General features: G+C 72.0%; 50 protein-coding genes (2 of these 50 cut by a window edge). 29 read left to right on the forward strand and 21 right to left on the reverse strand.

The window, feature by feature from the left end:
- Together BLR04_RS16180 and BLR04_RS16185 are read right to left on the reverse strand one after the other, a co-directional pair.
- Positions 1-59, reverse strand: the start of a protein-coding gene (locus BLR04_RS16180; RefSeq protein WP_090765120.1) for a carbohydrate ABC transporter permease. 826 nt of this gene lie to the left of the window's left edge; the window shows 59 of its 885 coding nt (coding positions 1-59); it begins with the start codon at positions 57-59; its stop codon lies off the left edge, out of view.
- A complete protein-coding gene (locus BLR04_RS16185; RefSeq protein ID WP_090765123.1) occupies positions 56-1,369 on the reverse strand; it encodes an ABC transporter substrate-binding protein in 1,314 nt (437 codons plus the stop codon). Before BLR04_RS16185 ends, BLR04_RS16180 begins: the two co-directional genes overlap by 4 nt.
- Positions 1,370-1,544: 175 nt before the next feature.
- Here BLR04_RS16185 and BLR04_RS16190 point away from each other — a divergent pair, with 175 nt between their 5' ends.
- The 5 genes from BLR04_RS16190 (at position 1,545) to BLR04_RS16210 (ending at position 7,083) form a co-directional block, all read left to right on the forward strand.
- Positions 1,545-3,551: a beta-galactosidase gene (locus BLR04_RS16190; RefSeq protein WP_090765126.1), complete on the forward strand. Its 2,007-nt coding sequence runs from the start codon at positions 1,545-1,547 to the stop codon at positions 3,549-3,551.
- Positions 3,552-3,650: 99 nt separating this feature from the next.
- Positions 3,651-4,112, forward strand: coding sequence for an RrF2 family transcriptional regulator (locus BLR04_RS16195; protein WP_090765128.1), 462 nt, complete (start codon positions 3,651-3,653; stop codon positions 4,110-4,112).
- A 43-nt stretch (positions 4,113-4,155) separates the two neighbouring features.
- Positions 4,156-5,331: a globin domain-containing protein gene (locus tag BLR04_RS16200; protein ID WP_090765132.1), complete on the forward strand. Its 1,176-nt coding sequence runs from the start codon at positions 4,156-4,158 to the stop codon at positions 5,329-5,331.
- 27 nt (positions 5,332-5,358) lie between these two features.
- Positions 5,359-5,991, forward strand: a complete 633-nt coding sequence (locus BLR04_RS16205; RefSeq protein ID WP_090765134.1) for a nitroreductase family protein — start codon at positions 5,359-5,361, stop codon at positions 5,989-5,991.
- Positions 5,992-6,042: 51 nt separating this feature from the next.
- On the forward strand, positions 6,043-7,083 hold the full coding sequence (locus tag BLR04_RS16210) for a uroporphyrinogen decarboxylase family protein (protein ID WP_090765137.1): 1,041 nt from the start codon (positions 6,043-6,045) through the stop codon (positions 7,081-7,083).
- A gap of 33 nt (positions 7,084-7,116) precedes the next feature.
- Here the strand turns inward: BLR04_RS16210 and BLR04_RS16215 are convergent, their stop codons facing one another.
- Together BLR04_RS16215 and BLR04_RS16220 are read right to left on the reverse strand one after the other, a co-directional pair.
- Positions 7,117-8,508 carry a GH1 family beta-glucosidase gene (locus BLR04_RS16215; protein WP_090765140.1) on the reverse strand — a complete coding sequence of 464 codons (1,392 nt, stop codon included), beginning with the start codon at positions 8,506-8,508 and terminating at the stop codon, positions 7,117-7,119.
- Between the two features lie 421 nt (positions 8,509-8,929).
- Positions 8,930-9,481 (reverse strand): DUF2510 domain-containing protein, encoded by a 552-nt coding sequence (locus BLR04_RS16220; RefSeq protein ID WP_176903114.1) that lies wholly within the window; start codon positions 9,479-9,481, stop codon positions 8,930-8,932.
- Between the two features lie 112 nt (positions 9,482-9,593).
- Between BLR04_RS16220 and BLR04_RS16225 the strand changes: the two genes are divergently transcribed.
- Both BLR04_RS16225 and BLR04_RS16230 read left to right on the forward strand, forming a co-directional pair.
- Positions 9,594-10,838: a cation:proton antiporter gene (locus tag BLR04_RS16225; protein WP_090765145.1), complete on the forward strand. Its 1,245-nt coding sequence runs from the start codon at positions 9,594-9,596 to the stop codon at positions 10,836-10,838.
- A gap of 65 nt (positions 10,839-10,903) precedes the next feature.
- Positions 10,904-11,917, forward strand: coding sequence for a lytic transglycosylase domain-containing protein (locus BLR04_RS16230; RefSeq protein ID WP_090765148.1), 1,014 nt, complete (start codon positions 10,904-10,906; stop codon positions 11,915-11,917).
- Positions 11,918-11,947: 30 nt separating this feature from the next.
- Here the strand turns inward: BLR04_RS16230 and BLR04_RS16235 are convergent, their stop codons facing one another.
- Positions 11,948-15,571, reverse strand: a complete 3,624-nt coding sequence (locus BLR04_RS16235; protein ID WP_090765151.1) for a LamG-like jellyroll fold domain-containing protein — start codon at positions 15,569-15,571, stop codon at positions 11,948-11,950.
- A gap of 356 nt (positions 15,572-15,927) precedes the next feature.
- Here BLR04_RS16235 and BLR04_RS16240 point away from each other — a divergent pair, with 356 nt between their 5' ends.
- Genes BLR04_RS16240 through BLR04_RS16265 form a run of 6 tightly spaced genes read left to right on the forward strand, consistent with a single transcriptional unit; the run spans position 15,928 to position 23,643 of the window.
- Complete coding sequence (locus BLR04_RS16240; RefSeq protein WP_090765154.1) at positions 15,928-16,956, forward strand: LacI family DNA-binding transcriptional regulator; 1,029 nt, start codon at positions 15,928-15,930, stop codon at positions 16,954-16,956.
- Between the two features lie 54 nt (positions 16,957-17,010).
- Positions 17,011-18,273: a sugar ABC transporter substrate-binding protein gene (locus BLR04_RS16245; protein ID WP_090765157.1), complete on the forward strand. Its 1,263-nt coding sequence runs from the start codon at positions 17,011-17,013 to the stop codon at positions 18,271-18,273.
- Positions 18,274-18,277: 4 nt separating this feature from the next.
- On the forward strand, positions 18,278-19,228 hold the full coding sequence (locus tag BLR04_RS16250; RefSeq protein WP_090765160.1) for a carbohydrate ABC transporter permease: 951 nt from the start codon (positions 18,278-18,280) through the stop codon (positions 19,226-19,228).
- Complete coding sequence (locus BLR04_RS16255; RefSeq protein WP_090765162.1) at positions 19,225-20,043, forward strand: carbohydrate ABC transporter permease; 819 nt, start codon at positions 19,225-19,227, stop codon at positions 20,041-20,043. Before BLR04_RS16250 ends, BLR04_RS16255 begins: the two co-directional genes overlap by 4 nt.
- A 19-nt stretch (positions 20,044-20,062) precedes the next feature.
- A complete protein-coding gene (locus BLR04_RS16260) occupies positions 20,063-21,970 on the forward strand; it encodes a glycoside hydrolase family 127 protein (protein ID WP_218128993.1) in 1,908 nt (635 codons plus the stop codon).
- Entirely contained in the window at positions 21,970-23,643 is a 1,674-nt protein-coding gene (locus BLR04_RS16265; RefSeq protein ID WP_090765168.1) for an amylo-alpha-1,6-glucosidase, read from the forward strand. Before BLR04_RS16260 ends, BLR04_RS16265 begins: the two co-directional genes overlap by 1 nt.
- A gap of 24 nt (positions 23,644-23,667) precedes the next feature.
- Here the strand turns inward: BLR04_RS16265 and BLR04_RS16270 are convergent, their stop codons facing one another.
- Entirely contained in the window at positions 23,668-25,449 is a 1,782-nt protein-coding gene (locus BLR04_RS16270) for a glycoside hydrolase family 15 protein (RefSeq protein ID WP_090765171.1), read from the reverse strand.
- 80 nt (positions 25,450-25,529) lie between these two features.
- The gene (gene yczE, locus BLR04_RS16275; RefSeq protein WP_090765174.1) at positions 25,530-26,132 is read right to left on the reverse strand and encodes a membrane protein YczE; all 603 of its coding nucleotides are present in this window, start codon (positions 26,130-26,132) and stop codon (positions 25,530-25,532) included.
- Positions 26,133-26,195: 63 nt separating this feature from the next.
- Between yczE and yczR the strand changes: the two genes are divergently transcribed.
- The gene (gene yczR, locus BLR04_RS16280) at positions 26,196-27,626 is read left to right on the forward strand and encodes a MocR-like transcription factor YczR (RefSeq protein ID WP_090765176.1); all 1,431 of its coding nucleotides are present in this window, start codon (positions 26,196-26,198) and stop codon (positions 27,624-27,626) included.
- A 4-nt stretch (positions 27,627-27,630) separates the two neighbouring features.
- Here yczR and BLR04_RS16285 read toward each other — a convergent pair whose 3' ends face one another.
- The gene (locus BLR04_RS16285) at positions 27,631-28,239 is read right to left on the reverse strand and encodes a trimeric intracellular cation channel family protein (RefSeq protein ID WP_090765181.1); all 609 of its coding nucleotides are present in this window, start codon (positions 28,237-28,239) and stop codon (positions 27,631-27,633) included.
- A gap of 11 nt (positions 28,240-28,250) precedes the next feature.
- Positions 28,251-29,723: a peptide MFS transporter gene (locus tag BLR04_RS16290; RefSeq protein WP_090765184.1), complete on the reverse strand. Its 1,473-nt coding sequence runs from the start codon at positions 29,721-29,723 to the stop codon at positions 28,251-28,253.
- A gap of 152 nt (positions 29,724-29,875) precedes the next feature.
- Here BLR04_RS16290 and BLR04_RS16295 point away from each other — a divergent pair, with 152 nt between their 5' ends.
- From BLR04_RS16295 to BLR04_RS16315, 5 genes are all read left to right on the forward strand, one after another.
- On the forward strand, positions 29,876-31,708 hold the full coding sequence (locus BLR04_RS16295; protein ID WP_090765187.1) for an AMP-dependent synthetase/ligase: 1,833 nt from the start codon (positions 29,876-29,878) through the stop codon (positions 31,706-31,708).
- 206 nt (positions 31,709-31,914) lie between these two features.
- On the forward strand, positions 31,915-33,120 hold the full coding sequence (locus BLR04_RS16300) for a hypothetical protein (protein ID WP_143022065.1): 1,206 nt from the start codon (positions 31,915-31,917) through the stop codon (positions 33,118-33,120).
- Positions 33,121-33,262: 142 nt separating this feature from the next.
- Positions 33,263-33,754 (forward strand): hypothetical protein, encoded by a 492-nt coding sequence (locus BLR04_RS16305; protein ID WP_090765193.1) that lies wholly within the window; start codon positions 33,263-33,265, stop codon positions 33,752-33,754.
- A gap of 531 nt (positions 33,755-34,285) precedes the next feature.
- Entirely contained in the window at positions 34,286-35,275 is a 990-nt protein-coding gene (gene moaA / locus BLR04_RS16310) for a GTP 3',8-cyclase MoaA (RefSeq protein WP_090765196.1), read from the forward strand.
- A 74-nt stretch (positions 35,276-35,349) separates the two neighbouring features.
- Complete coding sequence (locus tag BLR04_RS16315) at positions 35,350-35,598, forward strand: DUF6457 domain-containing protein (protein WP_090765199.1); 249 nt, start codon at positions 35,350-35,352, stop codon at positions 35,596-35,598.
- A 314-nt stretch (positions 35,599-35,912) separates the two neighbouring features.
- Here BLR04_RS16315 and BLR04_RS16320 read toward each other — a convergent pair whose 3' ends face one another.
- Positions 35,913-36,224 carry a DUF3099 domain-containing protein gene (locus BLR04_RS16320; protein WP_090765201.1) on the reverse strand — a complete coding sequence of 104 codons (312 nt, stop codon included), beginning with the start codon at positions 36,222-36,224 and terminating at the stop codon, positions 35,913-35,915.
- 100 nt (positions 36,225-36,324) lie between these two features.
- Between BLR04_RS16320 and BLR04_RS16325 the strand changes: the two genes are divergently transcribed.
- Together BLR04_RS16325 and BLR04_RS16330 are read left to right on the forward strand one after the other, a co-directional pair.
- On the forward strand, positions 36,325-36,537 hold the full coding sequence (locus tag BLR04_RS16325) for a dodecin (RefSeq protein WP_090765203.1): 213 nt from the start codon (positions 36,325-36,327) through the stop codon (positions 36,535-36,537).
- Positions 36,538-36,637: 100 nt separating this feature from the next.
- Positions 36,638-37,633 carry a linear amide C-N hydrolase gene (locus BLR04_RS16330; RefSeq protein WP_090765205.1) on the forward strand — a complete coding sequence of 332 codons (996 nt, stop codon included), beginning with the start codon at positions 36,638-36,640 and terminating at the stop codon, positions 37,631-37,633.
- 7 nt (positions 37,634-37,640) lie between these two features.
- Here BLR04_RS16330 and BLR04_RS16335 read toward each other — a convergent pair whose 3' ends face one another.
- Positions 37,641-38,372 (reverse strand): TetR/AcrR family transcriptional regulator, encoded by a 732-nt coding sequence (locus BLR04_RS16335; RefSeq protein ID WP_090765208.1) that lies wholly within the window; start codon positions 38,370-38,372, stop codon positions 37,641-37,643.
- A 76-nt stretch (positions 38,373-38,448) separates the two neighbouring features.
- On the opposite strand from BLR04_RS16335, the gene BLR04_RS41340 reads away from it, so the two are divergent.
- A complete protein-coding gene (locus BLR04_RS41340; RefSeq protein WP_218128995.1) occupies positions 38,449-40,887 on the forward strand; it encodes an alpha/beta fold hydrolase in 2,439 nt (812 codons plus the stop codon).
- Between the two features lie 115 nt (positions 40,888-41,002).
- On the opposite strand, the gene BLR04_RS16350 is transcribed toward BLR04_RS41340, so the two are convergent.
- Together BLR04_RS16350 and BLR04_RS16355 are read right to left on the reverse strand one after the other, a co-directional pair.
- On the reverse strand, positions 41,003-42,394 hold the full coding sequence (locus BLR04_RS16350; RefSeq protein WP_090765211.1) for a metallopeptidase TldD-related protein: 1,392 nt from the start codon (positions 42,392-42,394) through the stop codon (positions 41,003-41,005).
- Positions 42,391-43,884: a TldD/PmbA family protein gene (locus BLR04_RS16355; protein ID WP_090765214.1), complete on the reverse strand. Its 1,494-nt coding sequence runs from the start codon at positions 43,882-43,884 to the stop codon at positions 42,391-42,393. Before BLR04_RS16355 ends, BLR04_RS16350 begins: the two co-directional genes overlap by 4 nt.
- A 77-nt stretch (positions 43,885-43,961) precedes the next feature.
- Here BLR04_RS16355 and fabG point away from each other — a divergent pair, with 77 nt between their 5' ends.
- Both fabG and fabI read left to right on the forward strand, forming a co-directional pair.
- A complete protein-coding gene (gene fabG / locus BLR04_RS16360; protein WP_090765217.1) occupies positions 43,962-44,657 on the forward strand; it encodes a 3-oxoacyl-ACP reductase FabG in 696 nt (231 codons plus the stop codon).
- 1 nt (position 44,658) lies between these two features.
- Positions 44,659-45,423 (forward strand): enoyl-ACP reductase FabI, encoded by a 765-nt coding sequence (gene fabI / locus BLR04_RS16365; protein WP_090765221.1) that lies wholly within the window; start codon positions 44,659-44,661, stop codon positions 45,421-45,423.
- 41 nt (positions 45,424-45,464) lie between these two features.
- Here fabI and BLR04_RS16370 read toward each other — a convergent pair whose 3' ends face one another.
- Complete coding sequence (locus tag BLR04_RS16370; protein ID WP_090765224.1) at positions 45,465-46,337, reverse strand: hypothetical protein; 873 nt, start codon at positions 46,335-46,337, stop codon at positions 45,465-45,467.
- A gap of 127 nt (positions 46,338-46,464) precedes the next feature.
- Positions 46,465-47,412, reverse strand: coding sequence for an aldo/keto reductase (locus BLR04_RS16375; protein WP_090765227.1), 948 nt, complete (start codon positions 47,410-47,412; stop codon positions 46,465-46,467).
- A 64-nt stretch (positions 47,413-47,476) separates the two neighbouring features.
- Between BLR04_RS16375 and BLR04_RS16380 the strand changes: the two genes are divergently transcribed.
- Genes BLR04_RS16380 through mshC form a run of 5 tightly spaced genes read left to right on the forward strand, consistent with a single transcriptional unit; the run spans position 47,477 to position 51,410 of the window.
- On the forward strand, positions 47,477-48,163 hold the full coding sequence (locus BLR04_RS16380) for an MSMEG_4193 family putative phosphomutase (RefSeq protein ID WP_090765230.1): 687 nt from the start codon (positions 47,477-47,479) through the stop codon (positions 48,161-48,163).
- 9 nt (positions 48,164-48,172) lie between these two features.
- Complete coding sequence (locus BLR04_RS16385) at positions 48,173-48,730, forward strand: DUF3090 domain-containing protein (RefSeq protein ID WP_090765233.1); 558 nt, start codon at positions 48,173-48,175, stop codon at positions 48,728-48,730.
- A complete protein-coding gene (locus tag BLR04_RS16390) occupies positions 48,727-49,494 on the forward strand; it encodes an SCO1664 family protein (RefSeq protein WP_090765236.1) in 768 nt (255 codons plus the stop codon). The genes BLR04_RS16385 and BLR04_RS16390 overlap by 4 nt, the downstream gene beginning before the upstream one ends.
- 31 nt (positions 49,495-49,525) lie before the next feature.
- Positions 49,526-50,176: an NRDE family protein gene (locus BLR04_RS16395; RefSeq protein WP_090765238.1), complete on the forward strand. Its 651-nt coding sequence runs from the start codon at positions 49,526-49,528 to the stop codon at positions 50,174-50,176.
- A 4-nt stretch (positions 50,177-50,180) separates the two neighbouring features.
- Positions 50,181-51,410, forward strand: a complete 1,230-nt coding sequence (gene mshC, locus BLR04_RS16400; RefSeq protein ID WP_090765241.1) for a cysteine--1-D-myo-inosityl 2-amino-2-deoxy-alpha-D-glucopyranoside ligase — start codon at positions 50,181-50,183, stop codon at positions 51,408-51,410.
- Positions 51,411-51,506: 96 nt separating this feature from the next.
- Here mshC and BLR04_RS16405 read toward each other — a convergent pair whose 3' ends face one another.
- The 6 genes in view from BLR04_RS16405 to BLR04_RS16430 are tightly spaced (at most 2 nt apart) and all read right to left on the reverse strand, a layout consistent with a single transcriptional unit that may run on beyond the window.
- Positions 51,507-52,469 carry a UDP-glucuronic acid decarboxylase family protein gene (locus BLR04_RS16405; protein WP_090765244.1) on the reverse strand — a complete coding sequence of 321 codons (963 nt, stop codon included), beginning with the start codon at positions 52,467-52,469 and terminating at the stop codon, positions 51,507-51,509.
- A complete protein-coding gene (locus BLR04_RS16410) occupies positions 52,466-53,341 on the reverse strand; it encodes a glycosyltransferase family 9 protein (RefSeq protein WP_090765246.1) in 876 nt (291 codons plus the stop codon). The genes BLR04_RS16405 and BLR04_RS16410 overlap by 4 nt, the downstream gene beginning before the upstream one ends.
- Positions 53,332-54,006, reverse strand: a complete 675-nt coding sequence (locus BLR04_RS16415; protein ID WP_090765249.1) for an SDR family oxidoreductase — start codon at positions 54,004-54,006, stop codon at positions 53,332-53,334. Before BLR04_RS16415 ends, BLR04_RS16410 begins: the two co-directional genes overlap by 10 nt.
- A complete protein-coding gene (locus BLR04_RS16420; protein ID WP_090765252.1) occupies positions 54,003-55,337 on the reverse strand; it encodes a PfkB family carbohydrate kinase in 1,335 nt (444 codons plus the stop codon). Before BLR04_RS16420 ends, BLR04_RS16415 begins: the two co-directional genes overlap by 4 nt.
- A complete protein-coding gene (locus BLR04_RS16425; RefSeq protein WP_090765255.1) occupies positions 55,334-55,882 on the reverse strand; it encodes a D-sedoheptulose-7-phosphate isomerase in 549 nt (182 codons plus the stop codon). The genes BLR04_RS16420 and BLR04_RS16425 overlap by 4 nt, the downstream gene beginning before the upstream one ends.
- 2 nt (positions 55,883-55,884) lie before the next feature.
- Positions 55,885-56,595, reverse strand: partial view of a glycosyltransferase gene (locus BLR04_RS16430; protein WP_090765257.1) — the 3' portion only. 477 nt of this gene lie beyond the right edge of the window; 711 of the gene's 1,188 nt are visible here — the last part of the coding sequence; the start codon falls outside the window, past its right edge; it ends in the stop codon at positions 55,885-55,887.

Consider the following 56,595-nt stretch of genomic DNA (forward strand, 5'->3'; position numbering starts at 1 on the left):
AGCACGATCGCGGGGGTCAGGAAGAGGTACGGCCAGGCCCCCCTGTCCGAGCGCCTCATGCCGCGATCTGGAAGCCGGACTTGCGCATGTCGGTGACCGTGGCGTCCTGAACGGCCTGGATGGCGTCGGCGAACGGGGTCCTGTCGCGCAGCGCCTTGTCGAAGGCGTCCTTGAAGGCGTTGTAGGTCGTGCCGACGTTCGGCCCGAAGGTGAAGCCCCGCGCGCCCGCGGACACGGTGGCGGCCTGCTGCCAGAAGTCGGGCTGGTTGGAGAAGTACTCGGGGGCCTGGCCGAGCGCCGACTGGGCCTTGGTCGTGGCCGGGTAGATCGCGGCCTCCTTGACCAGGAGGTCCACGGCCGCGGGGTCGGTGTTGAGCCAGGTGGCGAACTTCGCGGCGGCGGCCCGGTGCGGCGACGCGGCCGCCACGGCCGTGGACGAGCCGCCCCAGAAGCCGCTGTGGTTCTCGCCGGCGTTCCACTGCGGCAGCGGCGCGACCGCCCACTTGCCCGCGGCCTTCGGCGCGTTGCTCGACAGCACGCCCGGCGCCCACACGGCGGACGGCCACGTGAGCAGCTTGCCGTCGTTCAGTGCCTTGTTCCACTCGGGGGTGAAGTACGGCATGTCGTCGATGGCGCCCTCCTTGACCAGGCCGTCCCAGTACGCGGCGACCTTCTTGGTGGGCTCGTCGGCGATCCCGACCTTCCACGACTCGCCGCTGATCGACCACCACTGAGCGCCGGCCTGCTGGGCGAGGCCGGTGAACGCGCCGGGATCCTTGCTGGAGAAGGTGCCGAGGTGGACCGACGGGTCCTTCTTGCGCACCGCGCGGGCCGCGTCGGCGTACTCCTGCCAGGTCTTCGGGACGTCGATGCCGTACTTGTCGAACAGGTCCTGGCGGTAGAAGAGCATCATGGGGCCGCTGTCCTGCGGGATGCCGTAGACCGCGTCGGTGCCGAGGGTCACCAGCCCCCACAGGCCGTCGCTGAACTCACCCTTGATCGCGGCGGTCTCGTTCTTGAGGTCGGCGACCGCTTCGGCGGCGATGAACGACGGCAGGTGCTGGTACTCCGCCTGCACGAGGTCCGGAGGGTTGCCCGCCTTGGCCGCGGTCAGGAACTTGGCGGCCGCGTCGTCCCCACCCGCCTGCTTGCTCACCGTCACCTGGATGTCGGGATTGGCCGCGTTCCAGACCTTGGTGATCTTGTCCATGTTCGGGGCCCAGGTCCAGTAGGTGAGCGTGACCGGGCCCGCTGCGGCGGCCGCGGGGCTCTGCGCCGCCTCGGGGCCTTCTGGTTCGCTGGATCCGCAGCTCGCGAGGGTGGCCGTGAGGGCGACGGCCAGGACAGCTCCAAGGCGGTGGGCGCGCATGCGTACCTCCATAGGGTTCTGTGAACGTGCACAGAGTGATGCAGCGCCGAAACGGCAGTCAAGTGGTTGTTACGCTCTCGTTAACCTCCTGCTCCATCGCGAAATTTCGGGATAGCGGTTCCCAAAGTGGACGGCAGGGGATTACTGTGCACGTTCACAGACAGGGAGGGGATGGATGTATCCGCAGCGTCCTGCCGGTATCGCCTTCGGCGGGGACTACAACCCGGAACAGTGGCCGCGTGAGGTCCTCGAGGAGGACGTGGCCCTGATGCGCGAAGCCGGGGTCAACCTGGTGAGCCTGGGCATGTTCTCGTGGGCGTTGATGGAGCCCGCGGAGGGGCGCTACGCGTTCGGCTGGCTGGACGAGGTGATCGACCGGCTGCACGCCGCGGGCGTCGCCGTCGACCTGGCCACGCCGACCGCCGCCCCGCCCGCGTGGTTCGTCGCGCGCCACCCCGACGTGCTGCCGGTCAGCAGGGAGGGAAGGCGGATCGGCTTCGGCGGCAGGCAGAGCGCCTGCTCCAGCGCGCCGGCCTTCCGCGAGGCGACCGCGCGCCTGGTGCGCGCCCTGGGCGAGCACTACCGCGACCATCCCGCCGTGGTGATGTGGCACGTGCACAACGAGTACGGCGCGCCGCTCGGCGAGTGCTACTGCGAGCACAGCGTGGCCGCCTGGCGGCAGTGGCTGCGGCGCACCTACCGCGACCTGTCCGCGCTGAACGACGCCTGGGGCACCACGTTCTGGGGCCAGATCTACACCGACTGGTCCGAGATCGACGCCCCGCGCGCCAACCACACGATCGTCAACCCGGCCCAGCGTCTCGACTACGCCCGCTTCAGCGACGCCCAGCACCGCGAGCACTACGCGCTCCAGCGTGACATCCTGCGCGAGCTGACCCCCGGCGTCCCGGTGACCACCAACTTCGCCGGCACCGTCAACTGCAAGTCGACCGACCTGTGGCAGTGGGCCCGCGAGGTCGACGTGATCGCCAACGACCACTACCTGAAGGCCGAGCGGCCGGACAACCACATCGACCTGGCCATGTCCGCCGACCTCGCCCGCTCGGTGGCCGGCGGCGCGCCCTGGATGCTCATGGAGCACTCGGCGGGCGCGGTCAACTGGCAGCCGCGCAACATCGCCAAGCGGCCGGGGGAGATGCGCCGCAACAGCCTCGCCCACGTCGCCCGCGGCTCCGACAGCGTGCTGTTCTTCCAGTTCAGGGCCTCGCGGTTCGGGGCGGAGAAGTTCCACTCCGGGCTCGTGCCGCACGCCGGCACCGACTCCGAGCAGTGGCGGGAGGTCGTCCGGCTGGGCGCCGACCTGCGCAGGCTCGCCGGGGTTCGGGGCAGCGCGGTGCGGGCCGAGGTGGCGCTGGTCTGGGACTGGGAGTCGTACTGGGCGCTGGAGCTGGACTGGCGGCCGTCGGTCGATCTGACGTTCAGGGAGCGGATGGACGCCTTCTACGAGGCACTGTGGCGGGAGCACGTCACGGTGGATTTCGTCCACCCTTCTGCTGATATTTCGAGTTATCGGGTGGTGATCGCGCCGAGCTCGTACCTGCTCACCGAGCACTCCGCCAAGAACCTGCACCGGTACGTCGAGGCGGGCGGTCACCTGCTCGTGTCGTACTTCTCCGGCATCGTGGACGAGCACGACACCATCCACCCGGGCGCCCACCCCGGCGCGCTCCGCGAGCTGCTCGGCCTGTCGATCGAGGAGTTCCACCCGCTGCGCGAGCACGAGACCGTGACTCTCACCGGTGGGGCTCTCGCCGACGGCGACCCGATGAGCGGCACGATCTGGTCCGAGCGGGTCCGCCCGGCGGGCGCGGCCACCGTGCGCCGCTTCGCCGAGGGCCCCGACGCGGGACACCCCGCCGTGACCCGCCACGACCTCGGCGCGGGCACCGCCTGGTACCTCGCCACCGCCCCCGTCACCGGCCTGCGCGAACTGCTCGGACAGGTGCTCGGCCACGCGGGCGTCTCCCGCCCGCACGGCCTGCCCGACACCCTCGAACTGGTACGCAGGGGCGACCACGTCTTCCTGATCAACCACGGCGACCATCCGGTCCAGGTGGAGGGGGTGACCGGCACCGACGTCTTCGACGGTGTCCGCCACGACGGGCCGGTCACCGTCGCGCCAGGAGCGGTGGTGGTCCTCGCCGAGACCCACCGACCCTAGGAGGACCAGCGACGCGTCCGCACCGCACCTGTTGCCGCGCGACCGCTCCTTCCGAGGAGCGGTTGCGCCGCACTCGGGGCGAGCGCCTACGGTGAAGGCATGCGCCTGACCGCCTTCACCGACATCTCCCTGCGCATCGTCATGCGGCTGGCCGTGGCGCGGCCCGACGACCTGCTCACCACCCGGGCCGTGGCCGACGTGGTCGCCGTCCCCTACACGCACGCCGCCAAGGCCGTCGCCCGGCTGAGCGAGCTCGGCGTGGTGGAGGCGCGGCGCGGCCGGGGCGGTGGGATGCATCTCACTCGGACCGGGCGTGACATGACCGTCGGCGCCCTCGTCCGCGCGCTCGAGGGCGAGGGCGACGTGGTGGGCTGCGAGGACGACCCGCCCTGCCCGCTGCGCTCGGCCTGCCGCCTGCGCATGGCGCTGCGTCAGGCCCGGGAGGCCTTCTACGCCTCCCTCGACACGGTCACCGTCGGCTCGCTGGTCGACCAGCCGACCGGGCCGCTGCTTCTGTCGCTGGTAACCCCCGGGGAACGGACCATCGCCACGGCCACATAATATGAATCGCAGATACCAATTTAGGTTGATCTGGGGGTCAAACATGCTGTCGGAAGAGAGCGCGGCGGTCGTCCGCGCCACGCTGCCGCTGGTCGGGACGCACCTCGACGCGATCGCGTCCAGGTTCTACGAGACCATGTTCGCCGATCGTCCCGAACTGCTCGACGGGCTGTTCAACCGGGGCAACCAGCGCAGCGGCGACCAGCGTAAGGCGCTCGCGGGCGCCATCGCGGGGTTCGCGGGCGCGCTGCTGGCCCATCCCGACGAGCGTCCCGACGCGCTGCTGCGGCGCATCGCGCACAAGCACGCCGCCGTGGGCGTGACCGACGACCAGTACGTCGTCGTCCACAAGTACCTGTTCGGGGCGATCGCCGAGGTGCTCGGCGACGTCGTCACCCCCGAGGTCGCCGCCGCATGGGACGAGGTCTACTGGCTGATGGCCGGGGCGCTGATCGCCCTGGAGTCCCGCGTCCACGCCGAGACCGGCACCCGGCCCGGCCACACGTGGCGCACCTGGACGGTCGCCGAGCGGCGCGAGGAGACCGCCGACGCCGTCTCGCTGGTGCTGCGGCCGGTCGGCGACGAGCCGGTGCCGCCCACGCGCCCCGGCCAGTACGTCAGCGTCCGCGTCCGCATGCCCGACGGCGTCCACCAGCTCCGGCAGTACTCCGTGTCCGGCCAGAGCGCAGACGGGCTGCGCCGGATCACCGTCAAGCGGGTGCGCGGCGCCGACGTGCCGGACGGCGAGGTGTCCTCGCTGCTGCACGCCACCGTGCGCGAGGGTGACGAGCTGACCGTGTCGGCGCCGTTCGGCGACGTCGCGCTGGAGGACGGCGACGCGCCGCTCGTGCTCGTCTCGGCCGGCATCGGCTGCACCCCCATCACCGGCATGCTGGAGCACCTGGCCCGCACCGGCGACTCCCGCCAGGTGCTGCTGCTGCACGCCGACCGCTCCCGCGCCGATCACGCCCTGCGCGAGGACATGGAACGCCTCACCGACGCCCTGCCCGCCGCGCGGCGGATCTTCTGGTACGAGGACGATCACGGCCTCATGGACCTGGACGGCGTCGAGATCCCGCAGGGGGCGATCGTCTACCTGTGCGGGCCGGTGCCGTTCATGCGCGTGGCCCGCGGCGCCCTGCTGCGGGCCGGCGTCGCCGCCAGGAACCTGCACTACGAGGTCTTCGGCTCCGACCTCTGGCTGCCGGACGCCGCGTGAGACCGCCGCGGGCGGCATGATGGGCGCATGATGATCGACGACGCGCTCACCACCACCCGCAGCGTACGCAAGCGCCTCGACCTCACCCGCCCCGTGCCGCTCGACCTGGTCAAGGAGTGCCTGGAGATCGCCCTCCAGGCACCCACGGGCGGCAACGCGCAGGGCTGGCACTGGATCGTGGTCACCGACCCCGAGCTGCGCAGGGCCATCGGCGAGCACTACGCCCGCTCCTGGAACCGCTACTACGCCTCCGGCACCTCGGCGGCCTCGCGGTTCGCCGACGACCCGGTGCGGGCGTCGGTGCAGTCGCGGGTGTCCGACAGCGCCGCCTACCTGGGCGAGCACATGGGCGACGTGCCGGTGCTGGTCCTCGGCTGCATCGCCACGCCGGGCGGCCTGCCCGAGGGCAACCAGGCCGGGCTGTGGGGGTCGCTGCTCCCGGCCGCGTGGAGCTACATGCTCGCCGCCCGCGCGCGCGGCCTCGGCACGGCGTGGACGACGCTGCACCTGGCGTACGAGCGTGAGGTCGCCCAGCTGCTCGGCATCCCGGACAACGTCCGCCAGGGCGTGCTCCTGCCGACCGCCTACTACACCGGCGACACCTTCCGGCCCGCCCCGAGGCAGCCGCTGGACGAGGTTCTCCACCTCGACCGCTGGTAACGGCCTCGCCGGTCGCGCACAGTGGAGGGCACGACCGAAACGAGGTGCGCCATGACATCGTTGCCGCTGCTGCCGACCACGCTGGTCGGCAGCTACGCCCAGCCCGACTGGCTGATCGACCGCGCCCGGCTGGCCGGCCGCTTCCCGCCCCGCGTCCGCGCCCGTGAGCTGTGGCGGGTCGCGCCGGAACACCTCGCGCAGGCCCAGGACGACGCCACCGAGCTGGCGATCCTGGCCCAGGAGCGGGCCGGGCTGGACATCGTCACCGACGGCGAGATGCGCCGCGAGAGCTACTCCAACCACTTCGCCACCGCCCTCGACGGCATCGACGTGGACAACCCGGGCACCGCGCTCGACCGCAGCGGGCACCCCAACCCGGTGCCGCGCATCGTCGGCCCCATCCGCCGGACGCGTCCGGTGCAGGTGGACGACCTGCGGTTCCTGCGCGCGCACACCGGCCACGTGGTGAAGATGACCGTTCCCGGGCCGTTCACCATGAGCCAGCAGGCGCAGAACGACCACTATCCGGACGCCGAGTCCGCCGCCATGGACTACGCGGCGGCGGTGAACGCCGAGATCCGCGACCTGTTCGCCGCCGGGGCCGACATCGTCCAGATCGACGAGCCGTACATGCAGGCCCGGCCTGACGCGGCACGCGCGTACGGGCTGGCCGCCCTGAACGCCGCCCTCGACGGGGTCACCGGCACGACGGCGGTGCACATCTGCTTCGGTTACGCGGCGATCATCCACGAGCGGCCGGAGGCGTACTCGTTCCTGCCGGAGCTGGCCGGGTGTCCCGTACGGCAGGTGTCGATCGAGACCGCGCAGTCGGGGCTGGACCTCGGTGTGCTGGCCGACCTGAAGGACAAGACGGTGATCCTCGGCGTGATCGACCTGTCCACGCCCGAGGTGGAGCCGGTGGAGGTGGTGGCCGACCGGGTGCGCCGGGCCTTCGACCGGGTGCCGCCCGACCGGCTGGTCATCTCCACCGACTGCGGCATGAAGTACCTGCCGAGGGCTTCGGCCGAGGGCAAGATGCGCGCCATGGCGGGCGCCGCCCGCCTGCTGCGCGCCGAACTCGGCGTCTCCTGAGGTTCGGGGCCCGCGACCCGCGGGCCCCGAACGTCACTCGGGCAGCTTGCCCGTGGCGACCACGTCGCGGTACCAGTGGGCGCTGTCCTTCCAGGTGCGCTCCATGGTGTCCCGGTCGACGCGGACGATGCCGAAGCGCTTGGCGTACCCGTGGGCCCACTCGAAGTTGTCCATCAGCGACCACACGAAGTAGCCGCGCACGTCGGCACCGCCCGCGATCGCCTCGGCGACCGCCGTCAGGTGACGGCGCAGGTAGTCGACGCGGTCGGCGTCGTGGACCAGGCCGTCCTCGGACACCGGGTCGGGGAACGCCGCGCCGTTCTCGGTGATCATCGTCGGGGTGTCCGGGTAGTCACGGTGCAGGCGCAGCAGCAGCTCGGTCAGGCCGGTCTCGTCGATGTTCCAGCCCATCTCGGTGTACGGCCCCGGCTGCCGGACGAACTCGACGTCCTCGCAGGCGATCCACGGCGAGGCGGCGCCGTCCTGGTGCCCGTCGGAGGTCTCCCGGGACGAGGAGCCGTCCCATTGGCGGACCAGGGTGGGGTTGTAGTAGTTCACGCCCAGCACGTCGATCGGCTGGCAGGCGGCGGCCTCGTCGCCGTCGCGCACGAACGACCAGTCGGTCACCGACGCGGTGTCCTCGATGAGGTCGCGGGGGTAGGCGCCCTCCAGCATCGGCCCGAGGAACGCGCGGTTGGCGAGGGCGTCCGCCCGCCGTACGGCGTCGGCGTCGCGCTCGGACACGCCGCGCACGTGGTGCAGGTTGAGCGTCACCGACATCTGCGCGTCCTTGGCGGCGGACGCGCGCAGCGCCTGGACGGCCAGGCCGTGGCCGAGGTTGAGGTGGTGCACGGCGGCCAGCGCGGCGGCGGGCTCGGTGCGGGCCGGGGCGTGCACGCCGGAGGCGTAGCCCAGGTACGCCGAGCACCACGGCTCGTTCAGCGTGATCCAGGTGTGCACGCGGTCGCCGAGCGCGTCGCCCATGAGGCGCGCGTAGTCGGCGAAGCGGGCCGCGGTGTCGCGGTGCGGCCAGCCGCCCGCGTCCTCCAGCTCCTGCGGCAGGTCCCAGTGGTAGAGCGTGGCCACCGGGGCGATGTTGCGCGCCAGCAGGCCGTCCACGAGCCGCGAGTAGAAGTCGACGCCGGGGGCGTTGGCCGGGCCGCGCCCGCCCGGCTGCACGCGGGGCCAGGAGATGGAGAAGCGGTAGGCCCCGACGCCGAGCGCGGCCAGGATGTCGAGGTCCTCCTCCAGGCGGTGGTAGTGGTCGCAGGCCACGTCGCCGGTGTCGCCGCGCGCGACCAGGCCGGGCGTGTGGGAGAAGGTGTCCCAGATGGACGGCGTGCGGCCGTCCTCGTTCCAGGCTCCCTCGACCTGGTAGGCGGCGGTGGCGGTGCCCCAGAGGAAGTTCTCGGGGAAGGAAGGCATGTCACTCCTTGACGCGGTGGACGGGGGCTTCATGAGGTTGGTGGGAGCGCTCCCACACGCGCGGCCGCCGAGGGTGGGCCGGTGCGGGGGCGTCCGGGGATACGCGCGTTCGCGGGGTCAGGCGGGGGAGAAGCGGCACCGGCGTGCCGCGCGCCCGGCGCGGCGGCGAGGCCGGACGCGGGGCAGCGCACGGATCGGAGGCCGAACACGGCGCTGGGCACTGTGCCGAACGCGGTGCCGAACGCGGCGCTGAGCGCGGTCTGCGCGCGTGCGGGCGCGTCACGCAACGAGGTCATCCCACTCCGGCCCTGGCGCTCGGCCGGCGGGCCGATGAGCGAGTCGAACGTTTCACACAACCTAAAGTCCGGTTTGTGCGCATGTCAATGCCGTCGATCCGGGCCGTCCGGAACGGCCGCGTGGATCAGCTCGCGCGGACGCACTCACCGGTGAACGCGCCCTCCCCGGCGGGGTACTCGACCCGCACGCCCTTCTCCAGGAAGGCGTCGGGAAGCGCGGAGCAGAACTCCCAGCGTTCGGATGAGCGCGCCTTCCCGGTGGGCGCGTCGGCGTACGTGGCGAGCTGGTCGAGGACGTCGCCCATGTCCTCCCGCCTGACCTCCTGGCCCGTCGGCATCACGAGGAGTACCGGGTTCTCGTCGGTGATGACGGCCACCGCCACCGCGGCCCCCCAGCCGAGCCCCGCGAGCGCCGCGAGCGCCGTGACGGCGACCAGCCACTTCGCCGCCCTGCTCATGCCCTTCCTGGGCGCACCAGGAGCGGCGGGCGCGCCGGGCACACCGGGGGCGGCGTGCCCGGCTTGCGGTGACGGCGGCCGGCCGTCCCGGGGCAGGGGAGCCGTCCGGGACGTCCAGCCTGAGCCGTCCCAGTAACGCAGGCGGTCCCCGCCGCCCGGGTCGCGGTAGAAGCCGGGCTCGGGCAGGTCGGGAGGGAGCGGTAACTGTGCCGTGTCCACGGTGGGTCTCCCGTCCTCGCTGTGCCGGTGCGAAGGCACGCTAGCAAGATGTGGCCGGGCTCGCCTACGGCGAGAAGGCGTAGCGCGTGATCTACCGGGCAGTGGGGCGGGGATGTCCCCCTTTGACCTTGTGCTGGCGCTCGGCGGAGGCGCCGCGCTGCTCGCCGCGATCCTGCCCGAGGCCATCGCCGGCCGTCCCGTGTCCCTGCCCCTGGTGTGTCTCGTCGCCGGGCTCGTCGTGTTCGCGCTGCCGATCGGGCTGCCCGAGCCCGACCCGATCACCCACCGGGTGGCGCTGGAGCACATCACCGAGCTGTGCGTGGTCATCTCCCTCATGGGCGCCGGCCTGGCGATCAACCGCCGCGCGGGGCCGCGCGGCTGGTCGACCACCTGGCGGCTGCTCGGGCTGGCCATGCCGCTCACCGTGGCGGGGGTGGCGCTCGCCGCGACCGGCGTCGCGGGCTGGCCGATCGGCTCGGCGCTGCTGCTCGGCGCCGTCCTCGCGCCCACGGACCCGGTGCTGGCCTCCGACGTGCACGTCGGCGAGCCCGCGGACGCCGAGAACGCCGACGACGAGGTCCGTTTCGCCCTCACCTCGGAGGCAGGTCTCAACGACGGGCTCGCCTTCCCCTTCGTGTACGCCGCCATCGCCGTGGCCGCGGCCGGCGGGACCGGCTGGCTGGGGGAGTGGGCGCTGGCCGACGTGCTCTACCGGACCGTGGCCGGGCTCCTGTCCGGCCTGCTCATCGGCTACCTGCTGGGCCGGCTGTTCTTCCGCGCCCGCACGAACGGCGTGCGCCTGTCGGAACGCCGCGACGGGTTCGTCGCGCTGGCCGCCACGCTCCTCGCGTACGGGGTGACGGAACTCCTGCACGGCTACGGCTTCGTGGCGGTGTTCGTGACCGCGTGCGCCATCCGGCGGGCGGAGTTCGGGCACGGCTACAACAACGTCCTGCACGGCTTCGTCGATCAGCTGGAACGGCTGCTCACGGCCTGGCTGCTGCTCCTGCTCGGGGGCTTCGTCATGACCGGCGGCCTGGCGGCGCTCACCTGGCGCGGCGCCGCCGTCGGGCTGCTGCTGCTGCTGGTGATCAGGCCGCTGGCGGGCTGGCTGACCCAGTGGCGCGGTCCCGCAGGGCCCAGGGAACGGCTGGTGATCTCGTTCTTCGGCATCCGGGGGATCGGGTCGCTGTTCTACCTCGCGTACGCGCTCGGCCAGGCCGACTTCGGCGTCCCCGCCGACGAGCTGTGGGCCGTCACCGGCTTCACGGTGGTCGCCTCCGTCGTGCTCCACGGCGTCACGGCCACCCCCGTGATGGCCCGGGTGGACGCCGTACGCGAGCGAACCTCCCCGTGACGGCGGCACACCGGCTTCGTCCGGTGCAGGGAAAGGGCGGGACGCGGTCGGTAGGTTGGCGCTCCATGGACGAACGTCACCCCCACCGCTCGCCGCCCGTCGCGGCCGCCGTGCTCACCGCAGTGCTCACCGCAGTGCCCACCGCCGTGCTCACCGCAGTGCTCACCGTCGTGCTCACCGGAGCCGCGGCCTGCGGGACGTCGTCCGCCGGCGCCCCGGCAGCGCGGCCACCCGCGACCTCGCCGGAAGCCGTGACCACCACAGGCGGCCCCTCGCCACCGGCCACCACCATCGGCAGCCCGGCCACGGCGCAGCCGCCGCCCCGCCCTGGGGCGAGGCTGCCGAAGAGCCCCACCGCGCTGGCAACGGCGGTGCGGGAGACCACCGCGCGGCTCGGCGACGCCGTCGACGCCTGGATCGGTGGCCGCGAGGCAGCCCCCGGCGAGCCGCCAGAGGACGTCGTGCTGCTCGCCCTCCACCAGCAGCGCCTCTACCGCCACGCCGCCCGCCACCCCGACCTCGCCTCCCGGGCCTTCGCCCGGCTGCACAGGCAGCTGAAGGCACAGGCCACGGACAACACGGAGGCGATCCGCGAACTGCTCGCCCTGGCCCGCCCGATCAGCCCGGACGCGGTCTTCAGAACCCGGCGGCCCCGTCCGGCGGCCGAACTGCTCGGCCACTTCGAACGGGCCGAGCGCCGGTTCGGGGTCGAGTGGGAGGTGCTCGCGGCGGTGATGTTCGCCGAGACGAAGTTCGGCCGGGTGCGCTCCGACAGCCACGCCGGGGCCCAGGGCCCCATGCAGTTCATGCCGGCCACCTGGCGGGCGTACGGCATGGGCGGCGACGTCCAGGACCCGCGCGACGCCGTCATGGGGGCGGCCCACTACCTGAAGGCGTCCGGCGCGCCCGGCGACTACCGGCGCGCGCTGTACGCCTACAACCCGTCGCGGGCGTACGTCGAGGCGATCCAGCGGTACGCCCGCCAGATGAGGCGCGACCCGCGCGCCTACTACGCGTACTACAACTGGCAGGTGTTCATGCTGACCACGGCGGGTGAACGCCGGTTGACCGGTCCCTGAGCGAAGGCCGCTCAGGGACCGGTCGTCAGGTCAGCGGCTGTAGGGCGCGACCGTGACGCTGTCGATCACCGGGGCGTACTGCGAACGCAGCAGCACTCCGGGGAACGTCTCCGACGCGTACGTCGTGCCGTCGAAGTTCGGCGTCTCCTCGCTGGAGAAGCGGACCGTGTTGGCTCCCTTCTTGAGCTTCACCGGGACCGTCAGCTCCCAGAAGTTGTTCTCGTGGAACGTGTGCGGGAACAGCACGCGCTGCGGGGCGGCGCCGTTCACCGCGATGTCGGCGCGCCGGGCCAGCGGGTCGGGGTTGTAGTGCGTGGCGGGCGACTGCTCCGGGTTGGAGTAGCGCACGCGCATCGCGTAGGTGCCGGCGGCGTCCGCCCGTACGGTGAAGGTGAGCGTGTTGTCGTTGCCCGGCTCACCGCCGATCCCGGTCACCGCCGCCTGGCCGCCGGCCAGCGACAGCGGCGAGACCTGAGCCGTGCCCGTGAGCCGGGCCGACTCCGCCTCGTAGACGGTCGCCGGCAGCGCGTCGGGCGCCGGGCGCACCTCCAGGCGGTCGACGAGCGTCGTGGCCGCCTTGCCGGTGACCGTGACCTTGTTGACGCCACCCGCCAGCGACACCGTCGCGGTGGCGGCGCCGCGCCTGGCGTGGCCCAGCACCTCCACCCCGTTGACGGCCATCTTCGCCTGGCCGGGCCCGAACAGCTTGAGGTCGAGGACGGCGGCGGCGTCCTCGGCCGAGTAGACCCAGAACGTCGCCGACTTGCCGCGCGCGACCGCCGCGGCACCCGAGCCGGAGACCCCCGCGCCCTTCACGTCGTACGCCGTGCCGGCTCCGTGCAGCGTGGCCAGCTCGCCCTCGTAGACCGAGGTCGCGCCGGCCGGGTTCGGCAGCGACAGGTGGATCCGGTCGACGATCGCGTCGCCCCGGGTGGCCTTCGACCCGTCGAGGCTGCGCGCGGCCAGGGAGATGACGTGCCTGCCCGCGGTGAGCTCGACCGTGGTGTCGGCGTGGTCCCACACCACCCACTTGTAGCCGAGGGGCAGGAACATCTCCTGCTCCGCGCCGCCGTCCACGCGGACGAAGACGTTGGTCGGCCCCTGCTCGGCCACCCGGTCGAAGGTGTTGAGCGAGTTGGCGAAGACGCTCAGGTCGTAGCGCCCGGCCTGCGGAACGTCGACGGTGAAGTCGAGCACGACGTCCGAGCCGGTGCGCAGGCCGCCGACGTCGTAGCCGCCGGAGGTGTAGAACTTCGACACGTCGGACGGCGAGCCCTCGGGCCCGTTGCGGCTGTAGCCGCCGCCGGTGTACGCCGCGTCCTCCGCCTCGTACGACCGCTCCCAGAGCTTCGGCGGCTGCGCCGTCGCGGTGCCGGTCCCGGCGGGCGACAGCACGATCTCGTACGCCGACGACTCCTCCAGCCTCGGCAGGTCGCCCTCGCCGAAGTTGAGGACCACCGCGCCGTTCTCGACGGTGACGTCACGCTCGGCGATGAGCTCGGGCTGCGACGAGTCGCCGATCTGCCCGGTCCACGGGATCTCCCTGACCCAGGCGTGCAGCGTGCGGCCGAGGACGTCCTCGGGGACGTTCTCGAAGCGGATGTGCCCGGCGCTGCTGGCGCCGCCGATCAGCGCGCGCGCCTGCTTCTTGGCCGGGTCGAGCGTCGCCACGCCCTGGAGGGTGTAGTTCTGGCCAGGGAACGGCGGCGTGACCTCGACGGTGTGGCCGGACATCTGGCCGTAGGCGTTCAGCAGCCACCACTGGCCGTTGCCCCGGTTGGCCTGCACGGCCGAGTCGGACAGGTTGCCGTCGATGTTCCAGTACGCGATGTCGGCGTCCACCTTCGACTCCTCGATGGCCGAGACCCACTGGATCATCTGGCCGGGCACCGAGGTGTGGTAGTTGAAGGCGTACTCGTTGATGTTGATCGGCAGCTTCCTGCCGGCGTGGCTCGTGCCGGCGAAGACCTCGGCCTCCATCTCGCGGTAGCGCTTCACGCTGGAGCGCACCTGCTCGGGGTGGCTGAGCTCGTGCCAGGTCATCACGTCGGGCACGGTGCCCGCCTCGACCGTGTGCTCCAGGAAGCCCTTGACCTGCGAGTACAGCACGCTGGTGTTCGGCCCCGCGATGCGGGCGTCCGGCAGCGCGCCCTTGATGAGGGCGTACACCTCGTCCCACGCCCGGAAGTAGTCGCGCGGGTCGTTGAGCCAGCTGACGCCGTTGTAGCTCCACTGGCCGGTGCCGAACATGTTGCCCTCGGGCTCGTTGAACGGCACGAAGACGATGTTGTCCTGATATTTCGGGTCGAGCTGCCCGACCTGCGCGACCTGCTTGGCGATCTTCTGCCGGTACAGGTCGAACTTCTCCTCCGGCGTGCTGCCCGGCCACTGGTAAGGGAAGCCGCGGTGGATGTCGGTCATGTAGATGTACACGTCGCCGTCGGTGCTGTCGGCCAGCGGCTTGACCACCTCCAGGGCGTCGGCGCCGGGGTGCTGCGGGCCGTCCTGGGCCTTGGTCGACACCGTGCGCAGGTTCATGCCCTCGATGAGGTTGTTCGTCGGGACGCCGGGGCCGTAGAGCCCGTACAGGGTGCCGGACGCGCCGCCGTGGAAGGCGCCGGTGTCCTTGGCCAGGTCGATGACGAGCCGCCCCTCGCGGACCACCGTCACCTCGGCGGTGACCGGTCGGCCGGCGGCCGAGCCGGTGACGGTGAACGTCCCGGCGGCGGCGTAGCTGTCCGGGTCGACGGACGACCACGTGACCGGCACGTCGCGGTCGTAGCCGTCGGAGAAGGTGGCGCGGACCGCGGGCGGCAGCGTGGGCGCGGTGCCGACGGTCGTCCGCACGTCGTAGGTGTCGCGGCTGAGCCCGGTCGGCGTCGCGGGCGTGCCGCCGGCCAGCTCGGCCACCTGCTCGGCGGTCAGCGCCGCGGCGTAGACGCGGAAGTCGTCGATCGCGCCGTCGAACAGCGGGTCCGGGTAGAAGGAGCGCCCGATGAACCCGGCGGACGTCGCCGCGTCGTCGATCAGCTGCGCCGCCGTGATCGTCGTGGGGGCGGAGGAGACGGCGGCTCCGTCGAGGTAGGTCGTGACGCGGCGGGCCGTCGTGTCGAGGGTGACGGTCAGCGTCTTCCACGCGTTCGCGGGCAACGGCGCGTAGCCGGTGACCTGGGCCTCGGCGCCGCCGCCCGAGGTGGTGACCGCCGTGCGCAGCCGCCCGTCGCCGTTGTACGGCGTGCTGAACAGGTAGCGGACGTTGTCCTTGCCCAGCGCGTAGATCCACTGCCACGGGGCCGTGGTGCCGTCCCACCGCACCCGCGTGGACACGGTCAGGTCGGTCCTGCCCTTGAGCGCGGCCGCCGGCAGCCTGACGTACGCGCCGTCGGAGGTCGACGCGCCGCCGGGCAGGCTCAGCGCGTGCCCGCCCGCCGCGCCGTCCACCAGCGCGGCGGTGGCGGCGTTGACGAGCTCGCCGTCCAGGCCGTTGCCTGAGGTGTCGGTGATGGTTCCGGTGGTGAGGTCGTCGGCGTCGAAGTCGTAGGTGAGGACGGGTTCCGGCGCGGCGGCTGCGGCCGCCACCCCAGTGGTCAGGGATAGGGCCAGGGCGGCCGGGAGGATTCCGGCTAAGGCCCTGGTGATGCTCGGGAATGCCATGGCGAAGTCCCTTGATGTGAGCGCTAACACGACTGAGGGAGCGGAGTTGGCGACGCGATCGAAGGGTTGCGCGTAGGTTACGAAGCCATGCCGTCGCCGTCAATGGGAAAGATCGCCCACGTTTCCGGCATGTCACGATTTGGCATCGGCGGCTGTACGCACCCTTGACGTCCGCCGCCGTTCAGGACAACAGTCGAGCCCACATCGTTGAACCGGTTCGCCTGGTCTCAGAGATCGCGACTCGCCCTCCGACGCGGGGGCGCTCGTCCTTCCCGAGGACCAGGCCGATCCGGCCGGCGATGCGAGGGAGCGGTGCGACGCAATCATCGAACCGGTTCGACAATCAGGAGGTGTAAGTGGCGACGATCGCGGACGTGGCCCGGGAGGCCGGGGTGAGCCGCAGCACGGCGTCCTACGCGCTGTCCGGCAAGCGGCCCATCTCGGAGGAGGTGCGCCGGCGCGTGCTGGCCGCCGCCGAGGCGCTCGCGTACACGCCGAACGCCGGCGCCCGTGCGCTCGCCACCGCCCAGACCAAGGTTCTCGGTCTGCTCGCCCAGTTCCACGAGGACGAATTCGCGCCCGCGATGATGCAGTACATCCTGGGCGTCACGAACACCGCACGCGACCTGGGCTACGACACGCTGCTCGTCACCGAGGCCGACGGGGTACGGGCGCTGCGGCGCGTCACCGACTCCCGCATGGTCGACGGCGTCGTGTTGATGAACATCGCCCACGACGACGCCCGCCTGCCCGTCCTGCGCGCCGCGCCGCAGCCCGGCGCCCTGGTCGGGTTCCCTGGCGACTGTTCCGGGCTCGACGTGTTCGACCTGGACTTCGAGGAGACCGGGCGGGTCATGGTCGAGCACCTGCACCGGCTCGGTCACCGCGAACTCATCCTGGTCTCCCATCCGGAGCACGTGGTGGAGCGGGGCGGGGCGTACGTGTGGCGCCTGCGCGACGCGGCGCTCGAACGCGCCCGTCAGCTCGGCGTCATCCTGCACGCCGCCTACGGCGAGTCCCGGCAACCCGCCGTGGGACGCCTGCTCCACCACCTGCTCGACACCTACCCGGCGGCGACCGGCCTGCTGATCAACAACGAGGCGGCCGCCGCGGCGCTGCCCTCGGTCACCTACGAGCGGGGGCTGCGGGTGCCCGGCGACCTGTCGGTCATCGGGCGCTACTCCGCCGACTTCGCCGCCACCTTCTCCCTTCCCTACTCGTTCGTCGAGAGCGCGCCCGACCGCCTGGGCGCCATGGCGGTGCGCCAGCTCGTGCGCCGCGTGGAGTCGCAGGCGGCCAGGCAAGAGCCGTTCGTGGTGCGCTTCATCTCGCCAGAACTCGTCTCCCGGGACAGCACCGCGCCCCCGCGGCCGTCCCGCGCCTGACCCGCAGAACTTTCCGGCACGCTCCCGACGTGAGCGTTAACTTTGGAGGAATCGATGAACCGTCCGTCGATGTCCAGGGCGACGGTCCTCGGAACCGCCGTCCTGGCGGCGTCCACCCTCGCCGCCTGCGCCTCCGCGCCGCCGCAGGGCGGCGCCGACAGCGCCGCTCCCGGCGGCGCCTACACGTGGTGGGACCCCTACCCGCAGCACGACGCCTCGTCGGCGTGGGCCAAGCGGGTGAACTCCTGCGGGCAGCAGGCCGGCGTCACCATCGAGCGCACCGCCTACGACACGACCGCGCTCACGAACCAGGCCCTGCTCGCCGGTCAGGAGGGCAACCCGCCGGACGTCATCCTCCTCGACAACCCCGCCGTCTCGACGCTCGCCGACGCCGGGATGCTCACCACCATGGACGAGCTCGGCCTCGAGACCGCCAGGTTCGACAAGAACCTCATCGCCGCCGGAGAACTGGACGGCAAGACGTACGGCATCCCCATCGGGGCGAACACCCTCGCCCTCTACTACAACAAGAAGATCCTGGACGACGCGGGCGTCGACCCTGCCTCGATCAAGGACTGGGCCTCGCTGGACGCGGCGCTGAAGAAGATCAAGGCCGCCGGCAAGAAGCCGATCACCTTCGCGGGCATCGGCACCGAGGAGGGCTCGTTCCAGTTCCTGCCGTGGTTCTGGGGCGCCGGCGCGCAGCTCACCAAGCTCGACTCGCCCGAGGCCGTCGCGGCGCTGGAGCTGTGGAACTCCTGGGTCAAGGACGGCATCGCGCCGAACTCGGTGCTCAGCAACTCGCAGAACACCACCTGGGAGGAGTTCCTGACCGGGGAGTTCGGCTTCGCGGAGAACGGCACCTGGCAGATCAACAGCGCTGCGGAGGCCGGCTTCCCGACCGGCGTCGTGCAGATCCCCGGCAAGGACGGCGGCGTCGCGCCGACCCCCACCGGCGGCGAGTTCATCACGGTGCCCGCGCAGAAGGACACCGGGCGCTACGACGTCACCAAGAAGATCCTCGAGTGCATGACCACGCCCGAGGGACTCGTGGAGACCGGTACGACGTTCGCGTACTACATCCCCTCCACCGCCGAGGGACAGGAGCAGATCCTCGGCAAGGAGCCCGAGCTGAAGCCGTGGGTGGACGCCGTCCGCAGCGCCAAGGGCCGCACCAGCGACAACCTCGGCACGAAGTACCCGAAGATCTCCGAGGCGCTGTGGACCGGCGTGCAGAAGGCGCTGAGCGGTTCGGCGAGCCCCGCCGACGCGCTCAAGGACGCGCAGGCCAAGGCCCAGCAGGCCACCGGCGAATAATGCCATGACCGCGCTCCACACCGAACCCGCGCACGCGGCCCGCCCGCGCGCGCGGGCGGGCCGGGGGAATCAGCGGCGGGCACAGCGCTGGACGGCTCTCGCCTTCCTCGCCCCGCTCCTCGTCTACCTGGCCGTCTTCTACGCCTATCCGCTGTACCGCAACATCGACCTCAGCGTGCACGACTACACGCCGCGCGCCTTCATCCAGGGCAACCCCGAGTTCACCGGGCTGCGGCACTACGTCGTCATCGTCACCGACGACGCCTTCCTGCGCGCGCTGAGCAACACCGCGGTGTTCACGCTGGGCTCGATCGCCGTCCAGTACGTCATCGGGCTGGCCCTCGCGGTGTTCTTCCACCGCAACTTCCGGCTGTCGGCGGTGCTGCGCGCGATGTTCCTCGTGCCGTGGCTGCTGCCGCTCATCGTGTCGGCCTCGACCTGGTCGTGGATGCTCAACAGCGAGAACGGCATCGTCAACGCGGCGCTCCAGGCGTTCGGCATCGGCCAGATCAACTGGCTGACCTCGCCGGACACCTCGCTGCTGGCGGTCACCGTGGCCAACATCTGGCTCGGCATCCCGTTCAACCTGGTCATCCTCTACGCCGGCCTGCAGAACATCTCGCCCTCCCTGTACGAGGCGGCCGGGCTGGACGGCGCGAACGCCTGGGAGCGCTTCCGGCACATCACGTTCCCGCTGCTGCGCCCGGTGTCCATGATCACGCTGCTGCTCGGGCTGATCTACACGCTCAAGGTCGTCGACATCATCTGGATCATGACCAGGGGCGGCCCGGCGGACGCCTCCACGACGTTCGCCATCTGGTCCTACCGGGAGGCGTTCGGCACCGGGCAGCCCGACTTCTCCCCTGCGGCGGCGGTCGGCAACCTGCTCATCGTCATCGCCTTCGTCGCCGGTCTCGCGCACGTGCGCCTGCAGCGGAAGGAGGAGAACGGATGAAGGCCCAGAAGACAGTGTGGAAGACGGCGGTGGGCGTGGTCCTGACGGGCGTCATGCTCTTCCCCGTCTACTGGATGTTCAACGTCTCGCTCACCAAGACCGGCGACATGCGGGCCGACCCGCCGCACTGGTTCCCGTGGGACCCCACGTTCGAGGGGTACACCGCCGCGCTCGGCCAGCAACTCCCTGCGCTCGCCACGAGCCTGTTCATCGGGCTCGGCACGGTGGCGCTCACGCTCGTCGTCTCCCTGCCCGCCGGGTTCGCCCTGGCCAAGCTGCGGCCGCGCGGCGCCCGGACGATCGACTTCCTGCTCCTGGTCGCGCAGATGATCCCCGCCGTCGTCATGGCGATGGGCTTCTACGCGATCTACATCAGGCTCGGGCTGCTCAACACCGTCGCGGGCCTGATCGTGGCCGACTCGACGCTCGCCGTGCCCTTCGGGGTGCTGCTGTTCCGGGCGTTCATGGCGGGGATCCCCGCCGAGGTGATGGCCGCGGCGCAGATCGACGGGGCGAGCACCTGGCGGACGTTCCGCTCGATCGTGCTCCCGCTCAGCCGCAACTCCGTGATCACGGTCTCGCTGTTCGCGTTCCTGTGGGCGTGGTCGGACTTCATCTTCGCCTCCACGCTCAACCGCAGCAGCGAGGTCATCCCGGTCACGCTCGGCATCTTCCGCTACATCGGCAACAACACGACGCAATGGAACTCCATCATGGCGACCGCCGTGATCGCGTCGCTGCCCGCGGCCTTCCTCCTGATCCTCGCGCAGCGCTACATCGCCGCCGGGGTCACCGCGGGCGCCGTCAAGGACTGACATGAAAGGTTTCACCTCTATGACCAGCCCCGTGCTGCCGTCACACGGCCGGGTACGCCCCCTCGGGCTCGCGCAGGTCTCGCTCACCGGCGGGTTCTGGGGGGAGCGGCAGGCCGTGAACGCCGCGCAGACGCTCGCCCACTGCGAGACGTGGATGGAGCGCCTCGGCTGGCTGGCCAACTTCGACCGGGTCGCCGACGGCACCACCGGGCCCGACCGTCCCGGCTGGTCGTTCTCGGACTCCGAGGTCTACAAGCTGCTGGAGGCCCTGTCGTGGGAGGTCGCGCGGAGCGGCGACGCTGAGGCGGAGGCGGCGATCAAGCGGCTCACCGCCCGGGTCGCCCGCGCGCAGGATCAGGACGGCTACCTCAACACCTGCTTCGGCCACGGCGACCAGCCGCCGCGCTACAGCGACCTGGAGATGGGCCACGAGCTCTACAACACCGGCCACCTGCTCCAGGCCGCCGTGGCCCGGCTGCGCACCGCCGGCGAGGACGACCTGGTGCGCGTCGCGCGGCGGGCCGCCGACCACGTGTGCCGCACGTTCGGCCCCGGCGGGACGGCCGCGATCTGCGGGCACCCGGAGATCGAGGTCGGCATGGCCGAGTTCGGCCGCGCCACGGGGGAGCAGCGGTACGTCGAGCAGGCCCGCCTGTTCCTCGACCGCCGCGGGCACGGCACGCTGCGCGACATCCCGCTGGGCCGCGCCTACTTCCAGGACGACGTCCCGATCAGGGAGGCCGACGTGTGGCGCGGGCACGCCGTCCGCGCGCTCTACCTGGCCGCCGCCGCGGTGGACGTCGCGGTCGAGCTCGGTGACGACGACCTGCTGCGCGCGATCGAACGCCAGTGGGAGCGCACGGTCGCCCGCCGCACCTACGTCACCGGCGGCATGGGCTCGCGCCACCAGGACGAGGGCTTCGGCGAGGACTGGGAGCTGCCCCCGGACCGCGCCTACTGCGAGACCTGCGCCGGCGTCGCCTCGATCATGGTGTCCTGGCGGCTGTACCTCGCCACCGGCGACGTCCGCTACGCCGACCTCATCGAGCGCACGCTCTACAACGTCGTCGCCGTCTCGCCGAGCACCGACGGCCGGGCCTTCTTCTACGCCAACCCGCTGCACCAGCGGGTCGCCGGCCGGCCCGCCGACCAGGACGAGGTCAGTCCGCGGGCCGAGGCGGGGGTGCGGGCCCCCTGGTTCGACGTCTCCTGCTGCCCCACCAACGTCGCCCGCACGCTCGCCGGCCTGCACGGCTACCTCGCCACCACCGACGACGACGGCCTGCAGATCCACCAGTACGCCTCCTGCTCCGTCCGCGCCGAGCTGCCCGGCGGGCAGCCGGTCGCCGTGGACGTCGAGACCGCCTACCCGCAGGCCGGGACCGTTCGCGTCCGGATCGCCGCCGACGCGGACACCCCCTGGACGCTCACCCTGCGGGTGCCCGCCTGGGCCGACGGGGCCACGCTGACCGAGGGCGGGCAGACCCGTCCGGTGCGGCCTGGCCCGGCGCAGGTGCGCCGCGCCTTCCGCGCGGGCGAGGAGATCGTCCTGGAGCTGCCGATGCAGCCCCGGCTCACCTGGCCCGACCCGCGGATCGACGCCGTACGCGGCTGCGTCGCGGTGGAGCGCGGGCCTGAGGTCCTCTGCGTCGAGTCGAACGACCTGCCCTCTCCCGACCTGCTGGAGTCCCTGGTGCTCGATCCGGGTTCCGCCCCGCGCGCCGCCGAGGGCGCCGTCCTCGTGCGCGGCCGGGCGCTCGACCTCGCCGACCGGCCGTGGGCCTATCCCGCCGGTCCGCTCGACGAGCAGGGGGACGACGACTGGTTCGACGTGCCGCTGCGGCCGTACCACGGGTGGGCGCGGCGCGGCCCGTCGAGCATGCGGATCTTCGTACCGGTGGCCCCGCAAGAAAGGACCGGCGCCTGATGAGGTCGTCCGCCCCCGGCCCGGTGTTCTCCCTGCGGGAGATCCCGTTCAGCCACCACGGCTCGTGGTTCTGCTTCTCGCCCGTGGTGGCCGAGGGGACCTACGCCGACGAGGTGCACCTGGTCTCCCACCAGACCGGCATGCACCCGATCCTGAAGGTGGTCCCCGAATCAGGCGCCGCCGTCACAGCCACCCCGCACCGGCTCTCCTGGACCCGCGACGAGGGCCGCATCGACCTCGCCTACGAGAGCGCCGACACGGTGCGCGTGCGCGGCCTCGGCCTCGGCCTGCGCCTGCTGGCCGCCGACCCGGTCCTGACCCCGTTCAGCGGCCCGTACTTCTACCGGGATCCCGTCGACGGGTCGTACGTCTTCACCGTCTACCAGACCGGACGCCGCTACCGGATCACCGTCCTCGGCGGGCAGGCCGAGCCGCTGGGCACGCAGGCGCTCGGCGCCGCCGAGCGCGGGGTCGTCCTGAGCGGCGACTGGGAGATCGCCGTCGAGGAGTACGAGACCGCCCGCGCCCCCTACACCACGACGACGTCCTTCGAGCAGGTGGTCACGGCCGCGCGCGCGGAGTTCGACGCCTTCACCGCGGCGGTCGCGCCGTGGCGCGGCGACCGGACGCCCGCCGCCGAGCTGGCCGCGTACGTGCTGTGGTCGGCGACCGTGCGCCCGGCCGGGTTCGTCACCCGTCCGGCGGTGCTCATGTCGAAGCACTGGATGGACAAGGTGTGGAGCTGGGACCACTGCTTCAACGCCATCGCCCTCGGCGCGGGCCTGCCCGGTCTGGCCTGGGACCAGTACCGTCTGCCCTTCGACCACCAGGACGGCGCCGGCGCGCTCCCCGACTCCGTCACCCACTCCGAGGTGCTGCACAACTTCGTCAAACCGCCCATCCACGGCTGGGCCCTGCGCCACCTGCCGCCGCCGCCCGATCCTGCCGACACCTACCGGCTGCTCGAACGCTGGACCGGCTTCTGGCTCACCGCGCGCCGCGCCCCCGGCCACGAGCTGCCGCACTACCAGCACGGCAACGACAGCGGCTGGGACAACGCGACCACCTTCGACGCCGAGCGCGTCGTCGAGACCGCCGACCTGGCCGCGTTCCTCGTCCTGCAGCTGCGCGAGCTCGCCCGCCTGGCCCCCGGCCCGGACGCCGCGGCCCGGTGGACCGCGCAGGCCGACCGGATGCGCGACGCGCTCCTCGCCGAGCTGTGGGACGGCGAGCGGTTCGTCGCCCGCGGCGCGCTCTCGGGCCGTACCCGGTCGAGCTCCAGCCTGCTCGAACTCATGCCCATCGTGCTGGGGGAGGAGCTGCCGCAGCCGGTCCGCGCGGCGCTGGCCGCCGGGATCGAGCGCCATCTGACCGCGTTCGGCCTGGCCACCGAGCTGCCCGACTCGCCGCACTACCAGGACGACGGCTACTGGCGCGGCCCGATCTGGGCGCCCTCGACCGTCCTGATCGAGGACGGGCTGCGCCGCGCCGGCTACCCCGAGCTGGCCGACGAGATCAGCGCCCGCTTCCGCGCGCTGTGCGAGAAGTCGGGGTTCGCGGAGAACTTCGACGCCCGCACCGGGCAGGGCCTGCGCGACCGCGCCTACACCTGGACGGCCGCCGCCTACCTCATCCTGTCCGCCGCCCACGAGCGGCGCGGCCGGACCACCTGACAGGAGCGCGCGCCGCGGCCGGTGTCATCTCGGCATCGGCTCGGCGCCGTCGGCCGTGAGGGCGCGTGCGGCGTGGATCAGCGGGACGTGGCTGAAGGCCTGCGGGAAGTTGCCCACCAGACGGCGGAAGCGCGGGTCGTACTCCTCCGCCAGCAGCCCGACGTCGTTGCGCAGCCCCAGCAGTCGCTCGAACAGGTCTTTCGCCTCGTCCCTGCGCCCCTGCATCGCCATGACCTCCACCAGCCAGAAGCTGCAGGCGAGGAACGCGCCCTCGGCGCCGGGCAGGCCGTCGACGTCGTTGTCCTCCGCCACCGGGTAGCGCAGCACGAACCCGTCGGCCATCAGCTCCTTCTCGACCGCCGCCACCGTCCCGGTCACCCGTGGGTCGTCGATCGGCAGGAACCCCACGATCGGGATCATCAGCAGCGCCGAGTCCAGCTCCGAGGACCCGTACGACTGCGTGAACGTGCCGCGCTCGGTGTCGAAGCCCTTGTCGCAGATCTCGGCGTGGATGGTGTCGCGCAGCTCCCGCCACTTCTCCACCGGCCCGGTGCGGCCGAAGCGCTCGACGTGCTTGACGGCCCGGTCGAGCGCCACCCAGCACATCACCTTCGAGTGCACGAAGTGCCGCCGGGGCCCGCGGACCTCCCACAGCCCCTCGTCGGGCTCGTCCCAGTGATCCTTGACGTAGTCGAGCAGCTCACGCTGGATCGTCCAGGCCCGGTCGTCGGGCGGCAGGCCGCGCTCGCTCGCGACGTACAGGCAGTTCATGACCTCGCCGTACACGTCGAGCTGCAACTGCTTGGCGGCCTCGTTGCCGATGCGCACCGGGCGGGACTCCTCGTAGCCGTCGAGCCAGTCGAGCAGCAGCTCGGGCAGGCGGCGCTCGCCGCCGACGCCGTACATGATCTGCAGGTCCTGGGGGCGGCCGGCGATGGCGCGCAGCAGCCACGCCCGCCAGTCGGCGGCCTCCTCCAGGTAGCCGGAGCTGATCAGCGCGTCGAGCGTCATCGTCGCGTCGCGCAGCCAGCAGTAGCGGTAGTCCCAGTTGCGCACGCCGCCGAGGTCCTCGGGCAGTGAGGTCGTGGGAGCGGCCACCATGCCGCCGGTCGGCGCGTACGTCAGGGCCTTGAGCGTGATGAGCGAGCGCACCACGGCCTCACGGTACGGCCCGGTGTGGGCGCATTTCGACATCCACTCCGCCCAGAACGCCTCGGTGTCGCGCAACTGCTCGCCCGGCTCGAGCTGCGGCGGCATCGGCTCGTGCGACGGGTGCCAGGTGAACACGAACGGCAGCCGCTCGCCCTCGTTCACGGTGAACGTGGCGCGGTGGGCGTAGTCGCCGCCCTTGAGCGTCACGGGCGAGTGCAGCCACACCGAGTCGGGGCCGCCGATGGCCTGCAGGTGGCCGTCGCTGCGGCGCACCCACGGCACGATCCGGCCGTAGTCGAAGCGGACCCGCAGCTGCGTGGACATCTCCACGCTGCCGGAGACTCCCTCGACGATCCGTACGACGTCGGGGTTGCGGTCGCGCGGCGGCATGAAGTCGATCACCCGGACGGTGCCCGTCGGGGTGTCCCACTCGCTCTCCAGGACCAGGCTCTCGCCGCGGTAGCGCCGCCGCGTGGCCGGGCGGCGGCCGACCGGCCCGAGCCACCAGTGCCCGTTGCGCTCGCTGCCGAGCAACGCCGCGAAGCACGCGGGCGAGTCGAAACGGGGCAGGCAGAGCCAGTCGATGGAGCCGTCGCGCGCCACCAGAGCGGCCGACTGCATGTCTCCGATGAGCGCGTAGTCCTCGATCCGCATGCCTAGACGCTACTCGGCGCGGAGGGTGTCCCGCGGCCGGATCCGATCATGTCGCGTCATGCCGGGCCCGGCCGCGGGCCTCACCGCAGCGGGAACCACCGGGTGAAGACCTGGGTCAGCGGTCCGATGGCCAGCGCGAAGACCAGCGTCCCCACGCCGATTCTGCCGCCGAGCAGCCAGCCCGCGGCCAGCACGGTGACCTCCATGAGGGAGCGCGCGAGCCGCACCGACAGGCCGAGCCGCACCAGGCCGGTCATGATGCCGTCGCGCGGCCCCGCGCCCATCCCGGCGCCGATGTACAGGAGGGTCGCCAGGGCGATGGACGTCACGGCGAGCGCCACGTACGCGGACTGGAGGACCAGGTGCCCCGGCGTGGGCAGCAGGGCGATCCAGGCGTCGGCGAACAGGCCGACGAACACGACGTTGCTGAGGGTGCCGAACCCGGGCCGCTGCCTCAGCGGGATCCACAGCAGCATCACCAGGGCGCCGACCACGATGATGACGGTGCCGATCGACAGCCCGAGCCGCAGCCCGAGGCCCTGGTGGAAGACGTCCCACGGTCCGTTGCCGAGGCTCGACTCGACCTGGAGGGCGATGCCGAGGCCGTAGAGCGCGAGGCCGCCGTAAAGGCGGGTCAGCCGGACGGGAAGGGAACGTGGCAGGGGGACTGTAGTTTCGCTCATGGTGGCCTCACAGTGGCATGGCCAAAGTTGCCAAAACCAGGGCCAATCCAGAAAAGTGGCTTTATGAGGCACATGTCGGCGGCACAAGTGGCACGTCTGGTGAGCGTCGACCCCGAGGCGCGGCCCTACTACCGCGCCCTGGCCGACAGCGTGCGCGCGCTGGTCCTCGACGGCCAGCTCCCCGTACGCGTGCGCATGCCCGCCGAACGCAACCTCGCCGAGAGCCTCGGCGTCAGCCGCACCACCGTCACCGCGGCCTACGACCTGCTGCGCGAGCGCGGCTACCTGCAGAGCAGGCGCGGCTCGGGCAGCTGGACGGCCCTGCCCGACCCCGCCACCACGTCCGACAACCCGTGGCACGGCACCGGCGACGGGCTGATCCCGCTGCACACCGCCGCCCCCGCGGCGCCGTCGGCGCTGCCCGCCGTCCTCGCGGAGGTGGCGGCCGAGGACCTGCCGCGGTACGCCATGGGCAACGGCTACGACCCGCTCGGCCTGCCGCCGCTGCGCGAACGCATCGCCGCGCGCTACACCGCGAGGGGAGTGGCCACCAGGCCGGAGCAGATCGTCGTCACGACCGGTTCGCAGCTCGCCATCCAGCTCCTGTTCGGCCTGCTCGCCGGCCCAGGCGACCCCGTCCTCGTGGAGTCGCCGACCTACCCGCACGCCATCGACGCGGCCCGCAGGCGCGGCGCCCGCATCGTCCCGGTCGGGATCTCGCACGACGGCTGGCAGCCCGACCTGGTCGCCGGTGCGCTGCGGCAGTCCGGGGCCCGCCTCGCCTACCTCATGCCCGACTTCCACAACCCGACCGGCGCCCTCATGCCGGACCCCGTCCGCGCGGCCGTCGTCGAGGCCGCCCGGCGCGCCGACACCGTCGTGCTGGTGGACGAGACCTGGGCCGAGCTCGCGCTGGACGACGTCCCCCCGCACGCGCCGGCGGCGGCCTTCGACACCGACGGCCGGGTGATCAGCATCGGCTCGGCAGGCAAGCTGTGGTGGGGCGGGCTGCGCATCGGCTGGATCCGCGCCACCGCCGCGCTCGCCCGCCGCCTCGCCCTGTTCCGCGCGTCGGTCGACATCGCGAGCCCCGTGCTGGAGCAGTTGGTCGTCGCGCGGCTGTTCGACCGGCTGGAGACGACCCGCGCCGAACGCCGCCGCACCATGCGCGCCTCGCGCGACGCGCTCGTCGGCGCGCTGCGCGAGCACCTGCCCGAGTGGACGTTCACCGTGCCAGGCGGCGGGGGCACCCTGTGGGTCCGCCTGGGCTCCGGCGCCGCCACCCCGCTCGCCGACGCCGCGGCCGCCCACGGCGTACGCCTCGCGCCGGGCCCGTGGTTCGGCCCCGAGGGCACGCTGGAAGGCTACCTGCGGATGCCGTACACGCTGCCGCCACAGGTGCTGACGGAGGCGGTCGGCCGGATCCGCGCGGCCCGCGACGGAGGCCCTGCGGGCGCGTCCCGCGACCCCGACCCGCTGGTCGCCGTCGTGTGACGGGTCACTCGGTGAGGCCCCTCGCCAGCGGCGCCCGCCACTTGCGGCGCATGGCGGTGATGCGCAGCCCGAACGCCAGCAGGGCCGCCGCCAGCGTCGCCTGCCAGCCGGTCACGCCGTACAGGTGCAGGCCCGCCATCAGCGCCGACCCCACCAGGGCCGGCACGGCGTAGAGCTGCCGGTCGTACAGCAGCGTCGGGATCTCCCCGGCCAGGACGTCGCGGATCATGCCGCCGCCCACCGCCGTGAGGACCCCACAGAGCACCGCGTGCAGCGGGCTCAGCCCGTACTCCATGGCCTTCTGCGTGCCGACGGCGCAGAACAGGCCGAGCCCGGCCGCGTCCAGCACGAGGATGGCCGGCATCACGCGGGCGACGTGCGGATGGAAGAAGAAGACGATCACCGTGGCGGCGAGCGGCACGAGCACGTACCCCGTGCTCTGGAAGGCGGCGGGGCGGACGTTGAGTATGAGGTCGCGCACGAGGCCGCCGCCGAGCGAGGTCATCCCGGCGAGGACGCCCATGCCGACGACGTCGAGTCGTTTGCGCACGCCCATGAGGGCACCTGACAGGGCGAAGACGAAGACGCCGGCGAGGTCGAGGAGATACAGCACGTGTGAATTGTCTACATCAGGGCGGGTTCGTGGTGCTCGGCCATCATCACCCGCAACTTCTTCGTGAACATGAACAGCGCGCCGCCCGCCACGACCGCGAGCACGGCCAGCAGCAGATAGTACGCCGGGTCGGACAGCACCTCGGCGAGCCGCCCGGTCTGCCCGCCCACCGCGTCGCCCACCGAGACCGCGATGAACCACAGGCCGAGCATCTGCCCCTTGAACGCCTCCGGCGCCAGCTTCGTCGTCACCGACAGCCCGACCGGGCTCAGTGACAGCTCACCGAACACCTGGACGAGATAGACCAGCACCAGCCACCACACCGACACCCGGCCCGTCCCGGCCAGTGCGGCGGCGATGCTCATGACCACGAAGCTCAGCCCCACCATGACCAGCGCGAACGCGAACTTCTGCGGCGTGCTCACCCGGGTGCCGAGCCTCACCCACAGCGCCGCGAACACCGGCACGAAGATCATGATGAACAGCGGGTTGAACGCCTGCGTGGTGGCGGGCTGGATCGGGACGCCGAACAGCGACAGCTCGGTGTGGTCGCGGGCGAAGAACAGCAGCTTGCTCGGCGCCAGGTCGTAGATCATCCAGAAGATGGCCGCCGCGAGGAACAGCCAGATGTAGGCCTTCATCCTGACGCGCTCGTCCGCCGTCAGGTCGTGGCTGCCCAGCATGATGTAGCCGAAGTACACCACGGGCACGACGAGGATCACGGCCGTCACCGCCACGGTGAACCGGTCGATCGTGAGCGTGCCCGTCGCCGCCCACGCCGCGAGCACCGCCGCCGTCAGCGCCGTGCCGAGGCCCGCGAGGCGGCCGAAGCGGCGCCGCTCGTCCGGCGTGAGCCGCACGCCGGGGCGCTCGCCGACGCCGTGCAGGTGACGCCCGCCCAGGACGTACTGCAGCAGGCCCAGCGCCATGCCCACCGCCGCCGCGCCGAAGCCGAGATGCCAGCGGCCGCCCGCCGCCAGCCAGCCGACGACGAGCGGCGCGACGAAGGCGCCGAGGTTGATGCCGAGATAGAACAGCGAGAACCCGGCGTCCCTGCGGCCGTCGTCGCCCTCGGGGTAGAGCCGGCCGACCATCACCGAGATGTTGGGCTTGAGCAGCCCCGTGCCCACGATGATGAGCGCCAGGCCGAGCCAGACGAAGAACGCGCCCGACGTCGGTACCGCCATGCTGATGTGGCCGAGCATGATGACGAACCCGCCCCACAGCACCGACCTGCGCGCTCCGAGGATGCGGTCGGCGATCCAGCCGCCGGGGAGGGCCACCAGGTAGATGAGCGCGCCGTAGACGCCCACGACCGCCTGGGCCGTCACGTCCGACATGCCGAGGCCCTGGTTGGCGGGCGAGGCGGCCATGAACGTGGCGAGGATCGCCCGCAGCCCGTACCAGGAGAACCGTTCCCACAGCTCGGTGCCGAACAGTGTGGCCAGCCCCCGTGGATGGCCGAAGAACGTCTCGTCACGCATGTCCGCCCCCCGACCGACACCTCGCGTATCCGTTCGATCACCTTATGTCGGGCGGCCGGGTTGTCACGCCACTGGGTCTTGCCGGTGCCCCGGGGCTGTGGTGCGATGCGAGGCACATTCATGCAAGTGAATACTGACTGGAGGCGGGTGCCATGGGCGAGGTCCTCGAAGTCCGCGGCGAGATCGAGCAGCAGATCTCCGGCCGTACCGTCTGTGAGCAGCTGAGACAGACGGCCGAGCAGTACCCCGACGCACCCGCCTACTCCGACCCGGACGGCGACGACTGGATCACCCTGACCTACGCGCAGGCGCGCGGCCGGATTCTGGAGATCGCCGCCGCGTTCGCCGCGCTCGGTTTACGGCCGGGCGAGTCGGTGGCCCTCATGATGGTGAACCGCAGCGAGCACGTCCTTGCCGACCTCGGCGCCGTGCACGCGGGCGGCGTCGGCTGCACCGTCTACTCGACGTTCGCGCCCGAGCAGATCGCGTTCGTGGCCTCCGACGTGGGCGCCCGCTACGCCGTCCTCGGCGGTCCAGCCGACCTGGCCCGCTGGCAGCCCGTCCTCGACCGGCTGGACGGCCTGCGGAAGATCGTCATGCTGGACGGCGCCCCGGCCGACGAGCGCTTCATGACCTGGGACGACTTCCTCGACCTGGGCCGGCGCCGGCTCGCCGAGGACCCGGCCGCGGTCGAGGAGCGCTGGCGCGCGGTCACCGCCGACGACGTGGCCACCGTGCTCTACACCTCGGGCACCACCGGCACGCCCAAGGGCGTCCCGCTCACCCACACCAACATCTTCTACGAGGTCGCCGCCACCGACCGGATGACCTCGCTGCCGGTACGCGGCACCCAGATCTCCTACCTCACCTACGCGCACATCGCCGAGCGGATCCTCAGCCTCTACCTGCCCCTGGTCAAGGCCTCCCACGTGCACTTCTGCACCGACCTGGCGAACCTGGGCGCCACGCTCGGACAGGTCAGGCCGATGATGTTCTTCGGCGTGCCGAGGGTGTGGGAGAAGATGATGGCCCGCCTGCTCGCCGTCCTCGCCGCCCAGCCCGAGGCCCAGCAGGCGGCCGTGCGCGAGGCCATGAAGGCCGGCGTCGCGTACGTGGAGGCCGGGCAGTACGGCCGGACGGTCACCCCCGAGATCAGGGAGGCGTACGAGCAGGCCGACGCGTCGCTGCTGTCGATCGTCCGCGGCATGATCGGCTTCGACCGCGCCGAGTGGACCGCCACCGGCGCCGCCCCGCTGCCCGCCGAGGTGCAGCGTTTCTACGCCGGCCTCGGACTCAGGGTCATCGACGTGTACGGCATGACCGAGACCACCGGCGCCTTCACCGGCAACAGCCCCGACTGCTACCGCCTCGGCACCGTCGGCAGGGCAGAACCGGGCGTCGAGGTCCGCATCGCCGAGGACGGCGAGATCCTCACCCGCAGCCCGCTCAACACCCGCGGCTACGTCAACCGCCCCGACGCGACCGCCGAGCTCCTGGACGACGAGGGCTGGCTGCACACCGGCGACATCGGCACGGTCGACGAGGACGGCTTCTACCGGGTGGTCGACCGCAAGAAGGAGCTGATCATCACGGCGGGCGGGGAGAACATCTCGCCCGCCGAGATCGAGAACCACCTCAAGGAGCACCCGCTCGTCGGCCAGGCCCTCGCGTTCGGCGACAACCGGCCCTACCCGGTGGCGCTGCTCACCCTCGACGGCGAGGTCGCGCCGGGCTGGGCGCAGGCGCGCGGCATCACGTACGGGTCGCTCGCCGAACTGGCCGAGCACCCGGAGGTGCTCAAGGAGGTCGAGGCCGCCGTCGAGACGGCCAACAGCAAGCTGGCAAAGGTCCAACAGGTCAAGAAGTGGGCCCTGCTGGGCACGGAGTGGACCGCCGAGACAGAGGAACTGACCCCCAGCCTCAAACTCAAACGCCGCATCATCCACGCGAAATACGCCGACTCCCTCGACTCCCTCTACCTCTGACCCACCCGGACGGACATCAAGCTCATGGGGGGGCGGGCGGCTGGCGTGCGGACGCGCTCGTCTCGTGAGCTGCGTCAGGAGGGCGGCGCCGGCCCTCCTGGGGGTGGGTGGTGTGGGTGGTTGCGCGTGTTGCGAAGGAGGGTTTTGCCAAGAAGGGCGTGTGTCGGGGGTTTGGTCATTACCGGCCGGTTCCTACCGTCTTGATCATGACCAGAAGCATCCTTCTTGTCTCGCTCGCAGCGGGATCCCTCACGGTGCCCGCGATGGGGCCAACCGCTTGGGCAGCACCCACCGCGACCGAGCCCGCCATCCGCTCCATCACCGTACGTCCCGTAGATCCCGTCGTCGGGCCAGAGGGCTCCGTCCGCCTGGTGATCGATGTGATCGCCAGAGGCACGCACGGCAAGAACGGCGTCACCGTCGAGGTGGAACCGGGCGCCCCACCGGCCACGGTCCTCGCCGACAAGCCGCCGGTTCCCGACGCCGGTCAGCAGCAGCCGGTCAGTCCGCCCGTCCAGCAGCCCGTCCAGCAGCCCGTCCAGCAGCAGGTGCAGCCGCCTGCCTACACGCCCGCACAGGTCCCCGGCCACCCGCAGACCCGCGTCGTGGCACCGGGCCGGACCCAGCCCCAGCCGCACGTGCTGGCCCAGGGCAAGCGCCGCGTCCCGGGATCAGCCACCGTTCAGGCCCCCGCGGTCCAGTCGGCCGGTTCGGCGAACGTCCAGGCCCCCGCGCCCGCCGCCCAGCCGGCGGGTTCGACGGCTCTCCAGGCGCCGGCCGTCAGGAAGCGGCCCAGGCAGGCGGGGCTGCTGCCGGTCAACCCGCAGTCCGCCATCACGTACGACTGGCAGGGGCAGGTGTCGCAGCCCGCCACCGCGTCCGCCGCGACCGACGTTCACGCGCACGCCCACCCGCAGGTCCCGCCGCACATGGCCGGCCGCATGCGCGCCGCCCAGGCGACGGACCAGTGGCAGACGTGGCGGTTCCTGCCGGACAAGCGGCTCAACCGCTACTACCCGGCGGGCATCTGGACGGTCACCGCGACCGCCAAGGGCGCGGACGGCACGACCATCAAGGAGTACGCCTCGTTCGAGCTGCGCCGCGAGACCAAGCTCTCGTCGGTACGCGCGGAGAAGTCGGCCCGTTCGGACAACGCCCGGCTGTTCGGCTCGCTGACGCGGGTGGACCCGCGAGGCCTGACCGACTACGGGCCTTTCGCCAAGCAGGACCTGGAGATCCTCTGGCGTCCGGACACGTCCTCGACCTGGGAGAAGGTCGGATCGACGACGACGGACGCGGCGGGCGCGTTCAGCGTCTCGGTGAAGGGCCGCACGGACGGCTACTGGCGCGTCCGCTACCCCGGAACCACCCACTATGCTGCAGACGCCTCAAAGTCCAAGCAAATAGCATAAATCGCCATAAAATAGACATCGCATATCTAGTGTTACTAAATCGTGATTTGTAGATTCAGAACTTTTCCGTTCGACAACGCGTCTTTGCGTTGGACGCTCCCCGGCCTGGGGTGCGTTTTCCGAACGGGGAAGGAATCTGCACATGATGCGACGTCTGGCCGCAGGGCTGGCGGCCGCCGCCTTGGGCACCACGATGGTGGCCATCGCCTCTTCGCCCGCCCTCGCCGACCCGGGTCTCGACCCCGACGTCAGGGGCGGCAGCACCAGCCTCCAGTTCGACGCGAGCCCTGAGCCCGCCTGGCGGGGCCGGCCCATCACCCTCTCGGGCAAGCTCTCGGTGGAGTGCGCCGGCGACTACATCAGCGGCTTCGTCTCGGTGCACAACGCCGACACGTGCGAGAAGCAGGAGCGCCGGCACACCCTGGGCTGGAAGCGGATCTCGATCCTCTTCCAGCCCGCCGGCAGCAGCCGGTGGGAGTACGTCCGCAGCGTCCGTACCAGCGGCAACGGCTACTTCAAGACGGCCGCCACGGCCCGCACGTCAGGTACGTGGCGCGCGGTCTTCCAGGGGGCCCCGCACCTGGCCCCTTCGGCGGGCCAGGACTGGGTCAAGGTCATCGGCCACCGCCGCTGACCGGCGCCGGACCAGCAGAAACGAACGCCCGGCCACCACGGCCGGGCGTTCGCCATTTCGTCGCCCATTGGGCGACATTTACGCAGGAAAACGGGCCGTATCCCTACCGTGATGCCACTCCCCGGGAAAGCGCGCATTCGTCGCGAGCCCGGCAGCCCGACCTGATCAGGACGTCGACCCGCAGGCGGTGATCGGACCCACGCGCTCGCTGGCACCGTCGACGCCGGATCTCTCACCAGCCGTACGGCCGACCGCCGGACCTCTCCCTGACCCCCACATGGACGCGGCACCCGCTGGTTTCCTCGGCGCGCGCCGAGGAACTGGTCGGTGAGTACCCGGCCGCTCGGGCGGCCGCCGCCCTGGCCCGAGCGTGACACCGGCCGGTCGGTTTCGCCCCGGAGAGCCATCCCGTACGGTGAAGAGGAATCGATCTAGGGGAGAATGTGTTGAGGTGGCTGAAGTAGGAGCACTCACCCGGGGGACGGCCGAGGAAGTTCGGCGCCCCGGCAACTGAAGAGGAGGTGACGCCCCGTGTTGCGAGACTCGTTCGGACGGGTGGCGACTGATCTGCGGGTGTCCCTCACCGACAAGTGCAACCTGCGCTGCACGTACTGCATGCCCCCCGAGGGCCTCGACTGGCTGCCCAAGCCGCAGCTCCTCACGGCCGACGAGATCGTCCGGCTGGTGACGATCGGCGTCGAGCGGCTCGGCATCGAAGAGGTCCGCTACACCGGCGGCGAGCCGCTCCTGCGCCGCGAGCTGGTCGACATCGTGGCCCGCACCACGGCGCTGGAGCCCCGGCCGCAGGTGTCGCTCACCACGAACGGCATCGGCCTGGCACGCCTGGCCGAGCCCCTCGCCGAGGCCGGTCTCGACCGGGTCAACGTCTCGCTCGACACCCTCGACCCCGCCACGTTCAAGCAGCTCGCCCACCGCGACCGGCATGCCGACGTGATCGACGGCCTCGCCGCCGCCGACCGCGCGGGCCTGCGTCCGGTGAAGGTCAACGCGGTGCTGATGCGCGGCGTCAACGACCACGAGGCCGCGCCGCTGCTGCGCTGGAGCCTCGACCACGGGTACGAACTGCGCTTCATCGAGCAGATGCCGCTCGACGCCCAGCACGGCTGGAGCCGCGAGAACATGGTGACCGCCGACGAGATCCTCCAGCTGCTCTCCGCCGAGTTCGACCTCGTCCCCGACGACCTGGAAGAGCGCGGCAGCGCCCCGGCCGAGCGATTCCTCGTCGACGGCGGGCCCGCGCGCGTGGGCGTGATCGGCTCGGTGACGCGGCCGTTCTGCGGCGCGTGCGACCGGGTCAGGCTCACGGCCGACGGCCAGGTGCGCAACTGTCTGTTCGCGACCGAGGAGTCCGACCTGAAGACGGCGATGCGTGCGGGCGCCTCCGACGACGAGCTCGAAGAGCGGTGGCGCCTGGCCGTGTCGCGCAAGCGCGCGGGGCACGGCATCGACGACCCGTCCTTCCTGCAGCCGTCCCGCCCGATGTCCGCCATCGGCGGCTGACCGGCGTTCTCCCCGGCCCCGCCCGGGCGCTCCCGGGTGGGTACGACACCATGACCGACCCTGAGGAGGCTCGTATGCACGTGCTCAACGAATGGACCGCCCTGGCCTGCAAGGAACTGGGCATCGACCCGGCACAGGTCGACCGCGACAAGATCCTCGACCTCACGAAGGAGGTCGCCCACAACGTCGCCCGCCCGGCGGCGCCGCTGACGGCGTACCTGCTGGGGCTCGCCCAGGGGGCGGGCACCGCCTCCGAGGACGCCGTGGCGAGACTGGTCGAGCTGGCGCAGAAGTGGGAGCGGACGAGCGAGAAAGCTGACTGATCGCCGGCACTCATCCGAACTGCCGACGTCAAGGCGACGCCCTGCCTGAGGATTTCCTGGGAATAACCGGGCAGGGCGAAAGTGAAAACGATTTCGGGAAAGTCGCCCTATCCAACACGCCCAGGCGGCCAGGAGTTGATCAATACCTTGCCGGGAAAAGGGCAACGCCGGGTGGTTACGGGGGCAAACCACCCGGCGTCGCTTCATCGGCGTTCCGACGGGGGCCCGGAACGCCGGCACCAGCACTCCGACGGGGGACCGAAGTGCTTGGCTAAAGCGTACACCTACAACCCATGGGATGCGTCAAGACTTAGTCACGACCCGATCTCGCGTCGATGCAGCGGTATCTCGGTTTGGTTAGCTTCTGGTGACTCAATAGTCTGCGAAGGGGCAGGTTCGCCCCTCTCATTGGCCCCGATTACGGCTATGTATGGCAAAAAGACCGCAGCGGCGATGAACAGCAGCCGGTACGGCCACGGCACGGGCACCACGACCGCCAGGATCAGGCAGATCGTCCGGATGCCCATCTTGATGAGATAACTGATCTCGCGCTTGCGAAGGTTGTCCGACAACGACGGCCGCGCGTCCGTCACCTGATGGACCTGCTTCTTGCGCCGGACCTTCATACATCCCACGGTAGACCCAGGGGGTGGTGGTCGCGACCGCGCCCCGAAAGGGGCGCCGAGTAACGCGATCATGGCCGTTCGGTAAGGAAGGATGGGGAGAATGACGGATCGTACGTATCGGGTGACGGAGATCGTCGGCACGTCGGGGGAGAGCCTCGACGACGCCATCCGCAACGGCCTGCGCCGGGCCGCGCAGACGCTGCGCCACCTCGACTGGTTCGAGGTGACGCAGATCCGCGGGCACATCGAGTCGGGGGAGGTCGCCCACTACCAGGTCGGCATGAAGGTGGGCTTCCGCCTCGAGGACACCTGACGCCCTGGGGACGCCTGACGCATCGAGGGCGCCTCACGCCCTGAGCGCGCGGCCGTCCTGAGGGCGTGACAGGACCCGTTCACGCCTGCACAATGCGGGCATGCAGCGTCGTACGGTCGCCGTGGTGTTGTCGGTGCTGGCCCTCGCCGCCGTTCCGGCGTGCGCGCCGGGAGGCGCCGAGCGGCCCGCACCGGCGCTCGCCGCGCGGGCGGAGGTGCTCCGGCAGACGCCCGTCGAGATCGCGCGGACGACGGCCGGCCTGCGCCGGCTGGACGACCTGCCGATGTACGAGATGACCTACCACGGCGGCTACGACGCGGAGGCGCCGCTCACCGACGCGGAGCTGGCCCGCCCTGCCGACGGCTGGGCGTGCTCGCTGTTCCACCGCGACGGCGAGTTCGGCAGGAACTTCGACTGGGACCCCAACCCCGCGATGGTCGTCCACGCCCGCCCGCCAGGCGGCCACGCCTCGGTGTCGCTGGCCGACGTCTCCTACCTGTTCGAGCCCGGCCACGGCGCGCCCGACCTCGACGACCCGCAGGACCGGCGGCGGCTCGCGCACGCGGTGCTGGCGCCGTTCGACGGCATGAACGACCAGGGCCTCGCCGTGGGGCTCGCGGCGGCGCCGGACGCGGAGCTGCCCGCGCGCAGGCCCGGGCACGTCACGGTGGGCGGGCTGCGGATCATCCGGCTGGTCCTCGACCGCGCGGCGACGGTGCCGGAGGCTATCGAGCTGATGCGCCGCTACGACCTCGACTTCACCGGCGGCCCGCAGCTGCACTATCTGATCGCCGACCGGGCGGGCAGGTCGGCGGTGGTCGAGTACGGCGAGGGCCGGATGAACGTCGTCGACGACCGCCACCTCACCAACATCGCACTGACCGGCGCCGACCGGGCCACCAAGCTCGCCGACCGCCGCTACCGCCTTCTCGCCGAGGGCGGCCGTACGGAGGCGATGGAGCTGCTGCGGAAGGTGGCCCAGCCACACACTCGCTGGTCGGTGGTCTACGACCTGGACGACGGCACCGGCCGTCTCGTCACCGGACAGCGATGGGACCGCATCCACACGATCCGCCTCGCTGACGCCACGTCGTGACCGGCACTCAGCGTCCGGGCAGGGGGAGTTTCATCCTGGCCGCCGCGCCGTCCAGCAGGACGGCGAGGCCGTAGCAGAACCGGTCGCGCGCCGACCGGCCGCCGAGGAGCCGTCCGAACACCCCCTGGGGATCGCCGCCGTCGTAGAGCGCCTGGGTGTGCGGGAACTCGCCGCTCGCGAACTGCTCCTGCGCGAACCGCATGACCTCGTCGGCCATCTCGGTATCCGAGCCGCCCGCCTGCACCTCGGCCGAGCGCAGCACGTTGCCGTGCACGTAGTCGTCGACCATGGACAGCAGCGCGAACTTGCCGGGCGCGTCGAGCGTGGTGCCGGCGAGGGCGGCGAGTGACTGCTCGAAGTGCCGCATGGCGTTGGGGCCGGCCTGCGCGTTCTGCAGGGAGTGCAGCGACCAGGGGTGGCGCATCAGCACGTCCCAGGTGCGGATGGCGATCGCGCAGAGCGCGTCGTACCAGTGGGACGGCAGCTCGTCGGAGGGGATCAGCACCTCGCCCATGATCGCGTCGTCCATCAGCGCGACCAGCTCGTCCTTGGTGCGGACGTAGTAGTAGAGCGTCATGGTGCCGGCGCCCAGCTCGCCGGCGATCCGCCGCATCGAGACGGCGGCGAACCCCTCGGCGTCGGCGATCTCCAGCGCGGCCTGCGCGATCTGCGCGCGGGTGAACTTCGGCCGCCGCCCACCGGGCTCCGGCCGCGTCCAGATGAGTTCGCCGCTTGTCATTCGTACACTGTACCGCTAGCGTTCTTAGTACAAAGTACGAAAAATACGTACACAGTACGATCAAAAGGTGTGTGTCATGACGAGAACCGATGTGCTGATCGTCGGGGCGGGGCCCACCGGGCTGACCCTCGCCTGCGAACTCGCGGCGCGCGGCGTCGCGTTCCTGATCGTCGACCGGGCCACCCGCTTCTTCGGCGGGTCGCGTGCCGACGGCATCCAGCCGCGCACCATGGAGGTCTTCGCCGACCTCGGCGTCATCGACCCGATTCTGGCCTCCGGCGGCCTCGACCTGCTCCTGCGCGCCTACCGGGGCGACCAGGTGGTCTGGGAGGGGCAGATGGCCGAGCCCGTCGAGCCGACGCCGTCGGTGCCGTACCCGAACACCTGGTTCGTGCCGCAGTTCCGCACCGAGGAGATCCTCCGCGAACGGCTCAGCGAGCTCGGCGGGCGCGTGGAGACCGCGACCGAGCTGACCGGCTTCACCCAGGACGCCGACGGCGTGACCGCCGTCCTCAGCTCCGGCACCGTGCGCGCCCGCTACCTGGTCGGCGCGGACGGCGGGCGCAGCACCGTCCGCAAGCGGCTCGGCGTCGCGTTCCCCGGCGAGACCGACGAGAGCACCACGACGCTCTTCGCCGACGCCCACGTGGACGGCGTCGACCGCAGCCACGGCCGCATCTGGCAGGCCGGCGACGACGGCGTCATGCTCGCGCCACTGGCCGGGAGTGACCTGTTCGTCGTGACCGCACGGCCTCCCGAGGACGAGGACGAGCCCATCCGCGACTACCTACGGCGCAAGGTGATCGAGGCGTCCGGCCGGTCCGAGATCCGCGTGCGCGAGGTCACCTGGCACACCACCTGGCGGGCGAACAGCAGGCTGGCCGAGCGCTTCATGGTCGGCCGGGTCCTCCTGGCCGGCGACGCCGGTCACGTGCATCCGCCGACCGGCGGCCAGGGCATGAACACCGGCATCCAGGACGGCTACAACCTCGGCTGGAAGCTCGCCGCGACCCTGGCCGGCGCCCCGGCGTCCCTGCTGGACAGCTACGAGCCCGAGCGGATGGCGGCGGCGCGCGCCGCGCTGGAGCTCAGCACGCGACTGCTGGACAAGCACCGGCGCGGCGATGACGACGCCCACGTACGCGGCGCAGAGGTGCACCAGCTCGCGCTGAACTACCGCGAAGGCCCGCTCTCCCGCGACGAGCGCGCCGCCCCTGGCCCCGTCACGGCCGGCGACCGGGCCCCTGACGCGCCCGCGACCGCCGCCGACGGCCGTCCGATCCGGCTGTTCGACCTGCTGCGCGGCCCGCACTGGACGCTGCTCGCCTTCGGCGCGGCACACGCGCCCGCGGTGGCCGTCATGAACGCCACGTACGGTCCCGCCCTGCGCGCGCACACCGTGACCGTCCCCGGCGAACCCGTCGGGGACGACACCGTTCTTGACACCGCTGGGCACCTCCGCACCGGCTACGGCGCAGGCGACGGCACCTGGGTCCTGATCCGCCCCGACGGCTACATCGGCCTGATCGCCGAAGCCGCGGACCGGGTCGTCGCGTACTGGACGGCCCTGCACGGCCAGGCTGCGAGAGCGCGCACCGCCGGATCGCCCTGGCCTGAGGTATGCCGATCGCGAACACGGCCGGAGAAACGCACATCCGCGCGTACGCTCGGCGACGTGAGGATGATCGATGGCCTGGCCTGTGACGAGACGGGTGAGGGCCCCGCGGTGGTGCTCGTCCACGCGGGCATCGCCGATCGGCGCATGTGGCGGCACCAGCGCGACGAGCTGTCCGCTCGTCATCGGACGATCAGCTACGACTGGCGCGGGTACGGTGAGTCGGCCGACCCGGCGGGCGAACTCGTCCACCACGAGGACCTGCTGCGCGTGCTCGACGGACTCGGCGTGCAGCGGGCGCTGCTCGTGGGCACCTCGATGGGTGGCTCCCACGCGGTCGAAGCGGCGTTGGTGGCGCCGCACCGGGTGGCGGGGCTGGTGCTGATCTCGTCCGGGCTGTCGGGCCATACGTGGCCGGAGGAAATGATCGCGCAGGCGCGGGAGCGGGTGCACAGCACTGTTCCCGCCGATCGGCTGGCCCGTTATGGGAGCGGGACGGCCGACACGGTGCTTCCCGGCGACCTCGACGCCTTCGCCCGCGCACATGCGCTCTGGCAGGTCGCCGGGCCCGACCGCGGATCGGACGATCTCGATCCGGAGGTGTGGGACTTGGCGTTCGTCATGATGCGCCGGGTGTTCGAGCGCTCCTGGAGCCGTCCGCCGGTGACCGAGCGGCACCTGTCGGCCAAGGACCGGCTGCGCGAGATCAGCTGCCCCACCTTGGTGATCAACGGACTGTCGGACGTCCCTGGCATCCAGGCGGTGTCGGAGCTGCTGGCCGAGGAGATCAGGAACGCCCGGCGGCTCGACCTGCCGGCGACCGGGCACCTCCCGCCGCTGGAGCGGCCGGCTGAGGTCAACGCCGCACTCACCGGTTTCCTGGGCGACCTGAGCTGGTGAACGAGCCCTGATCAGCGGCATGCGCCGCGGCTCGCCGCGACATCGTCGGCGTCCTGCACCGGTCCACCGGCCCTCGGCTCCGGGTGCGGAGCCGAGGGGCCTGGTGGAGGCGCGGTCAGCTCGCCTGGCTGACCGTGGACATGTTGAAGTCGGGCACCCGCAGCGCCGGCATGACCGTGCGCTGGAAGTACTCGTTCCACTCGCGCGGCAGCGTCCGCTCGCTCGCGCCCGCCTCGCTCGCCCGTCCCAGCAGGTCGACCGGGCTCTCGTTGAAGCGGAAGTTGTTCACCTCGCCCACGACCTCGCCGTCCTCGACGAGGTAGACGCCGTCGCGGGTCAGGCCGGTCAGGAGCAGGGTCTGCGGGTCGACCTCGCGGATGTACCACAGGCACGTGACGAGCAGGCCGCGCCGCGTCGAGGAGATCATCTGCTCCAGCGACGGCCCGTCGCCCGGCCCGCGCAGGATCAGGTTGTCGACGCCCGGCGTCACGGGCAGCCCGCTCAGCTCCGCCGAGTAGCGGGTCTGCAGCAGCGCCTCCAGCCGGCCGTCCTTGATCCAGTCGGTGGGCGCCAGCGGCAGCCCGTTGTCGAACACCGAGCCGTCGCGGCTGGAGGCGTGCGCGGTCACGAACGGCGCGCACGCGATGCCGTCGACGCCCGGGTCGCTCGACAGCGTCAGCGGCAGCGAGGCCAGCTGCTCGCCGACGCGGGTGCCCCCGCCCGGTTTGGCGAACACCGAGCGCCCGTCGAGCGCGTCCCTCGCGCCCGACGACCAGTACAGGTAGATCATCAGGTCGGCCACCGCGCTCGGCGGCAGCAGCGTCTCGTAGCGGCCGGCGGGCAGGTCGATGCGCGTCTTGGCCCATTCGAGGCGCTGCGCCAGCGACGCGTCGAGCGCGGCCACGTCGACGTCGGCGAAGTCCTCGGTGGACACGCCGGTCCACGCCGAGCGCTTCAGGTCGCCGGACTTGGCGTTCAGCTCGAGCCGCCCGGTCGGCTGGTCGTGGCGCAGCCGCACGCCCGTCGACGTGCCGAGGAACGTCGAGGTCAGGGAGTGCTCGGCGTAGCCGTACAGCTTCCTGTCGCCCGCCTCGGCCGCGGTGAACGCGTCGCCGAGCGCGGGCGCGAACGCCTCGAACACCCCGATGTCGGTCGGCCGTACCTCGTCGTCCCAGTGCGGCGACGCGGGCCCGGCCTCGACCAGCGGGCGGGCGTCCTCGGACGGCTGGGCGGCGCGCGCGGCGGCGTCGGCCGCCGCCACCACGTCGGCCAGCTGATCGGGACGTACGGCGGCGCGCGACACGACCCCCACGCCCTGCCCCGCGATCGAGATCACCGTCAGCCGCGAGGACCGGGACACCCCGTTGGTGGTCAGCGTGTTGCCGGCGAAGCGCAGGTTGGCCGTGGACCCCTCGTCCACCAGGACCACGCAGCCGTCGTTGCGCGACAGCTCGAGCGCCCGCTCCACCGTCTCCTGCGCGGAGGTCTGCACAGAAACCCCGCTCATTTCCCGCCCTCCTGCACCGTGTTGAGTATCCGCACGCCCCTGAACAGCGCCGACGGACAGCCGTGGCTCACCGGGGCGACCTGCCCCGGCTGGCCCTTGCCGCAGTTGAACGCGCCGCCCAGCACGTACGTCCGCGGCCCGCCGACCGCCTCCATCGACCGCCAGAAGTCGGTGGTCGTCGCCTGGTAGGCGAAGTCCCTGACCTGCCCGTCCAGCCGCCCGTTCGTGATCTTGTACGCGCGCTGGCCCGTGAACTGGAAGTTGTACCTCTGCATGTCGATCGACCAGCTCTTGTCGCCGACGATGTACAGGCCCCGCTCGACGCCCGCGATCAGCTCGTCGGTCGAGGGGCCGCCGGGCGCCGGCGCCAGCGACACGTTGGCCATGCGCTGGATCGGCATGTGGCCGGGCGAGTCGGCGAAGGCGCACCCGTTGGAGCGGCCGAACCCCTTCATCAGCGCCATCCGCCGGTCGAGCTGGTAGCCCACCAGGACGCCGTCGCGGATGATGTCGAAGCTCTGCCCCTGCACGCCCTCGTCGTCGTAGCCGATCGTGGCCAGCCCGTGGGTGACCGTGCGGTCGCCGGTCACGTTCATCACCGGCGAGCCGTACACCAGCTCGCCCAGCTGGTCGAACGTGGCGAAGCTGGTGCCCGCGTAGGCGGCCTCGTAGCCGAGGGCGCGGTCGAGCTCCGTCGCGTGGCCGATCGACTCGTGGATCGTCAGCCACAGGTTGGACGGGTCGACCACGAGGTCGTAGTCGCCCGCCTCGATCGACGGCGCGGCCAGCTTCTCGGCCAGCAGTTCGGGCAGCCGGGCCAGCTCGCCCTGCCAGTCCCAGCCCGTGCCGGTCAGGTACTCGTAGCCGCGGCCGACCGGCGGCGCGATCGTCGACATGTCGTCGAAGCCGCTCTCGGCGGCCTTCATCGCGTTGAGCGCCGGGTGCACCCGCACCCGCTGCTGAGTGGTCGTCGTGCCGACCGTGTCGGCGTAGAACTTCTGCTCCTTGACCTGCAGCAGCCGGGCCGAGACGTGGTCGGCGCCCTTCAGCAGGCCGGCCGACCACTCGGCCAGCAGGCCCACCTTGTCGGCCTGCGCCACCTCGAACGGGTCGACGTCGTACTCCGACACCCACACCGCGTCGGCGTGCACCGGCTCGGGCGCCAGCTCGATCCGCTCGCGGTTGATCGGGGCGCTCACCTCGGCCACCCGCACCGCCTGCTCGGCCACCCTCGCGGCGGCCTCGGGCGTCAGGTGGATGCCGGCGGCGAACCCCCACGTGCCGCCCTTGACGACGCGCACGGCGTAGCCCAGGTCGTCGGCGTCCATGGCTCCTTCGAGCCGGGCATCGTAGAGACTCAGGGTCTCGGCGCGTACGCGTTCGAGGCGGAAGTCGGCGTGTTCGGCGCCGAGGTCGCGTGCGCGTTGCAGGGCGGCGTCCGCGAGCTGCCGCAGCGGCAGCTCCAGGAAATCGGGATCGATCTGGCGCATGTCCACGATCCTAACCCTGTGATCTTGTACCACCCGGACAAGCGCATACTCGCCGGTAGCAGATAGCGTCATGTCTCATGGCACGCTCTGTACTCGTCACCGGGGGCAATCGCGGCATAGGCCTCGCGATCGCCCGTGAACTCGCCGCGGCCGGCGACGCCGTCGCCGTCACCTACCGATCAGGGGAGCCTCCCGAGGGCCTGTTCGGCGTGCGCTGCGACGTCACCAGCACGGCCGACGTCGAGGCGGCCTTCGACAAGGTCGAGGCCGAGCAGGGCCCGGTCGAGGTGCTGGTGTCCAACGCCGGCATGACCAAGGACACCCTGCTGGCGATGATGAAGGAAGAGACCTTCACCGAGGTCATCGACGCCAACCTCACCGGCGCCTACCGCGTCGCCAAGCGGGCCATCCGGCCCATGATGAAGCTCAAGCGCGGCCGCATCATCCTTATCTCCTCCGTCGTCGGCCTGAGCGGCCAGGCCGGTCAGACCAACTACGCCGCCTCCAAGGCGGGCCTCGTCGGCTTCGCCCGCTCGCTGGCGCGCGAGTACGGCTCGCGCAACATCACGGCCAACGTCGTCTCGCCCGGCTTCGTGGCCACCGACATGACGGCCGGCCTCGACCAGGAGGCCATCGTGGCCAACATCCCGCTCGGGCGGCAGGCGGCCCCCGCGGAGATCGCACGCGTCGTCCGGTTCCTGGCCAGTGACGACGCCTCCTACATCACCGGCGCCGTGATCCCGGTCGACGGCGGACTCGGAATGGGGCACTGACGTGGGCATTCTCGAAGGCAAGCGCATTCTCGTCACCGGCGTCCTGACCGACGCCTCGATCGCGTTCTCGGTGGCCAAGCTGGCCCAGGAAGAGGGCGCCACGGTCGTCCTGACCGGGTTCGGCCGGCTGAGCCTGGTCGAGCGGATCGCCAAGCGGCTGCCGGAGCCGGCGCCGGTGCTCGAGCTCGACGTCCAGAACACCGACCACCTCGACACGCTGGCCGACCGGGTCGGCGAGCACCTCGACGGGCTCGACGGCGTGGTCCACTCGATCGGCTTCGCCCCGCAGACCGCGCTCGGCGGCAACTTCCTCAACACCCCGTGGGACGACGTCGCCACCGCGCTGCAGGTCTCCACCTACTCCTTCAAGTCGCTGGCCGTGGCCTGCCTGCCGCTCATGAAGGAGGGCGGCGCCGTCGTCGGCCTCGACTTCGACGCCTCCAAGGCGTGGCCCGTCTACGACTGGATGGGCGTGGCCAAGGCCGGCCTCGAGTCGTGCAGCCGTTACCTCGCCCGCGACCTCGGCAAGCACAACATCCGCGTCAACCTGGTCGCGGCGGGCCCGCTGCGCACCATGGCGGCCAAGTCGATCCCCGGCTTCCAGGAGTTCGAGGACAGCTGGCCGGAGAAGGCCCCGCTCGGCTGGGACCTCGCCGACACGCTGCCGACGGCCAAGGCGTGCGTGGCCCTGATGTCCGACTGGTTCCCCGCCACGACGGGCGAGATCGTCCACGTCGACGGCGGCGTCCACGCCATCGGCTCCTGACGTAACACCTCATGTCCGGCGCCCGCGTGGGCGGGCGCCGGTCAGGCGAGGCGGTGCCGCCCGCCGCCGGCGCGGGCCGGCTCGAACGGGATCGACTCCGACGGCTCCGTACGGGCCCGGCGCTGCTGCACGATGCGGGCGGCCAGCACCGCGGAGCCCAGCAGCGCGATCGTCAGCACCGTGCCGAGCACGTCGGTGGCCGGCGGGGTGGGGCGCACGACCCGGCGGTCCTCCATCGGCACCGCGAGCTCGTGCGCGAACGGGTTCGGCCACAGCAGCTCGACCCGCGGCTCCTCGGGGTCGGCCCGCTTCTTCGTCACCGGGCGCGGGGTGTCCACCGTCTGCGGCCGGTTCTCCGGCCGGCTCGTGACCGACGGAACCACTGCGGCCTCGTCACGCTCACGTTCGCGTTCGCTCTCGTCCCGCCGCTCGGGGCGCTGTGTGCGCTCGGCCGGGGGAGTGGCCTCGGGCCGCGGCGTCGTCTCGAGCTCGTCCTCGACGCAGGAGATCACCGGCAGGCAGATGCCGGCCAGGTCGTCCGGCAGGAGCGAGGTGGTCGGCCTGGCGCGTTCGGACGTCGCGACCTCGGACGGCTCGTCCCGCGCGCCGCGGTCGGCCGGGTCGGCGGAACGGCTCGTGGAGGGACGGGTCGTCGGGACGACCTCGCCGACGCGGCCCAGCACCTCGTCCGTGGTCTTGTCGACGCCTTCGGTGAGCTTCTCGGTGGTGCCGCCGGTCAGCGTGTCGACCGTACCGGTGACCACGCCGACGACGTCGCACAAGGTGTTGGTCACGCCCGAGAGGAGCCCGCCGTCGCGCGTGCAGTCCTGTGCGGACGCGGCCGGCGCGCCCATCGGGACAGCTGCCAGCGCCACCGCGAGGACTCCCGCCGAGATCGCGGTCCTGCTCCCCATCCATTCCCCCCTGCGTCGCCTCCAAGTGAAATCTTTACGGACAACGCACGCCAGAGGCAGGCGTTTGGCGGGTAACGTTGCGATTCGGTATCGACTAGTGATACGCGAGAGAAAATCTCGTTCGCTGTCAGTCGAGGGACGACACATCGTCGAGCGCCTCCCGGATCTCCCGGGGCAGCACGACCTCCTCGGCCGGCAGCACCCCCTTGAGCTGCGCGTGCGTACGCGCGCCGACGATGGCCGAGGCGACGCCGGGCTGGTCGCGCACCCATGACAGGGCCACCGCCAGCGGAGACACCCCGAGACCGTCGGCCGCGGTCATGACCGACTCGACGACCCGGCGGCTGCGCTCGTCGAGGTAGGGCCGGACGAAGTCGGCGAAGTGCGGCGTCGCGGCCCGCGAGTCGGCGGGGACGCCCGTGCGGTACTTGCCGGTCAGCACACCCCGGCCCAGCGGCGACCAGGCCAGCACGCCGACGCCGAGGTGGTTGGCGGCGGGCAGCAGCTCGCGCTCGGGTTCGCGGGCCAGCAGGGAGTACTCGGTCTGCGCCGAGGTGATCGGGATGCGGCCGGGCACCGACTTCTGGGTGACCGAGGCGGCGGCCAGCTGCCAGCCGGAGTAGTCGCACACGCCCGCGTATACCGCGCGGCCCGAGGAGACGATCGCGTCGAGCGCGCCCATCGTCTCCTCCAGCGGCACCTCGTCGTCGTAGGTGTGCAGCTGCCACAGGTCGACGTAGTCGAGCCCGAGGCGGTTGAGTGAGTCGTCGATCGCGGCGATCAGGTGGCGGCGGGAGGCGTCGCGCGGCCGGCGACCGGCCGGCGTCACCACGGCCTTGGTCGAGATGACGAGCTCGGAGCGCGGTACGGAGTCGCGCAGCATCCGGCCGAGCAGCCGCTCGGCGTCGCCGCCGGTGTAGACGTCGGCCGTGTCGACGAGGGTGCCGCCCGCGTCGAGGAAGGTGCGGAGCTGGGCGGCGGCCTCCTCCGCGTCGGTGTCACGGCCCCAGGTCATCGTGCCGAGCCCCAGCCGGGACACCGACAGGCCGCTGTGGCCGACATAGCGCTGCTCCATGATCCCGCCAGGGTACCGTCCGGGCCGATGAATCGGCGTTATCGACGCCTGCGACACTTGCGGGGTGACGACGTTGCTTCTGGCCCGCCACGGGCTGACGGACCTCACCGGACCGGTACTCGCCGGCCGCACCCCCGGAGTGCACCTGAGTGACGCGGGCAGGGCACAGGCCGCCGCGCTCGCGGGGCGCATCGCGGACGTCGGCCTCGACGCCATTGTCTCCAGTCCGCTGGAGCGCTGCCGGGAAACGGCGCAGGCGGTATCGGACGGTCGCGCGCTCGAGGTCCAGACCGACGAGCGCTTCATCGAGTGCGGCTACGGCTCATGGACCGGCCGGCCGCTCAAGGAACTGGCCAAGGACCCGCTGTGGCAGGTCGTGCAGGCGCACCCGAGCGCGGCGACGTTCCCCGACGGCGAGTCGCTGGCCGAGATGCAGCACCGGGCGGTGTCCGCGGTCCGGGATTGGAATCGACGTCTGGGGGAGAAGGCTGTCTACCTGGTCTGCAGTCACGGCGACGTGATCAAGGCGATCGTGGCCGACGCGCTGGGGCTCCATCTCGATCACTTTCAACGGATAACTGCTGATCCGGCGGCGCTCACCGTGATCCGCTATGCCCCCTTGCGCCCCTTTGTTCTCAGGATAAACGATATGGGGGAATTGCGGCTCCCCGAGGATTCGGAGGAGAAAGACGGGGGAGAAAACATCACCGGGAGCGATGCCGCCGTCGGCGGTGGATCCGGAACCACGTAAGGTCAGGCTATGCCGGTCTTCGACTACGACCCACCGGAGAGGTTCGTCGCCGGCGCCCTGGGGCAGCCGGGCGCGCGGCACTTCTTTCTGCAGGCCAGGGCCGAGGGCAGACTGACCACGGTGGCGCTGGAGAAGTTGCAGGTCGCGGCGCTGGCGGGCAGGCTGGACGAACTGCTCGACGAGGTGCTGCGCCTCAGCGGTGGCGCCGCCCACGTGCCCGCGCTGGCTCCGGCCGACCTCACCGACGACGCTCCGCTCGACCTGCCGCTGTCGGAAGACTTCCGGGTGGGCACCATGGCGCTGGCCTGGGACGCCGAGAAGTCGCAGGTGGTGATAGAGGCGCAGGAGATCGTCGGTGACGAGGACGACGAGGACGACGACACCGCCGACCCCGCGGTGCTGCGCGTGCGCATCAGCGCCGGCGCCGCCCGCGCGTTCACCCAGCGCGCACTCCAGATCGTGGCCGCGGGCAGGCCGCCCTGCCCTCTGTGCGGCCAGCCGCTAGACGCGGCCGGGCACGTCTGCGTCCGGCTCAACGGCTACCGTGGGGGTGAGGCGGCTTCATGACCGCTCCCGAGAGCGAACCGGCCATCAAGCCCCCCACCCCGCCGACGACCATGCGTGACGACGAGGCGCTCGCGCTGCTGCGCGACGGCACCCTCGAGGTCGCGGGCCGCCTCGTCGAGGCGACCAACATGACGCTCTACTGTTCGGTCACGCTCGGCGACCGCAAGGCCGCGTGCGTCTACAAGCCCGTACGGGGCGAGCGCCCGCTGTGGGACTTCCCCGACGGCACCCTCGCCGCGCGCGAGGTGGCCGCGTTCGAGGTCTCCCAGGCGACCGGCTGGCGCATCGTGCCGCCCACCGTCTACCGCGAGGGCCCCTTCGGTCCCGGCATGGTGCAGCTGTGGATCGACACCGAGCGCGAGATCGACCTCATGCGGCTGGTCAAGAGCCGCAACCCGGTGGTGCGCCGCATGACGGTGTTCGACGCGGTGGTCAACAACGCCGACCGCAAGGGCGGCCACCTGCTGCCGCTGCCCACCGGCCACGTGTACGGCGTCGACCACGGGGTCTGCTTCTCCGTCGAGGACAAACTGCGCACCGTGCTGTGGCAGTGGCGCGGCAAGCCGCTCGCCCGCGAGGCGGTGGCGGTGCTGCTCAAGCTCGAGAGCGACCTCGAGTCGGGCTCCCTGGGGCGGCGGCTGCGCGAGCTGCTGACGCTGGCCGAGGTCGAGGCCACCTGGCGGCGGGTCAGAAGACTGCTCGACACCGGTGTGCATCCGTACCCGTCGGAGGGGTGGCCTGCCGTACCTTGGCCCCCCGTCTGATGCGTCCCGACCGTAGATTACTCTTTGCCCCATGTGCACGCTCATCGTGCGGACCGGGTCGCCGCTCACCCTGCTCGGAGTGCGAGACGAGTTCACCGACCGGCCCTGGGAAGGGCTGGGTGAGCACTGGCCCGAGCACCCCGGCGTGATCGGCGGGCGCGACCTCAAGGCCGGCGGCACGTGGCTCGCCGTCAACCCGGCGGCCCGCCGCGCCGCGGCGCTGCTCAACGGCCACGGCACCCCCGCCCCCGACACCCGCAAGGTCTCGCGGGGCGACCTCGCGCTGCGGGCCGCGTCCACGGGCGAGCCGCCCGCGGGTGACCTGACCTGCTACGACCCGTTCCACCTGGTGCTCGCCGACCTGACGGGGGTGCGGCTGTTCAGCTGGGACGGCGAGCGCCTGACCGCCACCGACCTGCCCGACGGCACCAGCATGGTGGTCAACTCCGGCCTCGACCCGTCCAGCGCGCGCGTCATGGCGCACCTGCCGCGCTTCCGCGACGCGGACGACTGGTGGCCGCTCCTCGCGCAGGAACCGTCCGAGCGGCCCGAGGCGCTCATCGTCCGGCGAGAGCTGCCCGACGGCCGCGTCTTCGGCTCCCTGTCGGCCACCGAGGTCGAGATAACGCCCGGCGGTGTGACGTACGAGCTCGCAGACCTGACGGCGAATCTGGACAGATAGGCTCATGGGCATGAGATCGTGGTCTGCCCCTAATTTCCCCAAGCTCCCAGGTGAGAGCGTTCCGCTGCGGCTCTACGACACGTCGGCCAAGCAGGTGCGGCAGACCGATCCGGGTCCCACCGCGCGGATGTACGTGTGCGGTATCACCCCCTACGACGCCACCCACCTCGGCCACGCCAACACCTACCTGGCCTTCGACCTCGTCGGCCGCCAGTGGCGCGACGCCGGCCACGAGGTGCACTACACGCAGAACGCCACCGACGTCGACGACCCGCTGCTGGAACGGGCCGAGCAGACCGGCGTCGACTGGCAGGAGCTGGCAGAGCGGGAGATCGAGCTGTTCCGCGGCGACATGGAGGCGCTGCGGATCATGCCGCCGCGCGAGTACGTCGCCGTCACCGAGACGATCGACCAGGTGGCCGACCTGATCGGCCGGCTCGAGGCCAAGGGCGTGACGTACGTCCTCGACGGTGACGTCTACTTCAGCGTCGCCGACGCCCCCAAGTTCGGCCAGGTGTCCGGCTACGACGAGCAGCAGATGGCGGCGCTGTTCGCCGAGCGCGGCGGCGACCCCGGCCGCGCGGGCAAGCGGCACCCGCTCGACTGGCTGCTGTGGCGCGCCGAGCGGCCCGGCGAGCCCGCCTGGGACTCGCGGCTCGGCCGCGGCAGGCCCGGCTGGCACATCGAGTGCACCACGATCGCCCTGGCCAACCTCGGCGCGGGCTTCGACGTGGCGGGCGGCGGCTCCGACCTGACGTTCCCCCACCACGAGTGCGGCGCCTCAGAAGGGCACGCCGTGACGGGGGAGTGGCCGTTCGCGAAGTTCTACACCCATGCCGGGATGGTCGGGCTCGAAGGCGAGAAGATGTCGAAGTCGAAGGGCAACCTCGTCTTCGTCTCGAGGCTCCGTCAGGAGCACGACCCGATGGCGGTGCGGCTCGTGCTGCTGGCCCACCACTACCGCACCGACTGGGAGTACACTCCCGCGATGCTCGCCGAGGCCGAGCGCAGGCTCGCGCGGTGGCGCTCCGCCGTGGCGCTGCCCGCCGGGCCGTCGGCCGACGAGCTGCTGGCCCGGGTTCGGGAGCGCCTGGCCGACGACCTCGACGCGCCGGCGGCGCTGGCCGCGATCGACGCCTGGGCCGAGGACGCGCTCGCCGGCGGCGGCTCGGACTCCGCCGCCCCCGCCCTGGTCAAGGACCTGACCGACGCCCTCCTCGGCGTCGCGCTCTGACCCACCGGGGACGCCCGCACGACCGCGGGACGTCCCGCGCCACTCGCGCCACGACGAGAGCCCCGCAGCGCGCCGACGCGGATGCGGGGCTCGCCGTCAGGCCTGGGCGCGTTCCAGCTGCCTGATCGCGGCCAGTTCCTTCGAGAACCAGGCGATCGTGCGCTTGAGGCCCTCGGACGAGGGCACCTGCGCCCGCCAGCCGAGCCGCTCGGCCGCCAGCGTCGTGTCCGGCCGCCTGACCATCGGGTCGTCGGCCGGCCGATCGACGAACGTGATCTCCGACGACGACCCGGCCAGCTCCTTGATCGTGGTGGCCAGCTCCAGCATGGTGAGCTCGTCGGGGTTGCCGATGTTGACCGGCCCGGCGAAGTCGCTGCGGGCCATGGCGAGGATCCCCGACACGGTGTCGTCGACGTAACAGATGGAACGTGTCTGCGAGCCGTCCCCGGTGACCGTGATCGGCTCGCCGGTCAGGGCCTGCCGGATGAACGTCGGGATCGCGCGGCCGTCGAACGGGCGCATGCGCGGTCCGTAGGTGTTGAAGATCCGGACGATTCCGGTGTTCGTGTCACGAGAGTGGCGGTAGGCGGTGGTCAACGACTCGGCGAAGCGCTTGGCCTCGTCGTACACGCTGCGCGGGCCCACCGGGTTGACGTTGCCCCAGTACGTCTCGCGCTGCGGGTGCTCCAGCGGGTCGCCGTACACCTCGCTCGTGGAGGCCAGCACGAACCGGGCGCCCTTCTCCCTGGCCAGCCCCAGCGCATGCAGCGTGCCGACGCTGCCCACCCGCAGCGTCTCGATCGGGTAGCGCAGGTAGTCGGCCGGCGAGGCGGCCGAGGCGAAGTGCAGGACGAGGTCCACCCGGCCGGGCACGTGCACGTACCCGGTCAGGTCGCACTCGATGAGCCGGAACTGCGGACGGTCGAGCAGGTGCTCGACGTTGCGCGGGCCGCCGGTGAGGAAGCTGTCCATGCAGATCACCTCCGCACCCTCACCCAGCAGCCGCTCGCACAGGTACGAACCGAGGAAGCCGGCCCCCCCGGTGACCAGAACCCTCATGATGTGACCTCCATGGCAGCGTCGACGACTTCGGATACCTCGATCCGCAGCAGGCCGGGATCCGGCCGCTCCCCGTGCGGATCACCGTTCCGCCCGGCCCACAGCGCCACGTGGCGCCAGCCCGGCGGAGGCCCCCACAACGCCGGCGAGACCGGCCCGAACAGCACCACCGACGGCACGCAGAACGCGGTCGCGAGGTGCGCCACCCCGGTGTCGCCGCAGACCACCAGCCGCGACGTGCTGACCAGGTCGATCAGGTCGGCCATCCGGGTCCGCCCGGCCAGCACGCGCTCCGGCGGCAGGCCGGCGAGCTCGGCGACCTCCCTGGCCAGCGGCACCTCGGCGGCGGTGCCGGTGACGACCACGTCGTCGCCCAGCGCGGCGGCCACCTCGGCGAACCGCTCGGGCGGCCAGCGGCGCGCGGGATAGGCGGCGCCAGGGTGCACGATCGCGGGCCCCGTCCGCTCGGAGATGCCGAGCGTCAGGTCGGACGGGTCGGCCGGGACGCCGTGCCACTCCAGCAGCCCGCACCAGCGGCGCACCTCGTGCACGCCGTCCTGCCACGGCGGCCCGGTGCCGAAACTGATCAGCCGTCCCGGCTCCGTGGCGCGCAGCGCGTCGATGCTCTGCGGCCCCCGTCCGTGCAGGTTGACCGCGACGTCGGGCCGCGCGAACGGCACCGGCCCAGGGCCCGACACGTCCACCAGATGATCGACCGCGCCGGTCAGCGGCAGCAGGGCGTCCAGCGCCCGTGGCGCGGCCAGCGTGATCCGGTGCCGAGGGAAGGCCTGCCGCAGCGCCCGCAGCGCGGGCACGGCCGTGAGCAGGTCGCCCAGGCCGAGCCCGCGCAGCACCAGCAGATCTAGGGCCATGACGTCTCCGTGGACGGGCAGACGACGAGCTCTCTCACCTCGCAACCGGCCGGCTGCCGCAGCGCGAAGACCACGGCCTGGGCCACGTGCGCCGGGTCGTTGAGCCCCGCTTCCGGTCCCGGCTTGTACTGCTCGGGACGCCCGTCGAAGAACGCCGTCCGCATGCCGCCGGGGATCAGCAGGGTGACCCCGACCTCGCCGCGCAGCTCGACGGCGAGCGCCCGGCTGAGGCCGACGACGCCGAACTTGGACGCCGAGTACGCCGACGCGTCGCTCAGCGGCCGCAGTCCCAGCGTCGAGGCGCAGGTGACGATCGTCCCCCTGGTGTGCTTGAGGTACGGCAGCGCCGCCCGCACGACCGAGGCCGTGCCCAGCAGGTTGACCTTGACGACCCGCTCCCAGTCGTCGGCGGGCACGTCCTCCAGACGGCCGCACGCGTCGATGCCGGCGGCCGTCACCACGCCGTGCAGGCCGCCGGCCCGCTCGGCGAGCTCGCGCACGGCACGCTCGGCCTCCCCGCGGTCGGCCAGGTCGGCCGTGACGTGCTCGAAGCGCTGGTCGGGCTCTCGCACGTCGACGACCAGGGCCTTCCAGCCCTCCTTCTCCACGGCCTCGGCGGTGGCGAGGCCGAGCCCCGAGGCTCCCCCGGTGATCAAAATGTTCACTGGATCTCCCTGATCAGATTCGTTGTGGAACGCCCCGGCAGCAGGCTCAGCATCACGATCCGCGCGCCGAGCCGGCCGAGGACCTCGGCCTCGGGCAGCCGCTCCTCCTGGTAGTCGCCGCCCTTGACCCACACGTCGGGGCGCAGCTGCTCGATGGCCGCGGCGGGGGTGTCCTCGTCGAACACCGTCACCGCGTCCACGCAGCCGAGCGCCCGGAGCACCTCGACCCGGTCGCGCACGTCCACGACGGGCCGCGACGGGCCCTTCAGACGGCGTACGGAGTCGTCGGAGTTGACGCAGACGACCAGCGCGTCGCCGAGCGCCCGCGCCCGCCGCAGCAGGCTCACGTGGCCCGCGTGCAGCAGGTCGAAGCAGCCGCCCGTGGCGATCAGCAGCCCGCCGGACGCCCGGGTGACCTCGGCCACCTCCAGCGCCGTGCGGGGCCGGTCGCCGAGCCGCTGCTCCTGGACCCGGATGCCGGCGGCCCCGCCACGCTCGACGAAGCGCGAGGCCTCGCCGACGCCGATGGTGACCGCCTTCTCGGCGTCGGCGCCGTCGCGCAGCGCCAGCGCCGCGGCGCCGGCGAGCCGGTCGCCCGCGCCGCACGCGTCCTGCCCGGCGGCCCGCACCGGCGCCGGCACGCGAGTCAGTGGGCCGCCCTCCACGGCCAGCGCGGCCCCGCGCTCGCCGGTGGTGACGGCCACGGCCCTGGCCCGCAGGACCCGGACGAGGCTGCGCGCCGCCTGGTCCGGCCCGTGGTAGCCGTCCGCGCACAGCTGTCTGGCCTCCGCCTCGCTGGGCGTCACCAGCGCGCAGCCCGGCATCGGCTGCTCGCCCCGGGGGTGCGGGTCCCACACCACCGGCACGGTGCGGTCGCCCAGCAGTTCGCGGGCCATGCGGGCGACACCGCGGCCGTAGTCGGAGACGAGCACCGCGCCGGCGGACCTGATCGCCTCGACGGCCTCCGGGGTGGGGGAGTAGCGGGCGGTGCCGTCGCCGGTGTCCATCCGCACCAGCGTCCGTCCGCGGGCCCTGACCCGGGTCTTGCGTACGGTGCCGCCGCGCAGCGGGATGCGTACCAGCTCGACCTCCGCCGACAGCAGGGCGCGCAGGCGGTGCCCGTCGGCGTCGTCGGCCAGCGCCGTGATCAGCACGACGTCGGCGCCGTCGCGCGCGGTCAGGAGCGCGGCGAGCCCGGCCCCGCCAGGACGCGACTGCTCGGCGAGGACCTCGAGAACCGGGGCGGGCGCGTCGGGGCACAGGCGTTCGACGTCGCCCTCGACGTCCACGTCGAGCAGCGTGTCGCCGAGGACGACCAGCGGTGCCGTCACAGGGCCTCCTCCACGGCGTCGCAGAGCAGGTGAATGAGTGCCAGGTGCACTTCCTGGACGGTCGCCGTCTCCTCGGCGGGCACCGCCACCGCGTCGAGGCACAGGTCGGCGAGCGGATTAGGCGCCGGGCCGGTCATGGCCCACGACAGGATCCCGGCCTCCTGCGCCGCGCGGGCCGCGGCCAGCACGTTGGGGCTGGCGCCGCTCGTGGACAGGCACACGAGGACGTCGCCGGGCCGGCCGTGCGCCCGCACCTGGCGGGCGTACACCTCGTCGGCGCCGTAGTCGTTGGCGATGGCCGTCAGCGACGAGGCGTCGCCGTGCAGCGGGAGCGCGGCGTACGGCAGCCGGTCCTCGCGGAACCTGCCGACCAGCTCGGCCGTCAGGTGCTGGGCCTCCGCGGCCGACCCGCCGTTGCCGCAGGCCAGCAGCCTGCCCCCGGAGGCCAGCACCCCGGCCAGCTTGCCGCCCCAGATGCGGACGGTGGCCGCCTGGCCCTCGACCTTCTCGAGGACGTTCCAGAGCTTTTCCAGATGACTGTCCATCATCAACCCCCCAGGGCCGCCAGGCGGCACACGTTTCCGTCGATGACCTGCGCGTACACCGCCTCGGTCTGCTCGGCCACGCGCGGCCAGGCGTAGCGGGCGCGGGTGCGGCGGGCGCCCGCCGCACCGAGCGCCGCCCGCCGTTCCGGCGAGCCGAGCAGGTCTTTGAGTGCCCTCGCCAGCGCCCGGGGGCGGCGCGGCGGGACCAGGACGCCGCAGCCGGCGACCGTGTCGAGGTGGCCGCCGACCGCAGAGGCCACGACCGGGACGCCGCAGGCCATGGCCTCCAGCGGGACCATGCCGAACGGCTCGTACCACGGGACCGTGACCACGACGTCGGCCGCCCGCATCAGTGCCGGCACGTGCTCGCGCGGGACGGCGCCGATCACGTGCACGCGCTCGCCGATGCCGTGGCCCTCGGCCAGCTCGCGCAGCCGGACCGCCTCCGGGTCGTCGCGACTGCCGCCGGCGATCACCAGTTCGGCGTCCGGCACCTGGCGCAGCGCCCTGATCACGGTGTCCACGCCCTTGCGCGGCACCAGCCGGCCGATGCTGAGCACCATCGGGCCGTCCGTACGCGGCGCCACCGGCCCCTGCGGGCAGAACGCCGCCAGGTCGACCCCGCACGGCACGACCGCGATCCGCTGTTCCTGGACGCCCATCGCGCACAGCTCGCCCACCTCGTCGCTGCAGGTGGCCACGACGGCGTCGGC

Origin of the sequence: Nonomuraea maritima (assembly GCF_900100395.1) — a bacterium.
Taxonomy (GTDB): Bacteria; Actinomycetota; Actinomycetes; order Streptosporangiales; family Streptosporangiaceae; genus Nonomuraea; species Nonomuraea maritima.

Excerpts from the sequence above, each read along its gene's own strand:
- BLR04_RS16185 (WP_090765123.1), bottom strand. The coding sequence starts at position 1,369 with ATGCGCGCCCACCGCCTTGGAGCTGTCCTGGCCGTCGCCCTCACGGCC.
- BLR04_RS16190 (WP_090765126.1), top strand. The coding sequence starts at position 1,545 with ATGTATCCGCAGCGTCCTGCCGGTATCGCCTTCGGCGGGGACTACAAC.
- BLR04_RS16195 (WP_090765128.1), top strand. The coding sequence starts at position 3,651 with ATGCGCCTGACCGCCTTCACCGACATCTCCCTGCGCATCGTCATGCGG.
- BLR04_RS16200 (WP_090765132.1), top strand. The coding sequence starts at position 4,156 with ATGCTGTCGGAAGAGAGCGCGGCGGTCGTCCGCGCCACGCTGCCGCTG.
- BLR04_RS16205 (WP_090765134.1), top strand. The coding sequence starts at position 5,359 with ATGATGATCGACGACGCGCTCACCACCACCCGCAGCGTACGCAAGCGC.
- BLR04_RS16210 (WP_090765137.1), top strand. The coding sequence starts at position 6,043 with ATGACATCGTTGCCGCTGCTGCCGACCACGCTGGTCGGCAGCTACGCC.
- BLR04_RS16215 (WP_090765140.1), bottom strand. The coding sequence starts at position 8,508 with ATGCCTTCCTTCCCCGAGAACTTCCTCTGGGGCACCGCCACCGCCGCC.
- BLR04_RS16225 (WP_090765145.1), top strand. The coding sequence starts at position 9,594 with ATGTCCCCCTTTGACCTTGTGCTGGCGCTCGGCGGAGGCGCCGCGCTG.
- BLR04_RS16230 (WP_090765148.1), top strand. The coding sequence starts at position 10,904 with ATGGACGAACGTCACCCCCACCGCTCGCCGCCCGTCGCGGCCGCCGTG.
- BLR04_RS16235 (WP_090765151.1), bottom strand. The coding sequence starts at position 15,571 with ATGGCATTCCCGAGCATCACCAGGGCCTTAGCCGGAATCCTCCCGGCC.
- BLR04_RS16245 (WP_090765157.1), top strand. The coding sequence starts at position 17,011 with ATGAACCGTCCGTCGATGTCCAGGGCGACGGTCCTCGGAACCGCCGTC.
- BLR04_RS16250 (WP_090765160.1), top strand. The coding sequence starts at position 18,278 with ATGACCGCGCTCCACACCGAACCCGCGCACGCGGCCCGCCCGCGCGCG.
- BLR04_RS16255 (WP_090765162.1), top strand. The coding sequence starts at position 19,225 with ATGAAGGCCCAGAAGACAGTGTGGAAGACGGCGGTGGGCGTGGTCCTG.
- BLR04_RS16260 (WP_218128993.1), top strand. The coding sequence starts at position 20,063 with ATGACCAGCCCCGTGCTGCCGTCACACGGCCGGGTACGCCCCCTCGGG.
- BLR04_RS16265 (WP_090765168.1), top strand. The coding sequence starts at position 21,970 with ATGAGGTCGTCCGCCCCCGGCCCGGTGTTCTCCCTGCGGGAGATCCCG.
- BLR04_RS16270 (WP_090765171.1), bottom strand. The coding sequence starts at position 25,449 with ATGCGGATCGAGGACTACGCGCTCATCGGAGACATGCAGTCGGCCGCT.
- yczE (WP_090765174.1), bottom strand. The coding sequence starts at position 26,132 with ATGAGCGAAACTACAGTCCCCCTGCCACGTTCCCTTCCCGTCCGGCTG.
- yczR (WP_090765176.1), top strand. The coding sequence starts at position 26,196 with ATGAGGCACATGTCGGCGGCACAAGTGGCACGTCTGGTGAGCGTCGAC.
- BLR04_RS16290 (WP_090765184.1), bottom strand. The coding sequence starts at position 29,723 with ATGCGTGACGAGACGTTCTTCGGCCATCCACGGGGGCTGGCCACACTG.
- BLR04_RS16295 (WP_090765187.1), top strand. The coding sequence starts at position 29,876 with ATGGGCGAGGTCCTCGAAGTCCGCGGCGAGATCGAGCAGCAGATCTCC.
- BLR04_RS16300 (WP_143022065.1), top strand. The coding sequence starts at position 31,915 with ATGACCAGAAGCATCCTTCTTGTCTCGCTCGCAGCGGGATCCCTCACG.
- BLR04_RS16305 (WP_090765193.1), top strand. The coding sequence starts at position 33,263 with ATGATGCGACGTCTGGCCGCAGGGCTGGCGGCCGCCGCCTTGGGCACC.
- BLR04_RS16315 (WP_090765199.1), top strand. The coding sequence starts at position 35,350 with ATGCACGTGCTCAACGAATGGACCGCCCTGGCCTGCAAGGAACTGGGC.
- BLR04_RS16320 (WP_090765201.1), bottom strand. The coding sequence starts at position 36,224 with ATGAAGGTCCGGCGCAAGAAGCAGGTCCATCAGGTGACGGACGCGCGG.
- BLR04_RS16325 (WP_090765203.1), top strand. The coding sequence starts at position 36,325 with ATGACGGATCGTACGTATCGGGTGACGGAGATCGTCGGCACGTCGGGG.
- BLR04_RS16330 (WP_090765205.1), top strand. The coding sequence starts at position 36,638 with ATGCAGCGTCGTACGGTCGCCGTGGTGTTGTCGGTGCTGGCCCTCGCC.
- BLR04_RS16335 (WP_090765208.1), bottom strand. The coding sequence starts at position 38,372 with ATGACAAGCGGCGAACTCATCTGGACGCGGCCGGAGCCCGGTGGGCGG.
- BLR04_RS41340 (WP_218128995.1), top strand. The coding sequence starts at position 38,449 with ATGACGAGAACCGATGTGCTGATCGTCGGGGCGGGGCCCACCGGGCTG.
- BLR04_RS16350 (WP_090765211.1), bottom strand. The coding sequence starts at position 42,394 with ATGAGCGGGGTTTCTGTGCAGACCTCCGCGCAGGAGACGGTGGAGCGG.
- BLR04_RS16355 (WP_090765214.1), bottom strand. The coding sequence starts at position 43,884 with ATGCGCCAGATCGATCCCGATTTCCTGGAGCTGCCGCTGCGGCAGCTC.
- fabG (WP_090765217.1), top strand. The coding sequence starts at position 43,962 with ATGGCACGCTCTGTACTCGTCACCGGGGGCAATCGCGGCATAGGCCTC.
- BLR04_RS16370 (WP_090765224.1), bottom strand. The coding sequence starts at position 46,337 with ATGGGGAGCAGGACCGCGATCTCGGCGGGAGTCCTCGCGGTGGCGCTG.
- BLR04_RS16375 (WP_090765227.1), bottom strand. The coding sequence starts at position 47,412 with ATGGAGCAGCGCTATGTCGGCCACAGCGGCCTGTCGGTGTCCCGGCTG.
- BLR04_RS16385 (WP_090765233.1), top strand. The coding sequence starts at position 48,173 with ATGCCGGTCTTCGACTACGACCCACCGGAGAGGTTCGTCGCCGGCGCC.
- BLR04_RS16390 (WP_090765236.1), top strand. The coding sequence starts at position 48,727 with ATGACCGCTCCCGAGAGCGAACCGGCCATCAAGCCCCCCACCCCGCCG.
- BLR04_RS16395 (WP_090765238.1), top strand. The coding sequence starts at position 49,526 with ATGTGCACGCTCATCGTGCGGACCGGGTCGCCGCTCACCCTGCTCGGA.
- mshC (WP_090765241.1), top strand. The coding sequence starts at position 50,181 with ATGGGCATGAGATCGTGGTCTGCCCCTAATTTCCCCAAGCTCCCAGGT.
- BLR04_RS16405 (WP_090765244.1), bottom strand. The coding sequence starts at position 52,469 with ATGAGGGTTCTGGTCACCGGGGGGGCCGGCTTCCTCGGTTCGTACCTG.
- BLR04_RS16410 (WP_090765246.1), bottom strand. The coding sequence starts at position 53,341 with ATGGCCCTAGATCTGCTGGTGCTGCGCGGGCTCGGCCTGGGCGACCTG.
- BLR04_RS16425 (WP_090765255.1), bottom strand. The coding sequence starts at position 55,882 with ATGGACAGTCATCTGGAAAAGCTCTGGAACGTCCTCGAGAAGGTCGAG.